Annotated in this window: 62 protein-coding genes (2 of these 62 running past the window's edge); 20 read left to right on the forward strand and 42 right to left on the reverse strand. The window is 63.6% G+C overall.

What is annotated here, in order from left to right:
• From AC56QP_RS21275 to ykgO, 3 genes are all read right to left on the reverse strand, one after another.
• Positions 1–719 carry the 5' portion of an alpha/beta fold hydrolase gene (locus AC56QP_RS21275; protein WP_489858195.1) on the reverse strand. Its footprint begins 349 nt before the window's first position, so the window shows 719 of its 1,068 coding nt (coding positions 1–719); it begins with the start codon at positions 717–719; its stop codon lies off the left edge, out of view.
• Between the two features lie 170 nt (positions 720–889).
• On the reverse strand, positions 890–1,495 hold the full coding sequence (locus AC56QP_RS21280) for a tetratricopeptide repeat protein (protein ID WP_489858194.1): 606 nt from the start codon (positions 1,493–1,495) through the stop codon (positions 890–892).
• Positions 1,496–1,609: 114 nt separating this feature from the next.
• Positions 1,610–1,735: a type B 50S ribosomal protein L36 gene (ykgO, locus tag AC56QP_RS21285; protein ID WP_006327841.1), complete on the reverse strand. Its 126-nt coding sequence runs from the start codon at positions 1,733–1,735 to the stop codon at positions 1,610–1,612.
• Between the two features lie 241 nt (positions 1,736–1,976).
• Between ykgO and AC56QP_RS21290 the strand changes: the two genes are divergently transcribed.
• Positions 1,977–2,396 (forward strand): lysozyme inhibitor LprI family protein, encoded by a 420-nt coding sequence (locus AC56QP_RS21290; RefSeq protein WP_489858193.1) that lies wholly within the window; start codon positions 1,977–1,979, stop codon positions 2,394–2,396.
• A 70-nt stretch (positions 2,397–2,466) separates the two neighbouring features.
• Here the strand turns inward: AC56QP_RS21290 and AC56QP_RS21295 are convergent, their stop codons facing one another.
• From AC56QP_RS21295 to AC56QP_RS21360, 14 genes are all read right to left on the reverse strand, one after another.
• Entirely contained in the window at positions 2,467–3,543 is a 1,077-nt protein-coding gene (locus tag AC56QP_RS21295) for a 5-(carboxyamino)imidazole ribonucleotide synthase (RefSeq protein ID WP_489858192.1), read from the reverse strand.
• Positions 3,540–4,037 (reverse strand): 5-(carboxyamino)imidazole ribonucleotide mutase, encoded by a 498-nt coding sequence (gene purE, locus AC56QP_RS21300; protein WP_489858191.1) that lies wholly within the window; start codon positions 4,035–4,037, stop codon positions 3,540–3,542. Before purE ends, AC56QP_RS21295 begins: the two co-directional genes overlap by 4 nt.
• A 101-nt stretch (positions 4,038–4,138) precedes the next feature.
• Complete coding sequence (locus AC56QP_RS21305; protein ID WP_489858190.1) at positions 4,139–5,038, reverse strand: ribokinase; 900 nt, start codon at positions 5,036–5,038, stop codon at positions 4,139–4,141.
• Entirely contained in the window at positions 5,035–5,910 is an 876-nt protein-coding gene (locus AC56QP_RS21310; RefSeq protein ID WP_489858189.1) for a MurR/RpiR family transcriptional regulator, read from the reverse strand. The genes AC56QP_RS21305 and AC56QP_RS21310 overlap by 4 nt, the downstream gene beginning before the upstream one ends.
• Positions 5,911–5,923: 13 nt before the next feature.
• Entirely contained in the window at positions 5,924–6,913 is a 990-nt protein-coding gene (locus tag AC56QP_RS21315; protein WP_489858188.1) for a sugar phosphate isomerase/epimerase family protein, read from the reverse strand.
• A gap of 181 nt (positions 6,914–7,094) precedes the next feature.
• A complete protein-coding gene (locus tag AC56QP_RS21320) occupies positions 7,095–8,045 on the reverse strand; it encodes an anti-sigma factor family protein (RefSeq protein WP_489858187.1) in 951 nt (316 codons plus the stop codon).
• Complete coding sequence (locus tag AC56QP_RS21325) at positions 8,042–8,581, reverse strand: sigma-70 family RNA polymerase sigma factor (RefSeq protein ID WP_489858186.1); 540 nt, start codon at positions 8,579–8,581, stop codon at positions 8,042–8,044. Before AC56QP_RS21325 ends, AC56QP_RS21320 begins: the two co-directional genes overlap by 4 nt.
• Positions 8,582–8,627: 46 nt before the next feature.
• The gene (locus AC56QP_RS21330) at positions 8,628–8,870 is read right to left on the reverse strand and encodes a cupredoxin domain-containing protein (protein ID WP_489858185.1); all 243 of its coding nucleotides are present in this window, start codon (positions 8,868–8,870) and stop codon (positions 8,628–8,630) included.
• 139 nt (positions 8,871–9,009) lie between these two features.
• Positions 9,010–10,215 carry an aminotransferase class V-fold PLP-dependent enzyme gene (locus tag AC56QP_RS21335; protein WP_489858184.1) on the reverse strand — a complete coding sequence of 402 codons (1,206 nt, stop codon included), beginning with the start codon at positions 10,213–10,215 and terminating at the stop codon, positions 9,010–9,012.
• A 25-nt stretch (positions 10,216–10,240) separates the two neighbouring features.
• The gene (locus tag AC56QP_RS21340; RefSeq protein ID WP_489858183.1) at positions 10,241–10,702 is read right to left on the reverse strand and encodes a RidA family protein; all 462 of its coding nucleotides are present in this window, start codon (positions 10,700–10,702) and stop codon (positions 10,241–10,243) included.
• 36 nt (positions 10,703–10,738) lie between these two features.
• Positions 10,739–11,536 carry an amino acid ABC transporter ATP-binding protein gene (locus tag AC56QP_RS21345; RefSeq protein WP_489858182.1) on the reverse strand — a complete coding sequence of 266 codons (798 nt, stop codon included), beginning with the start codon at positions 11,534–11,536 and terminating at the stop codon, positions 10,739–10,741.
• A 4-nt stretch (positions 11,537–11,540) separates the two neighbouring features.
• On the reverse strand, positions 11,541–12,191 hold the full coding sequence (locus AC56QP_RS21350; protein WP_497100375.1) for an amino acid ABC transporter permease: 651 nt from the start codon (positions 12,189–12,191) through the stop codon (positions 11,541–11,543).
• 1 nt (position 12,192) lies between these two features.
• Positions 12,193–12,858, reverse strand: a complete 666-nt coding sequence (locus tag AC56QP_RS21355; RefSeq protein ID WP_489858180.1) for an amino acid ABC transporter permease — start codon at positions 12,856–12,858, stop codon at positions 12,193–12,195.
• A 76-nt stretch (positions 12,859–12,934) separates the two neighbouring features.
• Positions 12,935–13,807: a transporter substrate-binding protein gene (locus tag AC56QP_RS21360; RefSeq protein ID WP_489858179.1), complete on the reverse strand. Its 873-nt coding sequence runs from the start codon at positions 13,805–13,807 to the stop codon at positions 12,935–12,937.
• A 130-nt stretch (positions 13,808–13,937) separates the two neighbouring features.
• Between AC56QP_RS21360 and AC56QP_RS21365 the strand changes: the two genes are divergently transcribed.
• A complete protein-coding gene (locus AC56QP_RS21365) occupies positions 13,938–14,726 on the forward strand; it encodes an IclR family transcriptional regulator (protein ID WP_489858178.1) in 789 nt (262 codons plus the stop codon).
• Positions 14,727–14,758: 32 nt separating this feature from the next.
• Here the strand turns inward: AC56QP_RS21365 and AC56QP_RS21370 are convergent, their stop codons facing one another.
• The gene (locus AC56QP_RS21370; RefSeq protein WP_269907730.1) at positions 14,759–14,962 is read right to left on the reverse strand and encodes a YdcH family protein; all 204 of its coding nucleotides are present in this window, start codon (positions 14,960–14,962) and stop codon (positions 14,759–14,761) included.
• 241 nt (positions 14,963–15,203) lie between these two features.
• Between AC56QP_RS21370 and AC56QP_RS21375 the strand changes: the two genes are divergently transcribed.
• The 4 genes from AC56QP_RS21375 to AC56QP_RS21390 all read left to right on the forward strand — a co-directional run bounded on the left by AC56QP_RS21375 (position 15,204) and on the right by AC56QP_RS21390 (position 18,755).
• Positions 15,204–15,383 (forward strand): YdcH family protein, encoded by a 180-nt coding sequence (locus tag AC56QP_RS21375; RefSeq protein ID WP_027023510.1) that lies wholly within the window; start codon positions 15,204–15,206, stop codon positions 15,381–15,383.
• 321 nt (positions 15,384–15,704) lie between these two features.
• A complete protein-coding gene (ispG, locus tag AC56QP_RS21380; RefSeq protein WP_489858177.1) occupies positions 15,705–16,955 on the forward strand; it encodes a flavodoxin-dependent (E)-4-hydroxy-3-methylbut-2-enyl-diphosphate synthase in 1,251 nt (416 codons plus the stop codon).
• A gap of 148 nt (positions 16,956–17,103) precedes the next feature.
• Positions 17,104–17,958, forward strand: a complete 855-nt coding sequence (locus AC56QP_RS21385; RefSeq protein WP_489858176.1) for a transglycosylase SLT domain-containing protein — start codon at positions 17,104–17,106, stop codon at positions 17,956–17,958.
• 59 nt (positions 17,959–18,017) lie between these two features.
• Positions 18,018–18,755, forward strand: a complete 738-nt coding sequence (locus AC56QP_RS21390) for a class I SAM-dependent methyltransferase (RefSeq protein ID WP_489858175.1) — start codon at positions 18,018–18,020, stop codon at positions 18,753–18,755.
• 111 nt (positions 18,756–18,866) lie between these two features.
• Here the strand turns inward: AC56QP_RS21390 and AC56QP_RS21395 are convergent, their stop codons facing one another.
• From AC56QP_RS21395 to AC56QP_RS21420, 6 genes are all read right to left on the reverse strand, one after another.
• Positions 18,867–21,206, reverse strand: a complete 2,340-nt coding sequence (locus AC56QP_RS21395) for a response regulator (RefSeq protein ID WP_489858174.1) — start codon at positions 21,204–21,206, stop codon at positions 18,867–18,869.
• A gap of 219 nt (positions 21,207–21,425) precedes the next feature.
• The gene (locus AC56QP_RS21400; RefSeq protein ID WP_489858173.1) at positions 21,426–22,682 is read right to left on the reverse strand and encodes an MFS transporter; all 1,257 of its coding nucleotides are present in this window, start codon (positions 22,680–22,682) and stop codon (positions 21,426–21,428) included.
• Positions 22,683–22,691: 9 nt separating this feature from the next.
• Positions 22,692–23,144 (reverse strand): MaoC family dehydratase, encoded by a 453-nt coding sequence (locus AC56QP_RS21405; protein WP_489858172.1) that lies wholly within the window; start codon positions 23,142–23,144, stop codon positions 22,692–22,694.
• 129 nt (positions 23,145–23,273) lie between these two features.
• Positions 23,274–24,539 carry an NAD(P)/FAD-dependent oxidoreductase gene (locus AC56QP_RS21410; RefSeq protein ID WP_489858171.1) on the reverse strand — a complete coding sequence of 422 codons (1,266 nt, stop codon included), beginning with the start codon at positions 24,537–24,539 and terminating at the stop codon, positions 23,274–23,276.
• Positions 24,540–24,801: 262 nt separating this feature from the next.
• Positions 24,802–26,097, reverse strand: coding sequence for an NAD(P)-binding domain-containing protein (locus AC56QP_RS21415; RefSeq protein WP_489863547.1), 1,296 nt, complete (start codon positions 26,095–26,097; stop codon positions 24,802–24,804).
• Complete coding sequence (locus AC56QP_RS21420; RefSeq protein ID WP_489858170.1) at positions 26,097–26,663, reverse strand: OsmC family protein; 567 nt, start codon at positions 26,661–26,663, stop codon at positions 26,097–26,099. The genes AC56QP_RS21415 and AC56QP_RS21420 overlap by 1 nt, the downstream gene beginning before the upstream one ends.
• A gap of 837 nt (positions 26,664–27,500) precedes the next feature.
• Here AC56QP_RS21420 and AC56QP_RS21425 point away from each other — a divergent pair.
• Positions 27,501–28,439 carry a hypothetical protein gene (locus tag AC56QP_RS21425; protein ID WP_489858169.1) on the forward strand — a complete coding sequence of 313 codons (939 nt, stop codon included), beginning with the start codon at positions 27,501–27,503 and terminating at the stop codon, positions 28,437–28,439.
• A gap of 45 nt (positions 28,440–28,484) precedes the next feature.
• Here the strand turns inward: AC56QP_RS21425 and AC56QP_RS21430 are convergent, their stop codons facing one another.
• Entirely contained in the window at positions 28,485–29,402 is a 918-nt protein-coding gene (locus AC56QP_RS21430) for a polyprenyl synthetase family protein (protein ID WP_489858168.1), read from the reverse strand.
• A gap of 78 nt (positions 29,403–29,480) precedes the next feature.
• On the opposite strand from AC56QP_RS21430, the gene AC56QP_RS21435 reads away from it, so the two are divergent.
• From AC56QP_RS21435 to AC56QP_RS21445, 3 genes are all read left to right on the forward strand, one after another.
• A complete protein-coding gene (locus AC56QP_RS21435) occupies positions 29,481–30,242 on the forward strand; it encodes a transglycosylase domain-containing protein (RefSeq protein WP_489858167.1) in 762 nt (253 codons plus the stop codon).
• Between the two features lie 140 nt (positions 30,243–30,382).
• Positions 30,383–30,565, forward strand: coding sequence for a 50S ribosomal protein L32 (rpmF, locus tag AC56QP_RS21440; RefSeq protein ID WP_008834724.1), 183 nt, complete (start codon positions 30,383–30,385; stop codon positions 30,563–30,565).
• Positions 30,566–30,892: 327 nt separating this feature from the next.
• The gene (locus AC56QP_RS21445) at positions 30,893–31,294 is read left to right on the forward strand and encodes a hypothetical protein (protein ID WP_489858166.1); all 402 of its coding nucleotides are present in this window, start codon (positions 30,893–30,895) and stop codon (positions 31,292–31,294) included.
• 18 nt (positions 31,295–31,312) lie between these two features.
• Here the strand turns inward: AC56QP_RS21445 and AC56QP_RS21450 are convergent, their stop codons facing one another.
• The 3 genes from AC56QP_RS21450 to AC56QP_RS21460 form a co-directional block, all read right to left on the reverse strand.
• The gene (locus tag AC56QP_RS21450; RefSeq protein WP_489858165.1) at positions 31,313–31,744 is read right to left on the reverse strand and encodes a GlcG/HbpS family heme-binding protein; all 432 of its coding nucleotides are present in this window, start codon (positions 31,742–31,744) and stop codon (positions 31,313–31,315) included.
• A gap of 203 nt (positions 31,745–31,947) precedes the next feature.
• Positions 31,948–32,181: a hypothetical protein gene (locus tag AC56QP_RS21455; protein WP_256752658.1), complete on the reverse strand. Its 234-nt coding sequence runs from the start codon at positions 32,179–32,181 to the stop codon at positions 31,948–31,950.
• 77 nt (positions 32,182–32,258) lie between these two features.
• Entirely contained in the window at positions 32,259–32,780 is a 522-nt protein-coding gene (locus AC56QP_RS21460) for a winged helix-turn-helix transcriptional regulator (protein WP_489858164.1), read from the reverse strand.
• A gap of 103 nt (positions 32,781–32,883) precedes the next feature.
• Here AC56QP_RS21460 and AC56QP_RS21465 point away from each other — a divergent pair, with 103 nt between their 5' ends.
• The 4 genes from AC56QP_RS21465 (at position 32,884) to AC56QP_RS21480 (ending at position 35,319) form a co-directional block, all read left to right on the forward strand.
• Entirely contained in the window at positions 32,884–33,768 is an 885-nt protein-coding gene (locus tag AC56QP_RS21465) for an alpha/beta fold hydrolase (protein ID WP_489858163.1), read from the forward strand.
• 77 nt (positions 33,769–33,845) lie between these two features.
• On the forward strand, positions 33,846–34,502 hold the full coding sequence (locus AC56QP_RS21470) for a glutathione S-transferase family protein (RefSeq protein ID WP_489858162.1): 657 nt from the start codon (positions 33,846–33,848) through the stop codon (positions 34,500–34,502).
• Positions 34,503–34,507: 5 nt separating this feature from the next.
• Positions 34,508–34,843, forward strand: a complete 336-nt coding sequence (locus AC56QP_RS21475; protein WP_489858161.1) for an ArsR/SmtB family transcription factor — start codon at positions 34,508–34,510, stop codon at positions 34,841–34,843.
• Between the two features lie 11 nt (positions 34,844–34,854).
• Entirely contained in the window at positions 34,855–35,319 is a 465-nt protein-coding gene (locus AC56QP_RS21480; protein WP_489858160.1) for an SRPBCC family protein, read from the forward strand.
• Positions 35,320–35,335: 16 nt separating this feature from the next.
• Here the strand turns inward: AC56QP_RS21480 and AC56QP_RS21485 are convergent, their stop codons facing one another.
• From AC56QP_RS21485 to AC56QP_RS21495, 3 genes are all read right to left on the reverse strand, one after another.
• The gene (locus tag AC56QP_RS21485) at positions 35,336–35,599 is read right to left on the reverse strand and encodes an ArsR/SmtB family transcription factor (RefSeq protein WP_256752652.1); all 264 of its coding nucleotides are present in this window, start codon (positions 35,597–35,599) and stop codon (positions 35,336–35,338) included.
• A 31-nt stretch (positions 35,600–35,630) separates the two neighbouring features.
• Positions 35,631–36,878 (reverse strand): MFS transporter, encoded by a 1,248-nt coding sequence (locus AC56QP_RS21490; protein ID WP_091578927.1) that lies wholly within the window; start codon positions 36,876–36,878, stop codon positions 35,631–35,633.
• Positions 36,879–36,967: 89 nt separating this feature from the next.
• Positions 36,968–37,162, reverse strand: coding sequence for a DUF1192 domain-containing protein (locus AC56QP_RS21495; protein ID WP_489858159.1), 195 nt, complete (start codon positions 37,160–37,162; stop codon positions 36,968–36,970).
• 121 nt (positions 37,163–37,283) lie between these two features.
• Here AC56QP_RS21495 and AC56QP_RS21500 point away from each other — a divergent pair, with 121 nt between their 5' ends.
• From AC56QP_RS21500 to AC56QP_RS21510, 3 genes are all read left to right on the forward strand, one after another.
• Positions 37,284–38,294: an NAD(P)H-quinone oxidoreductase gene (locus AC56QP_RS21500; RefSeq protein WP_489858158.1), complete on the forward strand. Its 1,011-nt coding sequence runs from the start codon at positions 37,284–37,286 to the stop codon at positions 38,292–38,294.
• 291 nt (positions 38,295–38,585) lie between these two features.
• The gene (locus AC56QP_RS21505) at positions 38,586–38,726 is read left to right on the forward strand and encodes a DUF1127 domain-containing protein (RefSeq protein WP_091578925.1); all 141 of its coding nucleotides are present in this window, start codon (positions 38,586–38,588) and stop codon (positions 38,724–38,726) included.
• Positions 38,727–39,166: 440 nt separating this feature from the next.
• Positions 39,167–39,862 carry a DUF1013 domain-containing protein gene (locus tag AC56QP_RS21510; RefSeq protein ID WP_091578658.1) on the forward strand — a complete coding sequence of 232 codons (696 nt, stop codon included), beginning with the start codon at positions 39,167–39,169 and terminating at the stop codon, positions 39,860–39,862.
• A 63-nt stretch (positions 39,863–39,925) separates the two neighbouring features.
• On the opposite strand, the gene AC56QP_RS21515 is transcribed toward AC56QP_RS21510, so the two are convergent.
• From AC56QP_RS21515 to AC56QP_RS21530, 4 genes are all read right to left on the reverse strand, one after another.
• A complete protein-coding gene (locus AC56QP_RS21515) occupies positions 39,926–40,645 on the reverse strand; it encodes a helix-turn-helix transcriptional regulator (RefSeq protein ID WP_091578656.1) in 720 nt (239 codons plus the stop codon).
• Positions 40,646–40,718: 73 nt separating this feature from the next.
• A complete protein-coding gene (locus tag AC56QP_RS21520; RefSeq protein WP_489858157.1) occupies positions 40,719–41,126 on the reverse strand; it encodes a hypothetical protein in 408 nt (135 codons plus the stop codon).
• Positions 41,127–41,194: 68 nt separating this feature from the next.
• A complete protein-coding gene (locus tag AC56QP_RS21525) occupies positions 41,195–41,785 on the reverse strand; it encodes a DJ-1/PfpI family protein (RefSeq protein WP_489858156.1) in 591 nt (196 codons plus the stop codon).
• A gap of 90 nt (positions 41,786–41,875) precedes the next feature.
• Positions 41,876–42,043: a hypothetical protein gene (locus AC56QP_RS21530; RefSeq protein WP_256752646.1), complete on the reverse strand. Its 168-nt coding sequence runs from the start codon at positions 42,041–42,043 to the stop codon at positions 41,876–41,878.
• 328 nt (positions 42,044–42,371) lie between these two features.
• Between AC56QP_RS21530 and AC56QP_RS21535 the strand changes: the two genes are divergently transcribed.
• The 3 genes from AC56QP_RS21535 to AC56QP_RS21545 all read left to right on the forward strand — a co-directional run bounded on the left by AC56QP_RS21535 (position 42,372) and on the right by AC56QP_RS21545 (position 45,175).
• The gene (locus AC56QP_RS21535; protein ID WP_489858155.1) at positions 42,372–43,325 is read left to right on the forward strand and encodes a ring-cleaving dioxygenase; all 954 of its coding nucleotides are present in this window, start codon (positions 42,372–42,374) and stop codon (positions 43,323–43,325) included.
• A 120-nt stretch (positions 43,326–43,445) separates the two neighbouring features.
• A complete protein-coding gene (locus tag AC56QP_RS21540) occupies positions 43,446–44,912 on the forward strand; it encodes an ArnT family glycosyltransferase (RefSeq protein ID WP_497100374.1) in 1,467 nt (488 codons plus the stop codon).
• Positions 44,913–45,013: 101 nt separating this feature from the next.
• On the forward strand, positions 45,014–45,175 hold the full coding sequence (locus AC56QP_RS21545; protein ID WP_023757423.1) for a hypothetical protein: 162 nt from the start codon (positions 45,014–45,016) through the stop codon (positions 45,173–45,175).
• A 31-nt stretch (positions 45,176–45,206) separates the two neighbouring features.
• Here the strand turns inward: AC56QP_RS21545 and AC56QP_RS21550 are convergent, their stop codons facing one another.
• The 7 genes from AC56QP_RS21550 to tkt form a co-directional block, all read right to left on the reverse strand.
• On the reverse strand, positions 45,207–45,932 hold the full coding sequence (locus AC56QP_RS21550; RefSeq protein WP_489858153.1) for an SGNH/GDSL hydrolase family protein: 726 nt from the start codon (positions 45,930–45,932) through the stop codon (positions 45,207–45,209).
• 62 nt (positions 45,933–45,994) lie between these two features.
• Positions 45,995–46,735, reverse strand: coding sequence for a DUF899 domain-containing protein (locus AC56QP_RS21555; protein WP_489858152.1), 741 nt, complete (start codon positions 46,733–46,735; stop codon positions 45,995–45,997).
• Between the two features lie 252 nt (positions 46,736–46,987).
• Entirely contained in the window at positions 46,988–48,013 is a 1,026-nt protein-coding gene (locus AC56QP_RS21560) for a class I fructose-bisphosphate aldolase (protein ID WP_489858151.1), read from the reverse strand.
• Positions 48,014–48,125: 112 nt separating this feature from the next.
• Complete coding sequence (locus AC56QP_RS21565; RefSeq protein WP_489858150.1) at positions 48,126–49,322, reverse strand: phosphoglycerate kinase; 1,197 nt, start codon at positions 49,320–49,322, stop codon at positions 48,126–48,128.
• Between the two features lie 112 nt (positions 49,323–49,434).
• On the reverse strand, positions 49,435–51,324 hold the full coding sequence (locus AC56QP_RS21570) for a potassium/proton antiporter (protein ID WP_489858149.1): 1,890 nt from the start codon (positions 51,322–51,324) through the stop codon (positions 49,435–49,437).
• Positions 51,325–51,544: 220 nt separating this feature from the next.
• Positions 51,545–52,555 carry a type I glyceraldehyde-3-phosphate dehydrogenase gene (gap, locus tag AC56QP_RS21575; protein ID WP_256752638.1) on the reverse strand — a complete coding sequence of 337 codons (1,011 nt, stop codon included), beginning with the start codon at positions 52,553–52,555 and terminating at the stop codon, positions 51,545–51,547.
• A 212-nt stretch (positions 52,556–52,767) separates the two neighbouring features.
• Positions 52,768–53,838, reverse strand: the 3' portion of a protein-coding gene (tkt, locus tag AC56QP_RS21580) for a transketolase (RefSeq protein ID WP_489858148.1). It continues 921 nt past the right edge of the window; the window shows 1,071 of its 1,992 coding nt (coding positions 922–1,992); the start codon falls outside the window, past its right edge; its stop codon occupies positions 52,768–52,770.

Below are 53,838 nucleotides of genomic sequence, written 5' to 3' on the forward strand. Positions count from 1 at the left end.
GCGACATCAGTGGCGTTGTCGCGGAAGGCCGATGGCCGCAGCACCAGCGAGATCGACGCGGCGGCGAGATAATTGTCCGGCGCCTTGTTGGGCGAGAAGACGCAGGTCGTGGCATCGGCCATCCGCAGCGCTCCGGCCGGATAGGCCAGTGTCTCGGAAAACAACCACCCGAGGACCGGAACGGTCGTCAGATCGTAGTACCAGGAGGTTGCGCCGCCCGGCCAGGGATGGGTCGCCGGCGCCAGGAAGACCAGCCCAAGTGTCTTCTCGGGATGCTCGCGGCCAAGGGCCGTCGTTACCGCGCCGCCGAAGGAATGGCCGACGATGACAGCCTTTTTGATGCCGAGACGGTCCATCAGCGCGGCGATGGTGTTGGCCTGGGCCGACGGATCCTCGTTGTTGCCCGGGCCGCGCTCCGACCAGCCAAAACCCGGCCGGTCGAAGAACAGCATCTCGGCGCGGCCCTCGAGCAGTGGCCGCAGCGGCAGCATCTGGTCCCCGAGATTGGCGCTGGCGCCATGGATGAAGACGATCGGCGGCAGGTCCGCATTGGCAGGCGCCGGAACATGGACATAGTGGATGCGCGCGCCACCGATGTCGGCAAATTCGCCGATCGGCGGATTGCGGCGCTCGATCAGCCATGAGCCGACGCGGGTGACGCCGACGAGGCCGAATACAAGCGCCATCAGGAAGGCGAGCATGGCGTAGATCAGGTTCATGCGGGGAGATACGGGGGTGGAGGGGGATAAGTTCTGGAGTAGGGGAATGGGCAGTAGGCAGTAGGCAGTAGGCAGTAGGGCGTGTGTGTTCCGCAGTGCGGTCTGCACCTACTGCCCAATCCCCACTTGCTATTCCCTTAGCGCAATCACTTGCTATTCCCTTAGCGCAATCAAATGCCTTCGCCGGCAAGCTCTTCCGAAAGCGTGGCGACCTGGTCCTGGGCGCTGCGCAGCATCGGATAGATGGCCAGCACCTTCTGCCAGGCCTCGAGCGCCGATTGCTTGTGGCCGGTCAGCGCCATGATCTGCGCCAGGCCTGACAGCGCGCCGAAATGGCGCGGCTCGAGCTGCAGCGTATGGTCGATGTCGGACATCGACTTGCCGTAGTTCTTCATCATGAAATGCACGGTTGCGCGCCGGTTCCAGCCTTCGGCATAGGTCGGCTGCAAGGTCACCACCTGATCGAGGAAATCGAGCGCGACGTCGAACTTCTGGCTCTCGATGGCCTTCTGCGACCATTGCATCATCAGGTCGATCGAGGCGCTGCCGGACTGGAACCATTCGCTCCAGATGTTGCCGGCGATGCGCTCGGCCGCCCTTTCGTTGCGCTCGCGCTTCAGGTCGCTGAACAACTGATCGAGACGAGCCTGTTTCGTCGTTGCCACGGGCGGCGCGACGGGGGCGGCCTGCGGCGCGACCGCGTCATCTGCCCGTGCCGGCAAGCCAATGGCGCCGGATAGAACCAGGCTTGTGAAAAATGCAAAAAGAATCCGCATCGCCGGACTCTAGTCCCGGGCGGCGGAACGTCAAACTGAATTTGGCGTGAAACGACCGGCGGGGCCGGCGACAAGCATCAATTGGGCGGAGACAACAAGCCTCCGGCCGAAAACTCAGCCCTGGCGTGCCTTGTAGCGCGGGGCGGTCTTGTTGATGATGTAGACGCGGCCCTTGCGGCGAACCAGCTGGTTGTCGCGATGACGCGCCTTCAGCGCCTTGAGCGAATTCTTGATCTTCATGGTCTTGCCTGTCGGTGTGGACCCGGTCCGGGTCGAAATTTTAAGGCGCGCCAGAAGACGCGCCTTTGAACTGTGGGTGGCTCATAAACGAGGAGCGTTGTCCGTGTCAACCGCAAGCATGCGCCATGGCGGGTGTGAACCATCCCTATCATCAAATATCCGCCATCGATGCCTTGCGGCATTGCGTGGCCAGAGTCCGGCTGGGATGATGCGGGCGCCGTGACGTGATTTGGGGATGACCATGCGCCGAATTTTCCTGTCTGCCTGCCTTGTCTTGCTGGCGGGAGCTTCGGCTGCCCGCGCCCAGGAGTGCGACCGCAGCGACGACAGCCAGCAGATGATGAACATCTGTGCCGCCGAGGATTATCAGGCAGCCGACGCCAAGCTCAACCAGGCCTACCAGAATCTCATCAGTTCCGATGATGCCGATGACAAGAAATTGCTGCAGGTAGCGCAACGCGCATGGATCAGTTTCCGCGACGCCGAGTGTGCACACTCGACCGCGGCCAGCAGCGGTGGTTCGATCCATCCGATGGAGGTCTCGCAATGCCTGACCAGGCTGACCAACGACCGCATCAGGCAGCTTGCCGCAGCGGCCAACTGCCAGGAAGGCGATGCGAGTTGCGCCAGTCCCGACGAGGACGAGGGCGACGTCCAGTAGGTTGCCGGCCTCTCTCTTGTTCTGACGCAATTCCGGACTGAAAGCCGCTCCACGCTTTTCCTGGAAATGCCTAAGGGCGGCGGCTGATCCGGGTGAAATGGCCCATCTTGCGGCCTGGCCGCGCCTCGGCCTTGCCGTAGAGGTGCAGCATCAGATCGGGCTCGGCGAGCAGTTCGGCAGCGCGCAGCACATCGTCGCCGACGAGATTTTCCATCACGCAATCGGAATGACGCCGGGGATCTCCCAGCGGCAGGCCGGCTACGGCACGGACGTGCTGCTCGAACTGCGAAACGATGCAGGCGGCCTCCGTCCAGTGGCCGGAATTGTGCACGCGCGGCGCGATCTCGTTGGCCAGCAGCGAGCCGTCGGCGAGCACGAAGAACTCGACGCCGATGACGCCGACATAGTCCAGCGCTGACAGTATCCTGGCCGCCGCTGCCTGGGCCGCCATCGTCGTCTCGGGGTTTATGCCGGCCGGCAAGGTCGATGTGTGGAGAATGCCGTTGCGGTGGACATTCTCGGCCGGATCGTAGCTGGCGACGGCGCCGTCCAGCCCACGCGCCGCGATCACCGAAATCTCGCGCTCGAAGGGCACGAAGCTTTCAAGGATCAGCGGTACATTGCCCATCGCCTCGCAGGTGCCGGCAAAGCCGCCCGCTTCCATGTTGCGGAAGACGCGCTGGCCCTTGCCGTCATAGCCCATGCGCCGTGTCTTGAGGATGCCGCTGCCGCCAAATGCCTTCAGCGCCGCGGTCAGGTCGTCATCATTGTCGACCGGGCGGAAATCGGCGGTGGCAATGCCGATGCCATTGAGGAACGTCTTCTCGGTGACGCGATCCTGCGCCACCTCCAGCGCTCGTGCCGGCGGATAGACCGAGGCCTTGTCCGCAAGCGCGCTGGCGGCCGCGACCGGAACGTTCTCGAATTCGTAGGTGATGACGGAACTCGCCGCCGCCAGTTCCGCAAGTGCCGCCGGGTCGTCATAGGCGGCTGTTATCTGCCGGTTGGCCACCTGTGCCGCCGGGCAATCGGGTTGCGGCTCGAGCACCACCGTGCGGTAGCCGAGGCGGGCGGCTGATATCGCCAGCATGCGGCCGAGCTGGCCGCCGCCGATGATGCCGATGGTCGATCCGGCGGGCAGGCTCACGGCGTATCCGTCGGTTCGGTCGCGACCTTGGCGGTCTGCGCGGCGCGCCAGGCATCCAGGCGCGCGGCAAGCTTGTCGTCGTGGAGCGCCAGCACGGCGGCGGCCAGAAGTGCTGCATTGGTCGCACCGGCCTTGCCGATGGCCAGCGTTCCCACCGGAATGCCGGCCGGCATCTGGACGATGGACAGCAGCGAATCCTGGCCGGAGAGCGCCTTCGATTCCACCGGCACGCCGAACACCGGCAGTGGCGTCATCGCCGCCGTCATGCCGGGCAGATGCGCGGCACCGCCGGCACCGGCGATGATCACCTTGTGGCCGGCCGCCTTGGCACCCTTGGCGAACTCATAGAGCCGGTCGGGCGTGCGATGCGCGGAGACGATCAGCCGCCTGTGCGGGATGCCCAGAGCCTCCAGCGTTTCGGCGGCGTGGCGCATGGTCGCCCAGTCGGACTGGCTGCCCATGATGATGGCGACGTCGGCGCGTTGATCGTCCAAGTCCGTGCTCCCCGGCGACAAAGGCGCGCCTTAGCGGAATTCGGCAGCGACGGCAAGGATAGGCGGGCATTGCCGCTGTCCGGCAGGCTGAAACCAGCCCATTAGATGCCTTGACGCTCGGCCTCGGGTGTCGAGACCAGCAAGGCCGAAGCGGCGTTGGCGGCGGTCACTGCCACCCGCATGGCGTCTCCACGGGCGAGCCCTGCGGCCAGCGCGCCGACGAATTCGTCGCCCGCGCCATGCGTGCTGACAACCTTCACCGGGATGGCTGGCAGCGCGAGGGCCTCGCCGGTCCGTTCGCAGCAGGCGACGCCTTCGCCGCCCGCCGTGACGATCGCGACCGGGCAGAGATCGACCAGCCGCCGAGCCGCCTGCGCGGCGCCGTCGAGCGTCTCGACCACCGCCACTCCGGCCAGGAGTTCCGCCTCGATGGCATTGACGACGAGGATGTCGACCAGCGCGAGAAAGTCGTCGGAGAGTTTGCGGGCGGGTGCGGCGTTAAGCACGACTCGGCCGCCCCTTGCCTTCACCGCGCGCGCTGCCGCAATGTTCGCGGCCTCCGGCACCTCGTTCTGCAGCAGCAGCACCGCTGTGCGTGCAACCACATCGGAGGCGGCCATAACGTCCGCCTCGCCGAGCGTGAGATTGCTGCCCGAAACGATCACGGCGCCATAGTCGCCGCCTGCGTCGAAGATCGCCACGCTGATGCCGGAGCCGGCACCCGAAGCCACCCGCACGAAGCGGCGGTCGACGCCGGCGCGATCGAGATTGGCCAGCAGCGCCCGCCCGAAATCATCGTCGCCGACGGCGCCGATCATCGCCGCGCGCACCCCGGCCCGTGCCGCCGAGACCGCTTGGTTGCCGCCCTTGCCGCCGCATTTCGGGTGCCAGGCATGGCCAGTCACCGTCTCGCCCTTGCGCGGGCGGTCGAGAGCATCGACCATGATGTCGTAATGCAGGCTGCCGAACACGGTGACCAGCGGCATCGTTGGCAGCGTCATGAGCCCCGGTCTTTTCGTTTCGATGTCACCGCCGACATGGTGCGGCCGAGATTGCGCTCCGCCGCCTGGTAGTCGCGCTGCGCCACCGCAACGAACAGCGCGTCGAGGATGTTGAGCTGGGCGATGCGCGCCGCCGCGTTCTCGCCCATCAATGGCGAGCCTTGCGCGGTCGAACACAGCACGATGTCGGCAATCCGGGCCAAGGGTGAGTTGTCGTAATTGGTGATTGCCAGCGTGCGGGCACCGTTCTTGCGGGCAAGCTGGATGGCATCGATGACGGCCGACGTGTTGCCGGAATGCGAGAAGCCGACGGCGATGTCGTCCGCGCCAAGCAGCGAGGCCGACATCAGCATCATGTGCGCATCGTCGTAGACGGATGCGCGGATGCCGATGCGCAGAAATTTGTGCGAGACGTCGCGCGCTATCTGCGCCGAACCGCCGACGCCGTAGAAGTCACGATTCTTCGCGCGGAAAAGCAGCTCAGCGGCGCGGTCGAAATCCTCGATATCGAGGATGGCCAGCGTCTCTTCGAGAGCCTGGATCGAGGTGCGGAACACTTTTTGCACGATCTCGGCGGAACTGTCGTCGGACGACAGTTCCTGGTGCATCTCGGCGGTCGGCAAGCGGCTGTATTCGTAGACGGCGGTGCGAAAGTCGCGATAGCCGGAGAAGCCGAGCTTCTTGGCGATCTTGACCACCATCGCTTCCGACACGCCGGATTCCTCGGCGATCTGCTTCAGTGGGATGCTCTCGTCGAAGCCGCGCCGGCCGAAGACGGTCTCCACCACCTTCGCCTCCAGCGGGGTGAGATGGGGCATCATCATGCGGATGCGCGGTCCTACCGCTTTCAGGTCCAGCCCGCTCAAGGTCATCCACGCCCCCTCGTCACGCGTCCGGCCCAAGCATGATTTCCTGGATGATGGCCTGCGATGTCACCGCGTCCTGGCTGTTGACGGCGGCGGACAGGCGGTTGTCGCGGTCGATCCGGTCGACAACGCGCAGCATGCGCTTGACGGTGGCGATGTTGACCTCGCACTCGTGCACCGGGTCGAGCCCGGTCATGTCGGGAAAGGTGTCGAAATAGATGGCACCCGCATAACCGTCGCGGCGGATCTGCCTGAGCAGTTCGATGGTCTGTAGCGTATGCACGGCGCCGACCATGAGGCCGTCATCGCGCTTGGCGTAGCCGTCGTTGAGGTGCACGCCGAGCAGCTTGCTGTGACGCGCCACCAGGGCGGCGGCGAAGGCCGGCTGTTCGTCGGCATAGAGCACATGCGCGAAGTCGAGGGTGACGCCGAGATTGGGCAGGCCGACATCGCGGATCGCCAGCAGGGTCGTCGCCGCATCGGGCATCAGGCTGTAGGAGCGCGGCTCGTTCGGTTTGTACTCCAAGCTGATCTGGCAGTCGCGGTCATGTGCTGCAACTTCACGAATCCCGTCTATTTCGTGTTGCCAGAGCGTGGCATAGTCGGCCTGGAAAGCGTAGTCGAAGCCGTCCTGGCCGAGCCACAGCGTCATCAGGCTGGCGCCCGCCTCGCGCACGGCATCGATGCCGGCCTTGGTCAGGTCGATGGCTTCACGGCGCACCGCCGGGTCAGGATTGGTGAAGGCGCCCAGCTTGAAGGCCGGATTGGAATAGTAGCGCATGGCGAAGCCATTGATGGAAAGGCCGAGGTCGCCAAGCTTGCGGGCAATTTCGGCGGGTTTTTCGCCGACATGATCAGGAAAATTGAGATCGAGGTCGGTCAGCCCGGCAACCTTGGCGGCGCGCGCAGCCATCTGCATCAGCGACGGCTTGCCGGCGAGACCGGGCCATTCGGCCTGCGGCCGCGAGGCAAAGGAATTCAGACGCGTGGCGAATCGATTGGCGGTCATGGACGATCCTTCAATTATTGTAACTTCACACAAACATAAAAATTTGTAAAGTTGCTATTTTGAAGGCTGCCGGCAGCGTCGGCCGCAGTCGCGGCCGGGCTGAGCCACGCAAAGGCGAGCCGGCAGTTTCCGGCCGGCGTCGTAGGTCAGGCCGTGGGATCAGTTGCCGGGCGAACCGCCCTTACACGGCCGCCTTGCGGAAGCGAGCGACGAAATCGTCGAGTTCGGGCCGCTCCATGTCGGAGATCGCCCAGTAGGAGAAGGCGCCGTCGCTCCAATGCACCATCGAGAAGCCGCCCGACGAAAGATCTTCCGGCGCGGTGGTGCTGCCGCCCTGCTGTGGCTCGGCGACCAGCGTGATCAGGTGCTCGCGGTGACGGTAGACCAGTGCCGGCACCGGCCGGCCGGCGATCACCTCGACGCGGCCACCGATCAGCGCGTAGCCGTCCTGCGCAAGGTCGGGCGCCGGCGGCGAAACGCCGATCCGGGCGTCGAGCCATGGCTTGACCGTATGGCGGTCGGACGAGACGATGTCGATCGGGCTGGCGGCAAGCAGGCTGCGGCGATGGCCGCTGGCGACCGCCGCGGCGAAGCCGTCGGACGCGCTGTTGAACATCACCCATTGCGTCGCGCCGCTGGCCAGCACCGCGCTGATCATGATCGACGCGGCCATGGCGCGCCAGTCGAACGAGCCGAAGCGACGCGCCCTTGGCAGCGCCCGCATCTGCGACGGCCTTGTCTGGGTCTCCCGCCTCGCGGTTCCGCGGAGTTGGCTTATCTGATCCGGTCGGGCCGACGGTATGTCCCGCCGCGGCTCCACCAGTTCGTCTCGCGCCGGCTCGTCTCGCGCCGGCTCGTCTTGTGCCGGCTCGTCTTGGGCCGGCTGTGCCGTGGCTGTCGCACCTAGTGCGGCGATACGCGTCCGAAAGGCGTCGCTGACATCGGGCCGCGGCAAGCGGGTGACCGCCGCCCGCAAGGCGACGATGCGGGCATGTTCGGCGGCAAGCCGCGGGTCGGCGGCGATGCGCCGCTCCAGCGCCAACGCCGCCGCCGCGTCGAGTTCGCCATCGATCAAAGCGTGGATCATCAGCTTGATCCCTTCCGCGTCGTTGGGCAGTCCGTCGTCGCTCATGGCGCACTCCCAAGTTCAGACATAAGCAGGTTCCGCGCCCGCGCCAGCCGTGACATCACCGTGCCCATCGCCACGCCGAGCATGGCCGATATCTCGCGGTAGCTGAGGCCGTTGATGTCGCGCAGCACCAGCGTCTCGCGAAACGGCTGCGGCAGCGCGGCGATCGCCGCCTCGAGTGCCGCCGTATCGGCCCTGGCGATCAGGCTCGCCTCCGGGCCGTCCTCGTCCGGCAGGCTGGTGCCATGTGCCGCCGCCATGTCGTCGAGATCACCGAGGTCGCCGACGGCCATGATGCCGCGCGGCCGGTTGCGCGACATCCAGGTGTAGGAGGTGTTGCGCACGATGGTCAGCAGCCAGGCACGGGCATTGCCGCCGGCATAGCCTGATATGCCGGCATGTGCCTTGATGCAGGCATCTTGCACGACATCCTCCGCGTCGGCGGCATTGCCGGTCAGCCAGCGGGCAAGCGCCAGCGCGTCGCCAAGGTGCGGCAGCACCACTTCGTTGAAGCGCTCGGCCAAGGCCTTCTCGCTCAAAGCAGCACCATGATCCGATACTCCGGGACGGACAGGCCGGGCGCTCTCAAGCAGGGACGGTGATCTTGCGCTGCCTGTGCGGGCGAACCCCGCAGAAACAGGCAAAGTCGCCTGCCTGGGTGAAAGTGAATTCATCTGTGTCACCGGTGTCAAGCGCTATGGCAGGGAAGGGCGCTATGGCAGGGAAGGGCGCCATGGAGGAAGGACTGGCGACGAGCATGCGCTTCAGCGCATGACGACGGCTGGTGCCGCGGCCATGTTGGCTGTCATCCTCGCAATGATGGGGCATGCCGGTCTCCTCAACGCCTGCAGGTGGCGTATGTCGAGGAGACCCGGGACGGCGTTGGTTTATTCCCGCCGCGTGCAAATTCGCCGGTTCACAGTCGCGTGATCGATCGGTGCATTTCAGTCAGTGGTCCGCTTGACGCTCAGTCCGGCCAGCGCAAGACGCCTGACGAATCCTTGCGGACGGGCTTCATCGCATCGGCGGGACGGTCCTTCGCGGTCAAAATGGCGCGCAACCGTTCGGCGACGATCTCCGCCTCGCCGGGGTGAAGATTGCACGGGTCGAGGAAGAAATGGCCGCGCTCCACCTCGTGGTTGCGCACGATGATGGGTGGCGAGCCCGCCGCGAGTGCCGAGGTTAGACCTGCCGCCGTGAAGCGGCTCTCGGGCGACACGAAGATCTGCAGGCGGTCGAGCGGATTGGCGGTCGGGTCGGGAATAATCTGCGCGACGATGCCCGGCAGTCCCTGCAGCGCGTCCTTCCACAGACTGAGTGCTGCTTCCTCACGCCGTCGGATGCCTCCATGGTCGCGCTTTTCCCAGGCTTCGAGCGCGGCCATGGTGCCGGCGATGCTTTCCTTGCCGACCTTCATGGCGCGCGCGACACCACGGTTCTGCAGATAGGCTGATCGCACCAGGTCCTTGCGCCCGGTAACGATGCCGCTGGTCGGCCCTGAGAGGAATTTGTGGCCGCTGTAGACGACGATGTCGGCGCCGCGCGCCAGGAAACCGCGCAGATCGTATTCGGACGCCGCGTCGACGATCACCGGAACGTCCTTGGCGTGGCAGATCTCGCAGAATTCCTCGAGCGACAACATGCCGTACTGCACGGTGTGGTGGGCAACGACGTAGAGGCCGGCTGCGGTGCGGTCGTTGATCGCTTCGCGCACATGATAGTCCTGCGTCACACTGACCGTCCCGGCGGGTACCACCTTGGCGCCGGCGACGCGTACCGACTGATCGATCGGGGCGCCGTAATTGACGATGTGGCCAAGCTGGATGACGACCTCCGACTTGAGGTCGCCTGTGTCATCGGGCAGACGCTCGATGGCGAGCAGGTTGGTTCCGGTCATCGCGCCGGCTATGGCCATGGTGATGCCGCTGGCGCAGCAGGCGGTGATGAAGCCGGCCTCGCCGCCGGTCAGGCGCGCGACGACCGTGCTTGCCGCACGCTGCAGATCGTCCATCTCCACCCATTGCGAGGCCATTTCGGCCATGGCGCTGATCGCTTCGGGGACGATGATCGAGGCGCCGAGCGCGGTCATCGTGCCGGAGACGTTGATGATCGGGCGAAGACCGAGCCGTTCGCGGATTGTCGAGTTGGAGCCGCCGGCGGAAGTGGTTTTCATCTCTGTTGATCCCATTGAGGAGAAGTCAGGCGGCGATTTCGACGACCGCCTCGATTTCGACTGTGATGTTTCCGGGCAAGGAGCCGACGCCGATCGCCGAGCGTGCATGCCCGCCGATGCCGTCGAAGACGTCGGCGAAGAGGTCGGAACAGCCATTGACCACCTTCGGGTGGTCGCTGAAGGTCGGTATCGCGTTGACGAAGCCGAGCAGCTTGACGATGCGCACGATGCGGCCGAGGTCGCCAGCGGCCGCATGCATGACCGCGAGCAGATTGAGACCGGTGAGGCGGGCATGGCCGTAGGCCTCCTCGACCGTGACGTCTTCTCCCACCTTGCCGGTGAAGAGCGTGCCGTCGGCCCGCAGCGGCCCTTGGCCGGACAGGAAGATCAACCGTCCGCTTTCGGCATGGGTGACGAAGTTGGCGATGGGCGTCGGCGGTTCGGGCAGCGTCAGGCCCAATTCGGCGAGCCGGATGTAAGGCGTCATGAAAAGGCTCCTTGCGACAGCTTTCGCCGTCTGGTGTCAGAAATGCGAAGCGCGGAAGCGCGCCAGGAAGGTGCGGAGGCGCTCATTATCGGTGTCCGCCGCCAGAATTTCGGCGGGTGGGCCGGCCGCGCTGACGCCGCCGTCGGCCATGAAGACGATGCGGCTCGAAGCATCGCGGGCAAAGGCCATCTCATGCGTGACCATCACCATCGTCATGCCATCCTCGGCAAGGCTGCGCACGACCTCGAGCACCTCGCCGACAAGTTCGGGGTCGAGCGCGGAGGTTATCTCGTCCAGAAGCAGGATCTTCGGTCCCATCGCCACGGCACGGGCAATGCCGACACGTTGCTGCTGGCCACCGGACAGTTCGGCGGGAAGGCTGTCGGCCTTGTGGGCGAGGCCGACCCGACCGAGCCAGTGTTCAGCGATAGTGCGCGCTTCCGCGCTGCTCTTGCCGCGCACCTTGCGCAGACCAAGCATGATGTTGCCAGCCGCTGTCAGATGCGGAAAAAGGTTGAAGCTCTGGAACACCATGCCGGTTTCGGCGCGCATCGTGGCGAGGTCACGTTCGCTGCGGCGTTGCCGGGTTCCTGTGTCGCGAAAGCCGACCTCCTTGCCGTCGATGCGGATCGAACCGCTGTCGTAGCTTTCCAGGAAGTTGACACAGCGCAGCAGCGTGGTCTTGCCGCTGCCGGAGGGGCCGATGACAGTCACCACTTCGCCGCGCGCCACCTGCAGGCTGACCGAGCGCAGCACCTCCACGGGACCGAAGGACTTGGAAACATTGGCGACGTCGAGAAGGGCCGGGGTGTCGTTCTTGGAGCTGGTGGACATCGTGCTATTCCCGGATGAAGGAGAAGCGCTTCTCGAGCCGCCGGCTGGCGAGCGAGAGCGCGTAGTTGACGGCGAAGTAGATGAGCGCGCCGAGAATGTAGAGCGGCATGGCCTCGTAGGTGCGGCCGATGACCTGGTTGATGGCCTGCATCAGGTCGGTGATGCCGAGCAATGACACCAGCGCACTGCCCTTGACCGCATCGGTGACGCCGTTGATCCAGGGCGGCAGGAAGCGCCTGAACGCCTGTGGGAAGATGACGTAGGCGAGGCGTTGGCGAAAGGTCAGTCCGATCGCCATTGCCGCCTCGGACTGCCCCTTCGGAATGGAACCGACCGCCCCCCTGAGGTATTCGATGACCTGCGCCGTCTTGAACAAGGTGAGCGCCAGTACGGCGGCCCAGAAGGACGGCAGATGAAGCCCGACGGCAGGCAGGCCGTAGTAGACAAAGAAGATCAGCACCAGGATGGGTATGCCGCGGATGGTGTCGCTGAAGATGCGCACCGCCCAACGCAGCGGGGCGGGACCATAGACAAGGCCGACGCCCATGATCACGCCGGCGACCAGCGAGAACACCACGACCAGCAGTGATACCCACAGCGTCAGGGCGAAGCCCTGGGCGAGAAAAGGCAAGGCATAGGCGATCTGGGTGAGCATGTCAGCGCGCCGCCCTGAACCGGCGCTCGACAAGCCGAAGCGCGAAAAGCAGTGCATAGCCGGTCAAGAGATACATCGCCGTGGTGACCAGGTAGACCTCAACGATGCGGAAGGTGTTGAAGTTGATCCACTGGGCGCCATAGGTGAGCTCGGGCACCGAGATGACCGAGGCGATCGAGGTGTCTTTGAACAGCGAGATGAAGGTGTTGGACAGCGCCGGCAAAGTGATGCGCAGCATGGTCGGCAGGCGTACATGGAGCAGCCTTTGCCAAGGTGTCAGCCCGATTGCCTTGCCGGCGTCCATCTGTCCGCGCGGCACGGCCTCCAGCCCGGAACGAAACACCTCGACCAGATAGGCGCCGCTATAGAGCGCCAGCGTCGCGACGAACGAGGTCTGGGCGCTGTAGGCGATATCGACCACCGTCGGCAGGCCGTAGAAGACAAGGTAGACGAGCAGGATCAGTGGCACGTTGCGGATGAATTCGACATAGGCGGCGATGATGGTACGCACCACGCGCCCGGCCGAGACGTACCAGACCGCCAGCACCAGACCGATGACGATGCCAATGGCGATCGAGATCACGGCGAGCTCGAGGCTGAGCAGCAGCCCGCCCCACAGCTTGTCGAAATGCCGCCAGATCAGGTTGAAGTTGAGGGCATAGCCCATGCGTCCGCCTCAATGCGAAGGGCGTCGAAAAGAAGCAGGCGGAAGGGCGCTGAATGCCGCCCCTCCGCCGGCGGGATCAAATAACCGGGAAACCGGGATGCCTGGCCGGCGGCTCCTGGCCGAAATAGTCCTTGAACGCCGCATCGTAGAGCGCCGTTTCATGGCCGAACATGGCGATAGTGAAGGTCTGGTTGACGAAGGTCAGCCAGTCGAGATCGCCTTGCCGCAAGGCTGCGCCGTAAAGCATCGAGAACCAGCTCTTGCCGGCATCGAAGTATTTGTCGGGATTGCGCGAGGCGAGCCAGCGCACCGTGGAGAGATCGACTGCAGCTGCGTCGACGCGTTTCGATTCCAGTGCCTGCAGTACGTTGGCCTGGGTGTCGATCTGCATCACCTGCGACTGCGGCAGAGCGATGTGCACCGATGCTTCGGCATCGACATTCTGCAGGATCGACACACGCGTCGCCGAACCGGCGGCAAGCAATTTGTCGAAGGTCTTGTTCTCGGCGGTCGGCAGCGTCAGCAAGGCAACGCCTTCGACATAGTAGGGTCTGGAGAAGTTGATGAGCTGCGAACGCTGCGCGCTCATGGTCATGAACTGGATGGTGATGTCGACCTTGTTGGTGGTCACGTTCGGAATGCGCTGCGCGGGGTCCTGCATGACAAATTCCACCTTGGTCGGATCGTCGAAGAGCCCCTTGGCAAGAATGCGTCCCATGGTGATGTCCATGCCGACGAGTTCGCCGGCATCGTTCTCGAAGTGCCAGGGCGCGTTGGTGCTGCCGGTGCCGACGATCAGCTTGCCGCGGTCGAGCACCGTGCGCAGCAGGCTGTCGGATGCTGCCTGGGCAGCGGCCTTCTGAGCATCGACGGTAGCCAGCACGCCGGCCGTGGCCAGACCTGCCATTCCCAATTTCAGAAAATCACGTCTTCCGGATGTGTCGTTCACGGCGACCTCCTTTCGTGTTGTGTTCCCCTATGCACAGACAATACACGCGTCGGTGGACTTCAGAGCGATTGTCTCTTACAAGAGACGTTTGTATCCTGTACAAGACAGATACTAACATCAGGAATCAACAATGCAAGATGGCAGTGCCTTGGCAATTTCGGTTGGCCAGAAGACGGGAGGCTCCCGTGAAAAGGGCCTTAACCGAGTGCTCGAGATTCTGGAGTTTCTTCACACGACGCAGCGCGCGATCGGCATTGGCGACCTTGCCAAGGGGGTGAACGCACCCCGTTCGACGACCTACACGGTCGTGCGTTCGCTGGTCGAGGCCGGCTTGCTGGAGATGACCGGCGACGGCAATCGCGTCTATTTCGGCAAGAAGCTCTACCTCTACGGAATGGATTATGTGCGGGGTAACGACCTGATGAGGCGAGGGCGTCAGGAGGTCGACCATCTTTCGCGCGAAACCGGAGAGACCTCGGAATTGTGCATGCTGCAGAGCGGCCGCTACACGATCGTCCATTCGAGTCCGGGAACCAGACCCTTCCGTATCAGTTCGGCCACTGGCCTGCAGATACCGCTGCCCTGGACCGCCTCGGGCCGGCTCCTGCTGGCGGGCCTGGAAAGGGCTGATATCGAGGCCATGGTGTCGGAAGACGATCTCACGCTGCCCGACGGCCGCCGACTGCTGTTGGACGACTTCATCACCGATATCGCGACCGCCCGGGCGACCGGCTATTGCGTCACATCCGGCCTCGTCGACGCCTATACGAAATGCCTGGCCGTTCCGGTGTTTTCCGCGCCCGGCAAGGTTGAGGCGACGATGTGCCTGGTGGTTCCCATCGACACGTCAGAGGAACGGACCGGCAATCTCCTGGGCCTGCTGCGCGACCGCGCGGCCAGACTTTCGATCGGCGGATAGGTAGGAGAGGAGAAGCGACCGGGCGTTGCCGCTCACGCGATGATGTCGGGAATGATCCGGTCTTCCAGCGCCATCAGCCGGTCCTTGAGGACCAGTTTCTTCTTCTTCATGCGCTGGATCTGGAGCGGGTCGCAATTCGTGGCGATCATCGCGTTGATCGCCGCGTCGAAATCGGCGTGTTCCTGCTTCAGCCGGGAAAATTCGAGGCGAATATCGGCCTGTTCCTGATCGGACATTCTCTACCGTCTGCACGTCTGCGGCGCCCAAAAATGGGCCTGATTTGGGCGGGGCCGGCAACTTCTGGCACCGGCGCGCAGCCCATATCACATTTCACATTGTCGTGGAATGCTACCACGCAGCATTCGACATCGATGTCGGATGGTGGCACAGTGTCATGGTGCCGTCACAGAAGCGAGCCTGCGGTGGACGCGCCTTTGGCGGCTGCAATCGAGGAAACCATGAAAGGGAGAACCAATCATGTCTCTTGCTTCCCATCTTGATGAGTTGCAGCGGAAACACGGCGACATCGAACGTGAAATCGATGACGCGATGAACCACCCGTCGGTGGACGACCTCGAAATCGTGAATCTCAAGCGACGCAAGCTGGCACTCAAGGACGAGATTGAAAAACTGAGGGCGCAACCAACCACGCATTGATGCCCTTCTGACATAGCCGCTCACCATCCGCGGCCTCTCTTGCCGGCGGCAACTGCCGCCGGTGTGGTGGTTTTTGATTTTCAGTGCTGGCCACGATGCGAGTTGGACCTCCGTTCAGCTCCATTTTTGCTTCGGCCGTCTCAAGCTCCATGGTTGTTTCTGATCCCGGCGACAGGCCAATTGCGGCCAGTGGCGACCTGTCGCCATTGACAAGCCATCTTTGCTCCTCCACCTCATGCCGAACTTTAGCGCATCGGCCCGGGGCGCATTTTTGTGCGTCCGAGTGGACGCACAGCGCTCCAGAGACAAAAGGCTGCCGGCATGACCGGATATTTTTCCTCTCCGTTCCCTCGCCGCACGTCGGTCGGCGTTGATGTCGGCGGCGTAGTCGTCGGTGGCGGCGCGCCAGTTGTCGTGCAGTCGATGACCAACACCGACACGGCCGACATTGACCAGACGGTCGCGCAAGTCGCGGCGCTGCATCGTGCCGGCTCCGAGATCGTGCGCATTACCGTCGATCGCGACGAGAGCGCGGCCGCCGTGCCGCGCATCCATGAGCGGCTTCAGCGGCTTGGCGTCAACGTGCCGCTGGTCGGCGATTTCCACTATATCGGCCACAAGCTCTTGGCCGACCATCCGGCCTGCGCCGAAGCGCTTGCCAAATATCGTATCAACCCCGGCAATGTCGGCTTCAAGGACAAGAAGGACCGGCAGTTCGCGGCGATCGTCGAGATGGCGATCAAATACGACAAGCCGGTGCGCATCGGCGTCAACTGGGGCTCGCTCGACCAGGAGCTGCTGACCCGGCTGATGGACGACAACCAGGCGCAGGGTTTTCCGCTGACCGCGCAGGAAGTGACCCGCGAGGCGATCGTGCAGTCGGCCATTCTCTCGGCCGAAATGGCCGAAGAGATTGGCCTTGGCCGCGAGAAAATCATCCTGTCGGCCAAGGTCAGCGGCGTGCAAGACCTGATCGCCGTCTATACCGAGCTTGCCACCCGTTCCGATCATGCGCTGCATCTTGGCCTCACCGAAGCCGGCATGGGGTCGAAAGGCATCGTGGCTTCGTCCGCCGCGATGGGCATCCTGCTGCAGCAAGGCATCGGCGACACTATCCGCATATCGCTGACGCCGGAGCCGAATGGCGACCGCACGCGCGAGGTGCAGGTGTCGCAGGAATTGCTGCAGACCATGGGCTTCAGGCAGTTCGTGCCGATCGTCGCGGCATGTCCGGGCTGCGGCCGCACGACCTCCACCGTGTTCCAGGAACTCGCCCAGAACATCCAGGCTGATCTCAGGAAGAACATGCCGGTGTGGCGCGAGAAATATCCCGGCGTCGAGAACCTCAAGGTCGCGGTGATGGGTTGCATCGTCAACGGTCCGGGCGAGTCCAAGCATGCCGATATCGGCATTTCGCTGCCCGGCACCGGCGAGACGCCGACGGCGCCCGTCTTCGTCGACGGCAAGAAGGCGGCGACGCTGCGTGGCCCATCGATCGCGGCGGATTTCGAGAAAATGGTCGCCGACTATATCGAGCAACGGTTTGGTCGCGGCAAGGCCGCGGCCGAATGAGCCCATGCGGAAACTCTACTCCGGCGGCCACCTGAAGGCGTCTTCTGCGCTTCCGGTGCTCACGGACCAAATGTCCGCTGCGCTGCGGCTCTCGAAGCCACCATCATGTGGCGCGCCGGAGCGACTTTCGGCACGGGCTCAGCGCGCGATGCAGCGTTTCCTCAGGGTGATGCTGGTTCTGCTTTGCGCCCTGGTGTGCTCGACGGCTGTCCAGGCCGATCCGCCGCAATCGGCCAGGCAGAGGCTCATCGACAGGATCTGCAACCTGATCCAGGCTCACGCCGACCAGAACGGCCTGCCGCGGGATTTTTTCGCCCGCCTGATCTGGAAGGAAAGCCGTTTCGATCCCGATGCCGTCAGTCCGGTTGGCGCCGAAGGTATCGCCCAGTTCATGCCGGGGACCGCCAAGATGCGCGGCCTCGCCAATTCCTTCGACATCAACCAGGCCATCCCGGCGTCGGCGAAATACCTTGCCGAAATGAAAACCAGCTACGGCAATCTTGGCCTGGCGGCCGCCGCCTACAATGCCGGGGAAAGCCGGGTGTCGCGCTGGCTGGGCTCCGGTGGCTTCCTGCCGATGGAGACCGAGAGCTATGTTTTCGACGTGATGGGCGAGCCGGTCGACAATTTCACCGACCGGGCCCATGCCGGAAAGGTCGAGCCGCTCGACGCAAAGGCGGATTTTGCCGTGGCTTGCCGCAAGCTGCCGGTGATCATGTCGCAAACCGTGGCGATGGCTTCGATCAATATAAAACCGTGGGGCATCCAGGTGGCCGGCAACTTTCGCCGCAGTGCCGCGATCAGCCAGTGGCTGCGGGTGAGAGGCCGGTTTCCGGCCCTGCTTGGCGGGCATGATCCGGTGGTCAGCCGGGTGCGCACGCCGATCGGCCGGCGCGGCATCTACGCGGTCAGGATCGGTGTCGACGACCGCGCCGCCGCCAATGTCATCTGCCAGAAACTGCAAAGCGTCGGCGGGGCGTGCGTGGTGGTGCGCAACCGGTAAGGCCAAACCGACAAGCCCGCAGTCGCATCCAATAGAAATTTCGGTTATAGGCGCCCGCCATGACCGACAGACTCTACAGCGACCCCGATCTCGTCCAGTTCTACGATATCGAGAACAGAGGCGGCGACGATTTCAATTATTGTCTTGGATTCGCTGGCAATGCCCGCTCAGTCCTCGACCTCGGCTGCGGCACCGGTCAGCTGGCCGCAGCGCTCAGCGACGGGCGCAGCGTCACCGGCGTCGATCCGGCATCGCCGATGCTCGATGTCGGGCGCGGCAGGCCTGGCGGAGACAAGGTCGATTGGGTCGAGGGCGACGCGCGAACCGTACGGCTCGGGCGACGCTTCGATCTGGTGCTGCTGACCGGGCATGCTTTCCAGGTCTTCCTGACAACGAACGATCAAGCGTCGGTGCTGCGCACCATCGCTATTCATCTTGCTCCGGGTGGACGCTTCATTTTCGACACCCGAAATCCCGCCGTCGAGGAATGGCGCGAATGGACGCCTCAGCGCTCCGAACGGAAGGTGGTGCATCCCAGTCTCGGCACCGTCAAGGCCTGGAATGACGTGGAACACGATGCCGCCACTGGCATCGTCACCTATTCGACCTTTTATGAAATTCCAGGCGGCGGATCGGCTCTAGGCGCTGAATCGAAGATCGCCTTCCCGACAAAGGAGGATCTTGCCGCAATACTGGATGAAGCCGGCCTGCTGGTGGAGCAATGGCTCGGCAGCTGGCAGGGCGAACCTTATGTCGCCAACTCGCCGGAAATCATCCCGATCGGCCGGCTGCGCTGATCCGCCGGCCGGGCCGGACCTACCCTGGAGCGCACCGAGAGACGCGCTTCAAGTCTCTGTTCTTGCGCAAGTCGTTGTCCCAAGACCGTGCTCACTTTCGGGCGACATGCGCTACGCCGTCTTGGCCACCACCGTCTCGCTGAGCCAGGTGCCGATCTTGGTGCCGAGGCGGTCGGGCGAAACCGGTTTCGGCAGGTAGTCGTCCATGCCGGCCTCGATGCACTTGTCGCGATCACCCTTCAGCGCATGCGCGGTGACCCCGATGATCGGGATGTGCGTGCCCGTCGAGACCTCGATCGCCCGGATGGCGCTGGTCGCCTCGTAACCGTTCATCTCCGGCATCGAGACGTCCATCAAGATCAACTTGGGGCGAAGCGCCCGGTACATCTCCACCGCCGTGCGGCCGTTGCCGGCGATGCGATAGCTGAGGCCCAGTCCATTGAGGATCTGGCCGAACACCAGCTGGTTCACGTCATTGTCCTCGGCAATGAGGATATCGATCGGGCCGTTCGGCGTGGCTGTCGACGCCGGTGCCGTCGCGGCCCGTATTGCCGGGCCGCGGATGACGGTGAAGGCGGGCGGCGGCGGCTGTGGAAGCGGCGGGACTGGTTCGCGGACGAACTGCGCCTTGCCAACCTGCGAACGGGCCTTCTGGACGACCGAAATGACTGTGCCGAGCAGGACGGCGGAGCGCGCCGGCTTGGTCAGGTGCGCGGCAATGCCGAAGTCGAGGATCATCTTGCCGAAATCGACCTGGTCGACCGAGGTCAGCAGCACCACCGGAATCGAGGACAGCCGGCTGTCGGCGGCAATGGCCCTGGCGACATCGGCGCCGTTCATGCCCGGCATCTGGTAGTCGAGGATGATGCAGTCGACGGCGGCCCCCAGCTGGCAGGCGCGATCGAGGAAGGCCAGGCCCACGGCGCCGCTTTCGGCGGCGGCACAATCGAAGCTCCAGCTTCTGAGCTGCTCGAGCAGGATTTCGCGGTTGACCGGATTGTCGTCGATGACCAGCACGCGCGCGCCGGTGACGTCGACCGGTACGATTTCATCGCGCGCGGCGGCATGATGCACGGGCAGCGGCACGGCGAACCAGAACACGGAGCCGCGACCAATCTCGCTCTCGACGCCGATCTTGCCGGCCATCAGGTCGACGAGGCGGGCGGCGATGGCGAGGCCGAGGCCGGTGCCTTCGTGGCGGCGGGTCGATGAGCCGTCGACCTGGGCGAATTTCTCGAACACGTTCTGCAGCTTCTCGGCCGGTATGCCGATGCCGGTGTCCTCGACGCGAACCTTGAGCTGGACGACATCATTGACGATCTCGCCGCCGACATCGATCAGCACATGACCCTTCTCGGTGAACTTCACCGCATTGCCGAGCAGGTTGGTGACGATCTGCCGGAACCGCCCGGCGTCGCCGACAGCATAGGCCGGCAGGCGCGGGTCGACACGCACGATCAGTTCGAGGTTCTTTTCGGCGACGCGCGCCGATACCAGCGTCGCTACATCCTCGACCGCTTCGGCGAGACGGAAGGGGGCTGGATCGAGGGTAAGCTGGCCGGCATTGATCTTCGAGAAATCGAGGATGTCGTTGATGATGGTGAGCAACGCATTGCCGGATTTGACGATGACTTCGGTGAAGGTCTTCTGGCGCGGGGTCAGGTCGGTCTTGGCCAGCAGTTCGGCCATGCCGAGCACGCCGTTCATCGGCGTGCGGATCTCGTGGCTCATATTGGCGAGGAATTCCGACTTGGCGCGGTCGGCGGCCTCGGCCTTGAACAGGGATTCGGCGGATTCGGCAAAGGCGCGGCGGATTGCCGATTCCATGGGGCGGAAGATCCAGAAGGCGACGATGGCAAGCGCTGCGAACAGGATGCCGCTCGCCCAAAGCAGCAGCCTGTCGCTGGAGGCATCGGCCAGGTGACGCTCATCGTCCATGGCGGTGCGGACGCGAACCAGCATGGGCTGGGCAAACAGGTCGTTCTGGTTGCGGATTTCGCGATAGCTCCATTCATCGACCTTCTGCGCCATCGACATCAGGTTGAAGTTGCGCACCATGTCGCGCGGCGACCAGAACAGATCGCCGTTGACGGAAGCGGATTCGAGCTCGTTGATGGTCTTGCGCGAAAGGCGCGGCTTAATCGCGGCAAGCTGCGCGGTCAGCGTCTCGATTTCGCCGGTCAGCCGCTCCGAATGGCCGCGCGCCGAAGAGGTGAGGGCGTCGCGTGTCTCGGCCCGCCAGGCGGTACCGGTGGTTTCGGCAAAGCTGGTCGCGTTGCGCAGGTCGCGGGTGAAGGCGACGAGATTGCTGCTCAGCGCGTCGATGTCATGGCGAAAGGAATTGACGCGATCGAGCGCAATCATGATGACGGCCGAGGCCAGCGCGAAGATCAGCAATCCTGAAATATAGCGCATCCGGACCGACCGGATGAAGGACGAATATTCCGGCATGCGCAACCCCAACATATACGCAACATTTTAATGGCCGGGATTACGCTTCATTTACATTAAAATTTCGTTCGTGGGGGAGCCGCATGTCAATGGTGGATAGCCAAAGCTGATGCTTACGCAAGATGCTCTGAATTGCTTGGGCGTCAAGGGTGGACCTTAACGCGCGGCCCGTAAATCTGGCCGTAAAACTTTGTTTGGTCGAGGCAGGACGGATTGGGGTCACCGCCTGCCGCCGGCCATCTTCGCGGCGACGGGCAATCCGCGCAGCACGAGCATCGCGGCGGCACCGACGAGCGGCCCGGGCACCAGCATCAGGAACGCCCAGCGCCAGCCGCCAAGCAGGGTCGCGACATGCGGCAGCAGCCAGATCGCAAGCACGGTCAGGGCAAAGCCGAGGCCAAGCTGGACCGACAGTGCCGTGCCGACAAAACGCCGATCGCCAAGCTCGGTCACCGCTGCCGAGAACTGCGCGGAATCACCGATGACCGAAATGCCCCAGATGAGTGCGATCAGTGCGAACAGCCAGAGCGGTCCATCGAAGACGAAGCCGATCGTCAGCGCGCAGAAGCCGGAGACGATCATCATTGCGGCCGTGGTCAAGCTGCGGCCGAAGCGGTCGGACAGCACGCCGCCGAGCAGGCAGCCGCCGACGCCGGCGGCAATCGCGCAGAACGTCAGCAGCGACGCCAGAAAAGGAGAGGCCTGTTGCTGTGTCTCGAGGGCCGCGCGGGTATAGGCCAGCAGCCAGGCCCACATGGCATAGAGTTCCCACATGTGGCCGAGATAGCCGATGTTGACCAGCACCAGCGGCCTGTCGCGGAAGATCGCGCCGATCTGGCGCGGATCGAACACCGCCTTGCCGAACGGATGCGGGCCTTCGCTGGCAAAGAACCAGAAGAGCGCGGATCCAATGACGGTCGCGATGCTTGCGGCCAGCACGACCGACTGCCAGTCGAGCGTACCGGCGAGTGCCCGGAACAGATGCGGCAGCGAAGAGCCCAGCGTCAGCGCCCCTATAACGGCGCCGAGCGCCACTCCCCTGCCCCTTGTGAACCATGTCGAGACCAGCTTCAGCGCCGGCGGGTAAACGCCGGCCAGCGCCACGCCGGTGAGGATGCGGGCGGCGACGAGGCCGACCGGTCCGGGCTGCAACAACAGGCACGCGTTGGCGGCGGCGGCAAGCAGGGCCGAGACCGCCATCAGCCGGTTCAGCCTGACCACGTCAGGCAGGTTGACGAGGCTTGAGACAAGCGCGCCGACAACGAAGCCGATCTGCACGCCATTGGTCAGCCAGGCCTCGATCGTGCCCGACAGATGCCATGCTGCCTTCAGCTCGGGCGTGATCGCGGTTGCCGAGAACCAGGTCGTCAGCGACAGGACGACGGCAAGACAGAGCAGGCCAAGGACGCTCCAGCGATGCGCATCTTCGGCAAGCACTGCCGGCGAAGCCGCATTGGAATCCCGCCAGAGCGTCATCGCCAGAACTCAGGCCTTGGCCAGCGGCACGGTGAACACCGTCGCGGTGCCGGTCAGGCAGACATCGCCGGCCTCGTTGCGCACGGAGGTCTCGATCTTGCAGATCGGCTTGTCGGGCCGCACCTCCTTGATCTCGACGCGGCCCGTGATCATCTCGCCGACGCCGACCGCCTTGACGAATTTCCAGGCGACTTCGAGAAACACGGTTCCGGGGCCGGGAAGATCCTCGGCCACCAGCGCATTGAGGATGCCGGAGGTGACGCCGCCCTGGACGATCAGCTTGCCGAACACGGACGCCTCGGCCAGCGCCTTGTCATAGTGCAGCGGATTGCGGTCGCCGGTCATCTCGGTGAAGGCCTCGATGTCCTCGAGGCGCGTGCGCCGCGAACGCTCGGCGAAAGCGCCGACTTGCGGCCGTCCCTTGACGACGCCGATCCAGCCGTCCTTCGTCTCTGTGCTCATGAGCGTCTCCCATTCCGGTTGGTTTGCGTGGTTGAGCCGGCCAAAGGCGGTCGTTTGAAATCGGGCAGCAGGCGGTCGCGTCGCTAAACGGGACCTGGCTCTGGCAGAAACGGCCGGCAATCGTTGAAATCACCTGATCGATACGATCCCATCATGGTTCGGCCCGGACCTGGTTCGCCCCGACGACATGATTGCCGGCGGCTGCCACCCGACCAGCGGGAGGGTACGGACGGGCATCTCCCACGCGGCCAATTTCTCAAATTCAACCTTCATCACACTGCTGAACTGCCGGTGCCTGTTCTCGATGTCGAGAAGCGTCCAGTCGAACGAGGCGATGGCGTCGGTGGCGTCGAGAATTGGCCCGGCGATGACATCGCGTTCGCGTTGATAGGCCGCGAAAGCTCGAGCCGATCCATCGAGGATCGCCCGTGCCAGACTTTCGCTGTCGCGTAGCGCATCGGAAATGCCGTGCGAAGTAATCGGGTCGCGGAAGAACCCGGCATCGCCAACCAGTGCCCAGCCTGGACCGTACGCCTGGCGCAGGAAGCCCGGCACGCCGCGAAACACGCGCGTGTGCCCGTCATCGGCACCGTCGCCATGAGCCGTCTCAGCCTGCGCGGCTAGCGTAGGGGAAAGCGCGCGCAGCACAGCCATGCGAGCGTCTTGGTGGCCATCGCGAAAGCGTTTGTCGAAGTATTCTGTCGGCACTGAGGCGACGATGCAGGCGAGGCCGTCATTGGTCGGGATGAACGAGCCGCTCATGCCGTCGCGAAAATACCAATGGTAGCTGCTCTCCAAATCGGCCGGGGCATAGGTGTAGAGATGGGCCGCCGAGACTTTGCCGCGGCGGAGCGTTCGGGCACCACAGCGCTTCGCCACCAGCGAGCCAATCCCGTCAGCGCCGATGACGATGTCGGTTGTGACGGTAAGAGGCATTCCATCAGAGGTGTGAAGTTGAACGCCGCGCATCCTGCCGTCGGCGCCGCTGACAAGATCGGCAACGACCGTGTCGTGTAGCACTTCGGCGCCAGCCGCGCGCGCCGCATCGACCAGCGTCTTGTCGAGCAGCGTGCGCCTCGGCGCGATCAGGCCGGGCAGCTGCGGGCTCGCGCGCAGCGGTATGGTGATTTCCTCATCGCCATAGTGGAACGCGGTCGCGGTTATCAGGGGTGTGCCAGCGTCGAGCAGCCGCTGCAGCAGGCCCCAACGGGACAGTTGGAGAACAGCCGGGCGCATCAGAGCATGCGTCGACAACGTGTCCGATCCATAGGCCCTGCGATCGAGCGCGAGTACCCGTAGGCCGGCTCGGGCAAGCAGCATGGCGGTCGAGGCACCGGCGCAGCGGGCGCCGACGACGATGGCGTCGTAATGGGAATGGGCTGGTTTGGTGCGCATATTGATGTCCTTACGCAGTAGGAAATTCGAGCGGCTATCGCTTGTGCATCCGCGCCGACGCCGCCGAGTTGGAATCGCGCCGCGCGGGAAACGGAAGCCAGGCGCGGGATGGCCGTACTGTGTTGCTCTGCCCTTGTGAGCAACTCACCGTCGGCGGTTAACACCGGTGCCCTGATGGTTTGGAGCCGATGGCGTCCCTCTCGCCGCCGGCAATCACCATGGGCAGCTGGGAAACAATGTTGAAGCGTCCTCCAGAGCCGCCCTAGACTGCCATCGCGCGAAGACCGGACTTTGTTTGGCTCATTGACCTGTCGAGGTAGCCGGCGATATGGGCGCTGAGCTCGCGTACGTCGTCCTCAGCGCCGTGAATGAAACTCGATTTCCGGCGACGTAGGTATGGCAGCCCCAGCACATACATCCCAGGAGCGTCAACGACACCGCGATCATGCTTTAGGTCGCCCTTGCGATCGAAGACGGGCAAGTCCAACCATGAAAAATCCGGCCGAAAGCCGGTGGCCCATATCACCGTGCGAACGTCCTTGCCGAGTTGAAGCTCCAACTGTGGCGCCTCGCCAACGGAAGTGGGCGCGTAGCGTTCAATGGGACCTAAGTCAGACAGCGTGTTCCGCTCGGCCCATTGGTCGATCCAGGCGAGCAGCCGATTCATCTTCAGGTCGGCGAGCGCGCAAACGTTGCGCAGCGATCCGGAGAATTGTGCCTTGGAGTCGCGGATGCCCATAAGGCGACCCACCACCTTAACCCCCTGTCCTTGCAGGACATTGAGGTCGAGCGTAGCGTGCTGGGGCGTGCCAACAAGCTGCGGGGATGGTACCCTACGGGCACGGTCGGGCTCGTCTACCTCCTCGATGCGCTGGTCCAATACTCCCGACGCAAGCATCCACCACTGGATATCGCGGTCTCGATAGACGCGCGGCAAACGCACGTGCTCTCCCACCGCGATCGTAACGGGCCGCCCGCTTCGCTGGATCTCCTCCGCAAGTTGCACGCCCGTGGCTGACCCGCCCACGACCAATACCCCGGCCCGAGCGAGTTGCTCTGGATTGCGGTAGGTGTGAGCCGAGAGCTGTTCGACGCTGGCAGGCATAGCCGATGCCAGGCGCGGCACGGTGGGTTTATTGAAGGCACCTGTCGCGAGCACGACGGCGCGGCACAGCCAGTCGCCGCGTGGCGTCGCTACCCGGTAGCCGTCGCGGACTGGTACGACGCCGGTAACCGTAGTGTGCGTCACAACGGGAGCTGACGTATAGGTGGCATAAGCGGAGATGAAATCACCGACCTCGCCGACACTCATGTAGCCGTTAGGGTCGCCGCCTTGGTAGCCGTAGCCGGGAAGTCGCGTCATCCAGTTGGGCGTGAGCAGTCTCATGGAATCCCAGCGCTCTGTGCGCCAGGTGTTCGCGACCTCACCACGCTCAAGAACCACGTGCTTGAGCGAGCGCTGGCCAAGAAAATGGCTCATCGCCAGGCCGGAATGCCCGGCACCGATGACGACCACGTCAACGGTGCTGGCCACCCCGCGCAATGCGCGGGGTGTCATCACGATTTGCTCGTGGTGACCGTGACGTCGGTCGGATTGGAGATGACGTCGAAAACGGCCGAACGCTTCTGCGACTGCGCCACGAGTGCGGCGATATCCTCAGCGGTGGCATCCGCCTTGATGTCGTAGTGCACCTTGATGCCCTCGAATCCATTGCGCACTTCCGGGTCAATGCCGAGGATACCTTGGAGATCCATGCCGGCCTCAAGCGTCGCCTTGACTGAGTGGAGCTGGATGTTGCGGTTCTGCGCCACCGCCGCGATGCCCGCAGTCAGGCAACCTGCCAGGCCGACCAGCACAAACTCGACGGGCGTCGCGCCTTTGTCCTCGGATGCAAAGACCTCCGGGTGATCAGAGTCAAATTTGTAGGTTTGGCGATGCTGGTGTTCTTCACCCAAGCCAAAAAAACCGTCGACGGTGGCTCGGTTGTGGGTTCCCTTGACCCATTCGCTGGTCGCGCGCCATTTGAAGCGGGCGGCTTCTGGGGTTTCTTTCAACGCCTCGCGAGCGCCAAGCAAGGCTGCGACGTTGACGCCATTCTGGGCGGTTTCTGTCTGGTTGGTCATTGATGTACTCCATAGAACATGAGGCCGAATTGATCGGCAGACGGGGGGACTTCGCATGGCTGTGTTGTACGTGGCGTGGGAGGGTGCGTGGAATCGTTCGGCATGGTCGGGGAAATTTGTAGGTGTCCTCTCGGTTTCGGCGGCTTATGGACGGAACTGGCGGACGCCTAGACGCGCTGACGGAAGCCCCTCGCGACGCGGTGCTAGGCGACGCACCCAGACAGTCAGGGAGCTAGGCTCGCAAGCATGGTGGACCGCCAGCGCGTGGTGCTATCGCGTGTTCGTGCGGACCGGTATCAGCCTGCCGTTTTCGCGTTCGGACAAGGGCGAGCCAGGCCCTCCCGTGCGAATCCGAAAGGCGGCATGAAATATTTTGCAGTGCAACATTGTGCGCTGCAGCAATCTCTGTTTTAGTCGTGACTAATGACGGGGCGATTTGGGGTCGCGGCGACTCGCACAACGTGCAAGTTCGCCAGTGGCGATTGGGGTAGTGGAAAACATATGGCTGCTCGAGAGATTTGGCTTGATGCCGCCAGGAGAGCCGGCGTCTTGCTCGACTTTGCTATGTCGAACGAGATTGTCCTCATCGTCGCTTCTATATCGATCCCTTGCGCGATCTATGTCCTGTTTCGACAATCACCGGACCCATGGTTTCGGGGCGCGCCCTTCGGCGCGCTGGCCCGTTTCATTGCCACGATACGGCATGGAATTGGGTGGAGGCTCGACGCATATGCCCGGTATGCGTCACTTCACCTCAAAGGCTTCATAGCCAAGCAGTCGATTTCGCTGAGGTGGCTTTTCAGGCGGAAGGGTCGGCCAAGCGGATTGCAGGAGGGATTGATCATTTCCCTGACCTCATACCCGCCCCGTTTTGCCAGCCTGGCGCTTACGCTTCGATGCCTGCTTTCGCAGACCGTCTCCGCCGACAGGACCATTCTTTGGGTCACCGCGGAGGATTACAGGCTGCTGCCGGCGTCCGTTATCGATCTCAGGGATGAGGGACTGGAAATCCGATTTTGCAAGAACATCCGGTCATACAAGAAAATCATACCGGCGCTCCTGGCTTTTCCCAATTCCTATATCGTCACGGCGGATGACGATGTTTATTATTCTTCCAGGTGGCTCGAGGAACTTGTCGAGCTCGCCGGCAAGGGCACCATCGTTTGCCATCGCGCCCACTCCGTCAAATTCGACGAAGGTGGTCAGATCGAGCCCTATGACAAATGGGGCTACGAAGCAGCAGGCAAGGGGTCGCTGCTTTTTCCAACCGGCGTCGGAGGCGTGCTTTATGGTCCGGGCTCGCTTTCTCCCGATGTGCTGGACGACGAAGCCTTTATGCAGCTTTGTCCCCAGGCCGACGATGTATGGCTGTTCTGGATGGGCCGGCGCGCAGGCAGCGACTACGTCAAGACCAGGAAACGCTGGTCCGAGGTGCCGTGGAGCGGGACGCAAGGGTCCGCGTTGCATCTGACCAATGTCGCCGGCAAAGGGAATGACGAGCAGATCAAGTCGATGGTGAACCGGTATGGGTTGCCCAGTCGGTCAGGTGAGCTGAAGCGACGGCCTTTCAATGCCGACGAGATGATCGCCAGGATTCAGCGGATGCTCGACACGCAGGGCATTTTGACCGCGGACGAATGTCGTTCGATATGGGCGGATGGCCCGACAAACACCGCGCCAATCCCACTTGCCGTGCCTTCGCCCGATATTACCGGAGTGGTCGAGGCGCCGGCGGAGGTCACGGCCGATGCGGCTATTCCAGCCGCCCACTCCTGAGGCAAATCGGCGCCGAGGTGACGCAATGTCCGGCGCCTCTCGCGGTCAGCTGTTACGCGCAGCCACGAATTTCGCCGCTTCCTTCAGAAGCAGGGCACTGTCGCCGTAAGGCTCGAGCAATTCATGGGCCTGTTCGACGAGGCCGTTAAGCTGGCCGCGCGCCCAGGCCGCACCGTGCAGCGCCACCAGCGTCGCCTTGCCGGCGGCGGCGTCCTTGCCGGTCGCCTTGCCCATCTGGCTGGCATCCGCGGTCAAGTCGAGCAGGTCGTCGGCGAGCTGGAAGGCGAGGCCGATCGCGGAGCCGAATTCCGCCAGCCGCTCACGATCCTCGGCGGCAGCGCCGGCAATGAGCGCGCCGGCCTCGCAGGCAAAGCGGATCAGCGCGCCGGTCTTCATCGCCTGCAGCCGGATGATGCCGGTCTCGTCCGGCGGCGCCTGTTCAGCTTCGAGATCGAGCGTCTGGCCACCGACCATGCCGCCGGCGCCGGCCGCGCGAGCCAGCGCCAGCACAAGGGCGGCCCGCCGCTCCGCCGGCAACACGGTCGCCTCACCGGCGATGATGTCGAAGGCCAGCGTCAGCAAGGCGTCGCCGGCCAGGATTGCGGTTGCCTCGTCGAACGCCCTGTGCACGGTCGGCTGGCCACGGCGCAAATCATCGTCGTCCATGGCGGGCAGATCATCGTGGATCAGCGAATAGCAATGCACGCATTCAAGTGCCGCCGCGACGCGCAGCGCTGCCTCGCCATCGGCGGAAAAAAGTGCCGCACTTTCCATGACCAGGAAAGGGCGCAGGCGCTTGCCGCCGTTCAGCACGCCGTGACGCATCGCCGCCATCAGACGGTCGGGCCGCGCGATCTCGCCCGAAAGCGCGCGGTCGTCGAGCAGCCGCCGCAGCAGCGCCTCGACGGCGGCTGCCCGTGCAATAAGCGCCATTTCGAACGCTATTTCGTCGTCATTCGTCATGGTCGGGACCGGTAGCCGACACTCAGACGTTGCGCAAGAAGCCAAGCGCCATTATGCCGGAGCAGGGAGAAGCACGGGTTGGGCGGCTTGGCGGAACCGATCGTCGATCATGAAACCGAAAAGCTGGACATGGCGACGAGATCGAGAGGCGTGAACCGTCGCGGTCTCAAACGCTGGGTCCGGCGTGGCATCGTCGTGGCCGCGGTGCTGGCGCTTATACCTATGGTGCTGACGTTCCTCTATCTGCCATCGTTCGTGCATCCGATATCGACGCTGATGCTGAAGGACCTGGCGACGTTCTCCGGCTATGACCGCCGCTGGGTTTCGATCGATGACGTCGCGCCGGTGCTGGCGCATTCAGTCATCATGTCGGAGGACGGGCAATTCTGCTTTCACCGTGGCGTCGATCTCGGCGAGTTGAGGGGCGTCGTCGACGACGCGCTGGCTGGCGAGGCGACGCGCGGCGCCTCGACCATCACCATGCAGACGGTGAAGAACCTCTACCTCTGGTCGCGGCCGCTGGGCTCGGTGCGCAAGATCGTCGAACTGCCGCTGGCCATCTATTTCGACGCCGTGATGTCGAAACGGCGCATCATGGAAATCTATCTTAACATCGCCGAATGGGGGCCGGGCATCTATGGCATCGAGGCGGCGGCACAGCACCATTTCGGCATTTCGGCAAAACAGCTGTCGCGAAGGCAGGCGGCACTGCTCGCCGTCACCTTGCCAAATCCGATCGCCCGCAATCCGGCCAAGCCCGGGCCGGGCCTGAGACGGCTCGCCAATTTGATCGAGCGGCGCGCCGGCCGCTCAGGCGCCTATGTTGGCTGTCTGCAGTAGCCAGCTCAAAAAAATTCAAGGCAGTGCTGGCCAAAACGGCACAGGGCGTGTATAGGCACCCGACTTTCTCAGATTTAGGCCCCGACATGGCCCTTTCACGAGGGCGGGCGGGGCTTTTGACCATGTAGTGGAGCATATCCATGGCCGTTCCGAAACGCAAAACCTCTCCGTCCAAGCGCGGCATGCGCCGCTCGGCCGACGCCCTCAAGGCCCCGACCTATGTCGAGGACAAGAATTCCGGCGAAATGCGCCGTCCGCATCACATTGACCTGAAGACCGGCATGTATCGCGGTCGCCAGGTGCTGACGCCCAAGGAAAGCTGAGAGCAGCTTTTTTGAAGTCCTGAGTTAGCGAAGACCGGCCAGTGGCCGGTCTTTTTGCGTTTGGCGGTGCCGATGGCCTGCGTCTCACGGCTCGGGGTCATCGCCGGCACCTTCCAGGCCTTTGCGGTTGAAGCCCGCTTTTCTTTGGCGGTGAAGGGCCAGCGCCCCGATCCATTCAAGTGTCGAGCTGCAACCGTGTCGGCAGGGCAGCCGGCTGACACGGTTGTTGCATGCGGTCTTCGACCGTGTTCGACGCTCCAGCCGAAAAATCTTGACGGCGTGCCTGTGGCGCATTCTACAAAGGATTGCCCCTCATGGAGACGCCAGATGTTCGGTGCCGTCCCGCTGCTTATCGTGCCTTTCGTGCTCTACAATCTCGGCCTGCTGGGGATATTCGGCAGCGGTGACGATCCGTGGGCGAGCGAAATCTTCTCATTCAGCATGATGTCAGGCGGTGTGTTCACGATGACGCTGGGCGACCTGATCGTTCTGATCGGGCTGATCTTCCTGTTCGTCGAAATGGTGAAGTCGGTGCGCACGACCAACGCCTCGATCATGGACCATCTTCTATCGACGCTGGTCTTCGTCGCCTTCCTGGTCGAGTTCCTGCTGGTGAAGGGCGCGGCCCATTCCGTCTTCTTCACGCTGATGGTCATCGCGCTGTTCGATGTGCTGGCCGGCTTCGCGGTGTCGATGCGGTCGGCGAGCAGGGACATCAACGTCAATTAGAGCCGAGGCTCCGGCGTCTCAGCCTGGATCGGCGGTGAAGCCGGCGGCCTCGATGCCGGCGATGGCGGCGGCTTCATCATTGTCCGACGTGTCGCCGGAAATGCCGACGGCACCGATGATGGTGCCGGCCTTGTCGCGGATCAGCACGCCGCCGACCACCGGCAGCACGCGTCCACCCGACACGTCGGAGATGCCGGCGACGAGATGCGGACGCTCCTTGGCGAAGGCCTCGACCCGGCGCGAACCCATGCCGATGGCCAGCGCGCCATAGGCCTTGCCTGCCGACATCTGCGGGCGCAGGAACGAGGCGCCGTCCTGGCGCTGGAAGGCGACCAGATGGCCGCCGGCGTCAAGCACCGAGACGCCGAGGGGCTTGAGCTTGAGATCGGTGCCCCTGGCGAAGGCGGCATCGATGATCTGGACGGCTTTTTCGAGCGGCAGTGCGGTCATGGCAGTCTCCTGGTTGAAAGCGCGTCAATCATTGACCGTCGACCGGCAAGGCGAAATCCCGGTTTCGGTTGAAATTGCTTCGCGCGATGAGGTGGAATGGAAAGCGGCGGCATGCCTGGGTCGTGTTCTACCAACACCATCGGGACATGGCGTTGCCGTTTGCGTGGTTCCAGACAGGCAGCCGATGGTACCGGCCGGCCGTGCTATTTCTTCTTGGCGCGTGCCGGTTTCTTGGCCGGTGCGGCAGGCGGGTTGGCAAGGTCTTCCGCTTCCTTGGCGAGCCGGAGCGCCCGCAGCTTGTTGGTCTTGGCCTGGCGGGCGTCGCTCTCGGCGACGTATTCGGCCATGGCCTTCTGGCGGACGGTCGCCGCCTCTTCCTGCTTCTTGAAGCGCAAGTCGGCGCGCGCGCGGGCAGCATCCCGAGAGTTCTCAACCAAGACCTTATCCAATCCCGTGAATTGTGATTTTCCGCTTCTTCTAGCAGAGCCGGGTTCCAAACGGGAAAATAAGTTGGTCAAGCGGCCGTGCTGGCCCCGAGGGCCTTGCTGGCGACCACGGCCTCGTAGGCGGCCTGCAAGGTCGCGCGCACGGTGGCGTCCACCGGCGTATCGAGCGGCATACCGAGATGCTCATGGCGCAACTCGTCCATGAACTTGTCCCACATCGGCGGCCCGCCCTTTTCCAGCAGTTCGGCGCGGATCGAAAGTTCCTCGCTAGTTGGCAACCAGACGCGGCCCCAGGCACCGAGATGGGCGAGAATCGGCACCAGCGTGATCGCCATCTCGGTCAGGCTGTAGATCGCCTTCTGCTTGTGGCTGGGATCGTCGGCCCTGGTCAGCATGCCGAGTTCCATCAGCCGCTTCAGCCGGTCGGCGAGGATGTTGGAGGCAATACCTTCCATCGATCCGTTGAGCAGCTCGCGAAAATGGCGTTTGCCGCCGAAAATCATGTCGCGAAGGATGATCAGGCTCCAGCGATCGCCGAACACTTCGAGCGACAGATTGATCGGGCAGCCGGACCGGTGATCGAGGCTCATTCAATTTTCTCCGCAAAACCGGTTGCATTATCGTATCGGTCTGACTATCGTGCAACCGATTGCAAAATGCAATCGGTATTGCAGGAGAGGAGACAGTGCCGCCATGACGACGATCGAACGCCCCGAAATCATCTCCGAGGCCTTTGGCGATCCGGCAAATCCACCGCTGCTGCTGATCATGGGCGCGATGGCCTCGATGCTGTGGTGGCCGGAGGCGCTGTGCCGGAAGCTCGCCGACGCTGGCCTGTTCGTGATCCGCTATGACAGTCGCGACACCGGCCGCTCGACCAAATATCCGCCGGGAAAGCCGCCCTACACGTTCGACGACATGGCGGACGATGCGATGCGTGTTCTCGACAGCCATGGTCTCCAGAGCGCGCATGTGGTCGGTATGTCCGCGGGCGGGATGATCGCCCAACTGGTGGCGTTGAAACACCCCTCGCGCGTCATCTCGCTGACGGTGATCAGCAGTTCGCCAATCGGGATGGACACGTCGCATCTGCCCGGCACGACCGCGGCCTATATCGAGCACTCCACCGAGGGAGCGAAGGTCGACTGGTCGAACCGCGACCAGGTGGTCGATTTTATCGTCAAGGACGCGCGGGCGATCGCAAGCACCGCGCATCCGTTCGACGAGGCGCGGATGAGAGCCTTCGTCGAGCAGGACTACGACCGCTCCGGCGGCTTCGAGAGCGCGACCAATCATTTCATGCTCAAGGGTGGCGACGCTTGGAAGGGCCGCCTGCGCGAGATGACGGCGCCGCTGCTGGTCATCCACGGCACGGCGGATCCGATCTTTCCGGTCGAGCATGGCGAGGCGCTGGCCGAGGCGGTGTCCGGCGCGAAAATTGTCCGCATCGAAGGCGGCGGCCACGAACTGCATCCGGACGACTGGACGGTGATATCGGCGGCAATCGTCGCCCACACCCGAGCCAGCCAAGGCGGGATGGGCCGGATCTTGACGAGCAAGGCTTGCCGCAATAGTTAAGTAAATGCTTCAGTGTTTAACCCTTGGCAGATGGCAAGGCACCCGCCACCGACGACCCTTGAAACAGGCGAGAAAAAATGTCCCTGACGCTTCATTTCCATCCGCTGGCCTCCTTCTGCTGGAAGCCGCTCATCGCGCTCTACGAGAACGGCATACCGTTCACTCCGGTCATCGTTGATCTCGGCAATGCCGAGTCGCGCGCGGCCTTCCTGAAGATTTCGCCGAGCGGCAAGATGCCGGCGCTGCATGACGGTGCGCGCCATCGCACGGTGCTGGAATCGACCATCGTCATCGAATATCTGGCCGCCCACTATCCGGGGCCGGTCGAACTCGTTCCCACCGACACCGACTTGGCGCTGGCAGTTCGCCAGGCTGATCGCTTCCATGATTTCTATGTCCAGGAGCCGATGCAGAAGATCGTCGGCGACCGGTTGCGCCCGGAAGGCAAGACCGACCCATTCGGCGTCGAGCAGGCTCGCGCCCAGCTGCGCAATTCCTACGCCATCATCGAAGAGGACATGCGGTCGAAGAGCTGGGCGATGGGCGAGGTCTTCACCATGGCCGATTGCGCGGCGTCTCCCGCGCTGTTCTACGCCAACAAGGTCGAGCCGTTCGGGGACAGATATCCCGCCGTGAAACGTTATCATGACCGCCTCGTGCAGCGGCCCGCCTTCGCGCGCGTGATCGAGGAAGCGCAGCCCTACTTCAAGCTGTTTCCCTACAACAATGGCTGATCGCGATGCTGCATGATCCTGCCCAGCTCGACCTGATGTTCCAGGCGCTCGCCGATCCGGCACGGCGACAGATGGTCGACCGGCTGTCGCGAGGTCCTGCTTCGGTCAGCCAGCTGGCCGAGCCGCTGGCGATGTCGCTGTCGGCCGTCGTCCAGCATCTGAACCTGTTGGAGGCGAGCGGCCTTGTCCGCACACAGAAGCTTGGCAGGGTGCGCACCTGCCAGATCGAACCCACGGCGTTGAAAGCGGCGGAACACTGGATCAATGAGCGGCGTCGCGCCTGGGAGCGCCGGCTGGACCGGCTGGGCGAGTTTCTCGCCGAAACCAAGGATGAGACTTGAAGGAGGCGATCATGACCAAACGTTCCGTCGTCCATTCCACCTTCGTCGTCGAGCGCCTCTACCCGGCGGCGCCGTCGAGGGTCTTCTTCGCGCTCAGCAATCCGGCCGCAAAGCGGCGCTGGTTCGTCGATCCTCACGACCCGACACCCAGCCGGCATGAAATGGACTTCCGCGTCGGCGGCAAGGAGGTCAATGCCGGCTGCCCGAGCGACGGACAGATGCATTATTTCAACGCGGTCTATCAGGACATCGTGCCCGACCAGCGCATCGTCTACAGCTACGAGCTGCTGTTCGGAGAAACCCGCGTCTCGGTGTCGCTGACAACGATCGAACTTGTTGCCGAGGGCAATGGCACACGGCTCGTCATGACGGAACAGGGCGCCTTCCTCGACGGCCATGATATTTCCGCCACGCGCGAACATGGCACGGGTGAGCTGCTCGACGCGCTCGGCGCGTTCCTGGGTGCCGAAGCCTGATCGTGTGCTGCTTCAGTCAGGCTTCCCAGAACTGATCGAGCCAGATGTTGAGTTTGAGGAAGCCAGCGTTGCTGACCGCATAGACGCGCCTTGTTCCTTCCGGCCTGGCGTTGACCAGGCCGGCATCGAGCAGCACTTTCAGATGCTGCGACACGGCTGGACGCGAGACCGGCAGCCCGGCGGCCAATTCGTTGACGGTTTTAGGGCCGCGCCGAAGTTCTTCCAGAAGATGGCGCCGGTGGGGGTCGGCAATCGCCATGAAGGCGTCGGAAAAGATCATGCCTCATTTGTGCGGCAAAGCTTTTCGAATCTCAACCGTCTGCTTCTGCTTTTCTTCGCGGGTCAAGCCGCAATGCTTCCGGTGTCACAGAGCGATCGGCTGGTTGCGTGGTGAACGCGTCGCGATCTCCGACCGGTACCGGGGCACGGCGGCTGATGCGCAGCAGCGTATAACCCGCCAGGCACAGATGCGCGAAGGCGGTCGCCAGGAACAGGCCTTCCGGGCGCATCCAGCCCATCAGGGCCGCGGCCAGCAAGGGGCCGATCATCGTGCCGAAGCCATAGAGCAGCAGCAGGCCGCCCGATACCTTGACGAAATCCTCTGATCGGGCGTGGTCGTTGGCGTGCGCCACCGCGATCGAATAGAGCGTGTAGGCGAACGCGCCGTAGGCGGCGGTGAAGACGATGACAAAGACGCCGGAGCGTGGCTCGAAGAGGAAGATCGCCAGCGCGAAAAAGGCCGCGCCGAAGGCCGCGCCGGCCAGCACGAAACGCCGGTCGGTCTTGTCGGAGAGACGTCCGGCCGGAAGCTGCATGGCCGCACCGGCAACGACCACCAGGCTCATCATCAAGGCGATCTCGGCGGTGGAGATGCCGATGCGGGCGCCATAGACGGCGCCCAGCGTGCCCCAGGCGCCGTTGGCGATGCCGATCAACACGCAAGCGACCGCCGACACCGGCGAGTTCGCATAGAGCCCCCTGACGTCGAGCGAGACATCCTGCAGCGGCTTGGGGTGCGAGGCGGTCGAGACCGCGGTCGGAATGAGCGACAGGCAAAACAGGATGCCGGTGATCATGAACAATGATGCCGATTTCACGTCGCCTCCGGCGACGATCATCTGCCCGCCCATGATCGAAGCGTAGGTGACCATCATGTAGAGGCCGAAGACGGTGCCGCGGTTCTCGTTGGTGGCCTTCTCGTTGAGCCAGCTTTCGATGACCATGAAGGCGCCGGCCATGGTGAAGCCAGTGAAAGCGCGCAGCAGGATCCAGACATATTCATCAATGATCAGCCCGGTCAGCAGCGCCACGATGGCGCCCGACGCGGCAAAGGCGCCGAAGGCGCGCACATGGCCGGCGCGGCGCACGATGCGAGGGGCGAAGAAACAGCCGGTGACGAAGCCGCCGGCCCAGGCCGTGCCCATCAGGCCGAGCGATGCGGTCGAGAAGCCTTCCAGTTGACCCCGCAGCGGCAACAGCAGCCCGTGCAATCCAGACGCCGCGAGCAGGAAGGCGGTGCCGCGAAGCAGCGAGAGGATCGGTCTGTAGGTTGCGAACATTTTTTGATCCGGCTCGAGTTTGGCGGGGCGCTGGGTCTGAAGACAGTCGCATTCGGGCTTTTCGGCGGCGAGCTCTCCGGCCCACCCGTCTATCCGCGGCGGAACAGGGCCTCGGCGGCCGATTTGGTGTTGTCCTTGGCCTTGAGTTCGCTTTCCAGCCGGACGATCTCGTCGCGCAGGATGCCGATCCGCTCGGTCAATTCACCGACCGAAAGCAGCGACAGGTCCTGCCCGATCTCGTGCGGGCGGGCCTTCTTCTTGGGTTCGTCGTCGAAGATCGCCATCGTCGCTCCTCCCTCCGCTAAACCGGATTGGCCATTTGCCTGATTTGCCAATGAGCATACATAGGGCAGGGGCGTCGATGCAAACAGCCGATCGGAACGGCGAGGAAAGACGGGAAACTTCATGGCGAGCGGACAGAGAATTCCGGCAAGGATGACGGCCATAGCGATCTCGGAACCCGGTGGTCCCCGGGTGCTGAAACCGGAAACGCGTGACGTGCCGCAGCCGGGACCCGGCGAAATTCTGATCAAGGTGCATGCGGCCGGCGTCAACCGGCCCGACGTGCAGCAGCGCAAGGGCGCCTATCCGCCGCCGCCCGGTGCGTCGGACCTGCCGGGCCTCGAGGTGTCGGGCGAAGTGGCCGCCCTTGGCGACGACATATCGCGCTGGCGCATCGGCGACCGCGTCTGCGCGCTGACGCCAGGCGGCGGCTATGCCGAATATGTCAAGGTTCATGCCGGCAGCGTGCTGCCGTTGCCCGCCGGCTTTACTCATACCGAAGCGGCGGCGGTGCCGGAAAACTACTTCACGGTCTGGCACAATGTGTTCGAGCGGGGCGGCCTGAAGAGCGGCGAGACACTGCTCGTCCATGGTGGCTCGTCCGGCATCGGCACCACGGCGATCCAGCTTGCCTCGGCCTTCGGCGCCTATGTCATCACCACTGCCGGCAGCAAGGAAAAGTGCGACGCCTGCCTGAAGCTCGGCGCCGACCGGGCGATCAATTATCGCGAGGAGGATTTCGTTGCCGCGGTGAAGGAGGCAACGGACGGCAAGGGCGCCAATGTCATCCTCGATATGGTCGGCGGCGACTATGTGGCGCGAAACTACGAGGCCGCGGCGATAGAAGGCCGCATCGTCCAGATCGCCGTGCAAGGCGGCGCGGTGGCCAGCGCCGACTTTTCGAAGATCATGGTCAAGCGGCTTACCCACACCGGGTCGACGCTGAGGCCGCGCACGGTCGAGTTCAAGGCGGCGATCGCGGCCGCGCTGGAGGCGCAAGTGTGGCCGCTGCTCGGCACGCGCAAGGTGGCTCCGGTCATGGATATGATCCTCCCGCTCAGCGAGGCCTGGCGGGCGCATGAGCGGATGGAGGAAGGCGAGCATATCGGCAAGATCGTGCTCGATGTCGGTTAGGCCGTATCGATGTTCAGGTGATGCCGGCCTGCAAATGACGGCTTCCTGCGCTTCCGGTGCTCACGTACTTAAGGACGCTCCGCTCCGGTTCTCGGAAGCCACCATTTTCGACTCGGCCTGACCTGAATCTCGAGACGTCCTGAGCGTGCGCGTCCCTGCCTAAAAGCTGAACAAGAGCTTAATGGTGCAATGCAGCATTTGCATCATTGCTATGCAAAATCGGTCATTCAAGTCCCGATCGATGATCACTATTTGTGCATCATCGAAACGAACAATCCTTGGAGGACTATCATGAACCCGATCCGCGCTTTCCGTAACTGGCGCATGTACACCGAGACCGTGCGCGAACTGAACCGCCTCAATGCACGTCAGCTCAGCGACCTCGGCATCAATCGCGCCGACATCGAAAAGATCGCCCGCAAGGCCATATGATGTTGAGCATGGTCCGTTCCAAGAACCGGACCATGCTGTAGAAGCAAGAGCCGAAGCAGGCGGTTTTGCCGTCGCCGGTTCCGAGCCCGCTGGACCCTGTCCGGCGGGTTTTGTCTTTTTGGGGCCGGTTGGCCTCAGTTTCCCGTAAGAAATCTCGGCAGGCGAGGGATCGGTTGCCGCCGACGCCGCCATCAAGACCGGGCGTGCCTGTCTCGGTCGGATTTTCGCCAGACAGACACCGGCCAGCATGGCCAGCTTGTCGGGCTGCCAAGGAGCGGGGAGCCGTTTCGATAGCCGCAGGGTCCCCGGCTTCTGGCCGATTGCTTCCAAAAACATTGCGAAACGACCCGAGAGCGGTTATACAGGCCGCGAATTTCCCATTTTGGTGGCTCTAAACCACCGCCCGCGCGGGAACGCGGGCGAACGAGAAGGATTTTTGAATGGCCAATACGCTGCTGATGCCCAAGGCGACCGCCGTCTGGCTGGTCGACAACACCGCGCTCTCCTTCGAGCAGATCGCGCAGTTCTGCGGGCTGCATCCGCTCGAGGTCAAGGCGATCGCCGACGGCGAATCGGCGCAAGGCATCAAGGGCATGGATCCGATCATGACCGGCCAGTTGACCCGCGACGAAATCGCGCGTGCCGAAAAGGACCCGAACCAGCGCCTGAAGCTTTCGGATCCCAAGGTGCGGGTGCCGGAGTCCAAGCGCAAGGGGCCGCGCTACACGCCGCTGTCGAAGCGCCAGGACCGGCCGAACGCAATCCTGTGGCTGGTGCGCAACCATCCCGAGCTCAAGGACGCGCAGATATCGCGTCTGGTCGGCACCACCAAATCGACGATCGAGCAGATCCGCGAGCGCAAGCACTGGAACTCGGCCAATCTGCAGCCGATGGACCCGGTAACCTTGGGCCTTTCCTCGCAGATCGACCTCGACATGGAAGTCAACCGTGCTTCGCGCGGCCGCGAACAGGCACAGCCGGTGGGCGATACGCTGCTGCCGGCGGCCTTGACCGAGCGGCTGGTGCCGGCTCCCGAGAAGCCGAAGGACGAGGATGCCGAACTCGATGCCAACGCCGTCTTCGCCAAGCTCTCGGCCTTGAAGTCGAAGAATACGGACAACGACGACGACCAGTGAGGTCTTTGACCACGCAAGAAAAAAGCCCGCTTCGAGCGGGCTTTTTTGTGCTGTTCGGCGGTCTCAGGTTCGCGCCGCGCGATCCGGCGCCATGCCGTAGTCCTCGCTGCGCTCCACGGCCCGGTAGAAGTCGGCAAGCTGCTTGCCACGCTCCGGCTTGAAGATGCGGCCGGCGATGACCACCGAGGCGATGCGATCGATGCGGAAGGCGCGAAAATCGTCGCGCATCTCGCACCAGGCGACCAGCGTCCACACCTTGCCCCAGAACCATAGGCCGAGCGGGCGGATATCACGCGCGGTGCCGCGCCCGGCCTCGTCCGAGTAGTCGATGGTCAGCACCTGCCGCTTCTCGACCGCGCGCTCGATCAGGTCAATCGCTTCGCGGGCGGCGTCGCTGACCACCCACATCGGCGTGTGGATCTCGGTGCGGGCGATGCGGTCCTTTTCGGCGTCGGGCAGCACGGCGCCGATCTTGACCAGCGCCTCGTCGGCGGCACGCGCCATGGCAGCGCCGCCAAAGGCGCGCACCATGCGGGCGCCGGCAACCAGCGCCACGATCTCATCACGCGTGAACATCAGCGGCGGAAGGTCGAAACCCTCCCTCATCATGTAGCCAACGCCGGCCTCGCCGTCGATCGGCACCCCGGTCGACTGCAGGTCGGCGATGTCGCGGTAGATGGTTCGCTCGGAAACCTCGAGCCACGTGCCGAGCTTCTGGGCGGTGACCAGACGGCCACCACGCAGATGCTGCACTATCTGAAAGAGCCTGTCGGCGCGGCGCATCGTATGGTTCCTCAGTGTTGTCTCTATGCATGTCGTGGCCCCAAAAGCGGTGCCCGTTCCTGGGCGGCATGCACTATGGTTTCAGTCCTTCGCGCTTGCGCTGCGCGGCGACGAATTCCGCGCCGAAGGACAATTTCCTCGTTGTCGGCGTCTTCGCGTCGAGCACGCGCCAGAAGGGTGCTATGTCGCTCAACGCCATGCCGCGCTCGAGATCCTCAATGGCCGCTTCAGCGACAGTGCGCAAATGATAGCCTGTTGTGACCGGGCATGTCACTTCGGCGCCATGCTCGACGGCAAGTGCCGTGCGCAGTGCACGAACATCCATCTCGACGCCTTCGGGAATCGAGCGGATGAAATCGTCGACCTGTCGCGGCGTCGGAACCAGCATCGGCTGGCCCTCGATGACGTCTCCCATCGTGCGTGGTGTCGGCTTGACGCCATTGATACCAGGCGTGTTCAGCCTGTCATTCCAGCTTTTCATCGATCGTCAACTCCACAGCCGATGGGCGGCAATCTGCACCATCGCACGCGGCTCCTGACAGCATCCTGTCAGGAGCCTTCAGCATATTCCTTGGCAAACAGCGTCCGCATCTGCGCGAGATCGCTGCCTCTTTCGGGATAGAGCGTCTTCAGAAAGGCAAGAGCGAAGGTGCCGGGCGCCGAACCCGGCGCGGAAACGACCGTGCCGTCGGCCACCGCATGCGGCACGTCCTGATAGTTGCGGTCGCCGGCATAGCCGGCTTCGTGACGGTTGATCCAGTCGCGGCCATTGCTGGTGTGCCTGACCTTCTCGAACACGCCGGCCCGGGCCAGCGCCAGCGTCCCAGCGCAGATGCCGCCAACGACGCCGCCGCGCGACGCAACGGATTGGAGCAGTTCGGCGACATTTGGTGGCGCCTTGCCAAACCACTGGTCGGAGCCAATGACGGCGACGGCGTCGAGATCGTTATTTTCATCGGCGCCGGCCGAGCGGTCAGGCACCAGCCGAAAACCGCTGATCCCTGTCACCGGCTTGCCGTCCGGCGTCAGCGACACGGCGCGGGCACCGAACCACTCGACCGCCGATGCCGCCAACAGCCCATACTCCCAGTCGGCAAAGCCTTCGATGAAAAGAAAGCCGATTGTCTTCTGCTCGGACATAAGCTCGCTCCATCCCACGCGCGCCGGACCTTGTTTTCATATCTGGGCGTTGGCGCGCCCACATCCAACCGCTGTGTCGAAGAATTCGTCTCAATTGCCGCGAGGGCGACGGTCGGCATACATGTCCGGCCAGCCGATATCCTTGCGAATGTCCGCCGGCAGCGAGTTCATGAACCGCTGGGTGCGGATCTCATTGCGCATCGTGCGTATCTTGCCGACATAGTGCTGCATGCCGCGCAGAATGGTAAAACCGTTCATGGCTATTCTCCTCTCTATGACTGGAGGCACTATCGCATACCCCTCCTGACAGCAGTCTGTCAGGAGGACGGCAGGGCGCGCGACGATAGCTGCGACCGGCGCATTTCCCTGGGAAAAGCATCGGTTTCGACACATCATGCCGTGCTCTCGGCAGGCTGCGCAGGCAGCCGATCGTTCACCGCTAGAAGAACGGTTCGGTCGCTATTGTTCATCGTTCGGCGACGGACCGTCAGGATATATGGCCTTCAGCGCCTTGGCCGCGATTCTGATATGAAGGGAGAAAATTCTTCCCCAGAAACAGTTCTTCCCCAGAAACAGGGAGACGACCATGAGCCTGCAACTGACAGGAATCCACCATCTGACCGCCATCACCGCCAATGCGCCAGGTAATCTTCACTTCTATACGAAGGTGCTGGGCCTGCGGCTGGTCAAGAAGACGGTCAACCAGGACGATACCTCGGCCTACCATCTCTTCTATGCCGATGGCGAAGCGACACCGGGCACCGACCTCACCTTCTTCGACTGGCCGGTTGGCCCTGAGCGGCGCGGGACGCACAGCATCGCGCGGACCAGCCTCCGGGTCGGCAGCCGGGAGAGCCTTGCTTGGTGGAAGCAGCACCTCACCGGTGAAAACGTCGTGACCGGAGAGATTGCCGATATTGGTGGCTATCCGTCGCTGGATTTCGAGGACCCCGAAGGCCAGCGCCTGCGGCTGGTCAGCGATGGCGGCAACGGCGACAGCCATGCCTGGGCGCAAAGCCCGGTGCCGGTCGAACACCAGATCCGCGGGCTTGGGCCGATCGTCATCAGTGTTCCCGACATCACCAACACCGAAGCGGTCCTGACAAGGGTGATGAACATGCGCAAGGTCCGCGACTATGCCTCACCGGACGGCGAGGGCCACGTCCATGTCTTCGAAATGGGCGAGGGCGGGCCAGCGGCGGAGCTTCATGTCGCCGTGCAGCCTGGGCTGGCGCCCGCAAGACAAGGCGCGGGCGCGGTTCATCACGTTGCCTTCAGGGCGCCAGACCAGGAGACGCTGCATCAATGGACCGCCCGTCTGGCCGAGTTCCGTCTGCCGTCGAGCGGCGAGGTCGAGCGTTACTACTTCCGCTCGCTCTATTTCCGCGAGCCGAACGGCATCCTCTTCGAGATCGCCACCGACGGGCCGGGCTTCACTGCCGACGAGCCGCTTGAAACATTGGGAGAAAGCCTTGCCTTGCCGCCGTTCCTCGAACCGAAACGTGCCTCGATCGAGGCAGGGCTGAAGCCGCTGAGATAATACGTCTCTCGGGGCCGAGCGCGGGGAGCGCTTTGACAGCCGGCCGCAATGCAGGTCAAAAAGCGGCATGTCGAAACTCCTCGCGCCCGTTGTCAGGCTATGACCCTCGGCCAGCCGCTCATGCCGGCCGGCTCAGCCAGACGGACAGGGAATGGTTCCCAGGCGCTGGCCATCTTGGTGCTGGCGGCGATCTCCGCATCGCTCGCCTTCTACAACATCGACTTCCCGTTCGGGATCCAGCCGGATGAGCCGCTCAAAGTGGCGTTTGCCGCGGGGCAGCACGACAATTACGCGCATCCGCCGTTGATGATCGTATTGGCCCGCTTTGCCGGATGGCTTTCCGGGGCGTCGAACGAACACAACTACTTGCTGGCCGGCCGGAGTGTCAGTGCCTTGGCCTGCGTCGCGGCAAGCGTCCTCTTCCATGTCATCTTGCGACGCTACGCAGACGGTATCAACGCCTTCCTGTGGGCCTGTGTTTTCGCGACGTCGCCAGCCATCGCGGTTCATGCGCATTATTTCAAGGAAGACGCTGTCCTGGTCTTCGCCATCTGTGTCGGGCTGCATGCACTGGTGCGGTTGAAGGAGCAGGTCACCACGGTCAATCTCGTCTATTTCGGTTTTGCGCTCGGGCTTGCCGTTACGGCGAAATATGCGGGCGCCGGCAACAGCCTCGTTCTTTTCATCGTGGCGATCATCTACTGCAGGCTCAACATCAGACAAGGCATCATCGTTGCCGCTGCGGACGCGCTGACGGTGGTCGCGATATTTGGCGTGTCGCTGTTGACCGAGACCGGAAGCGGACTTTCAACCGTCATCAAAGGCCTTGGCTCGGAACTGAAACACGCTGAAACGGGCCACGATCTCAAGGAATGGTTCTGGGAGGGCTACGGGCTCACGCATGTCCGCTACCATCTGATTCCCAGCCTCACCGGCCCGACCGTGGCTATCGCCCTTGGGACAATCGCCGTCGCCATCATCGCCGACCGCAACAGATATGTCGCCACCTATGCGGGTGCGGCTTTGCTTTGGCTCTTCCTGCTCGAGCTCTCGCCGCTCAAGCTGGTCGGCTTGATGCGTTACATCTTGCCGGTGGTGGTCTATCTGCTGCTGGCGGCCGGTATCGCCTGCTCCAGGTCGATTGCACCCCGAAACCGGCTGGTCGCCCCCGCGCTTGGGCTCGTCGCCATGATTGCGAGCGCGCATGCCGGCATGGCCTATGTCGCGAACCTGGACCGGGAAACCGATACCCGCTTTGCCGCGATGCGCTTTCTTGAACGGCAAGGCATCACGCGCTTTGTGGTGGATTTTCCAGTGGGAGAACCGGCCCCGGAAACCAGGGACTACCGCAATCTTTCGTCAGTCGATTACCTCGTGTCGCTGAAATTTCAGCGATACCTGCGTGGTGGGGGGCTGAGCGAGCAAGACCCGAGAATATATGAGCTTGCCGGCATGTTCCGCTGCCTCGATGGTCATATGGCAGCGCAATTTTCGAAACCATATGGCGACTATGGCTACGTCGCGCCGACAGTCAGGATCTATGACCTGCGCGATGCGCGAGCCTGCGTCCCCGAGAACGGACCGTAGGCGACCGGGGTCAGTCCCTGCGGAGACATGGAGCTTCTGCCTGCGACCTGCGTTTTGGAAGCAGGTTTTGACAGCCGGCCGCGTTGCTGGTCAAAGGCGGCATGTCGAAACTCCTCGCGCTCGTCATTGTTGGCATCATGGTCATCCAGCTGATCAAGCCGCTCGGCTGGCCGGGGCTGAAACGGCGCAGTGACTTCTGGAAGCTCGCGCTGCTGGCGATGGCGGCGATTTCGATCACGGCGGTGCTGGGGCATTGGGCGTAGCGGGGTGGCCACGGGTGTTGCCGGTCGCCCGCTACACCGGGCGTTGCTCGCCCAGCACCAGGTCGACCAGATGTTCCGCCCAGGCCCGGTAGCCAGCCTCCGAGGCATGAAAACCGTCGGAAGCAAAACCAGCTTCAGGGTTGGTGATCGGTAGGCGGGGCGCCGGCACCGCGCCGCGTTCGAGGCAAAGGCGTTCGCCCATGCGGTTCATCTCGGTGGCGCGTATCTCGAGGATCTTGCCAAGCAGCGAGGGCATGGCCGGTGCGCGGGTGAATTCCAGCACCGGCGACCAGACCACGCGCGCTTCCGGCCATTTCGCACGCAGCGCGTAGAGCAGGCCGCCGAACTCCTTCTTGAAGCGCGGCACCGAATGAAAATTCTTGGTGTCGTTGGTGCCGATGGCCAGCACGATATGCGTCCACGGATCCGCCGACAGATTAGGCAAGACATGGTCGCGGATCTGGCCCGATGTCGCTGAATTGAAGCCAGCCGCCCGCCAGCGCACGGCGCGGCCGGTGCCCTGCGCAATCAGCACGGCGAGTTGCGCGGCAAGTCCGTCCTCGGAATTGCCGATGCCGACCGAGGCGGCCGAGGAATCACCAAGCACCAGAAGCGAGATCGCCGGCGCCTTGCCGGCGAGATCGTGCATGACCGGCCCCTGCGCAGGCAGCATGCGCGTGGTGCGGCGGCGCACGCCGAGGCCCTGCCAGACGTAGACCGGGAAGGCGAGCCAAGTGAGAAGGGCCGGGAAGCGCATGGCAATACCGTGGAATAATCTGCGGCAGCTTTAGCGCATGTTTCGCCGAAGATGAACGCTCTTCAATCGCAGCAACTTGGCGGCGCTACCAGCCTGTCCTGATATTCGTCGTGCAGCCGCACCCAGTCCATCAGGCCGTTGTAGGGGCCAGTTTCGTTGCGGCCCTTCGGTGTCATGTCGAGGTAATCATAGGTGCCGATCAACGCCTCGCCACCGCGGGCGCGCGACATGAAGGTGAGGAAGATGTCGCCATTTTCATCTCGGTAGAAAACACTGGTGCCGGGAAGTTCCTTTGACGTCCGCGGACGGGTCTCGAAATTGTAGGTGGTGTCACCGGCGGCGATCTGCTTGTCGGTGAAGGAGACCTGCATATCGAAGTTGAAATCCGAGGCGTAGGACGACACCCAGTCGAACTTCCAGCCCATGCGTTGCTTGTAGGGCAAAAGCTCAGCCAGCGGCGCGCGCGAGACCACAATCAGCGACACGTCGTGGTGCCTCAGATGCTGGTTTGCGCCGTCGATATGGTCTGCAAGGAACGAACAACCCTCGCAATGATGCGTGCACCCCGGTCCGAACATGAAGTGATAGACGATCAGCTGGCTATTGACGCCAAACAGGTCGGCCAGTTTCCTTGGCCCTTGCCCGGTCTCGAAAACATAGTCCTTCCTGATCTTCAGCCAGGGCAGTTCACGCCGTTCAGCCGCGATGCGTTCGCGAAGTCGCGTCAGTTCCTTCTCACGCGCCAGATGCGCCTTGTGCGCCTGGTACCAGTCTTCGCGCGAAACCACTTTGTTGCGATGCATGAGCCTCTCCCTGTCTGTCATCCCAAGGACGTTCGGGAAGGGCACAAACCGACATCGCCGACTGTTTGTTTGAGCATGATTTATGGACAAACGGGCTCCCGTTTGTCCGAGACAACCGGATTCCCCTTTTCGGGATCATGCTCAGCGCCAGTGGGAACAGGGATGCAGACGCTGCATCCCAAGCCCGGACAAGCCACAAACAAAAACCCGGGCGCATCGGCCCGGGTTTGAGGAGAGACGGAAGACCTGCGGTCAGGCGGCCTGCTCCAGGCTCGCCTTCCATTTTCCGAGCGCGGCCAGGTAATTCATGTGGGCGCGGTGAGTGAAGGCGGCCTGGCCGGCGGCGATATTCGACGCCTTGCCGCTCCATGCTTTCTGCGGCGCGGCCTGCAGCGCGCGGCCATAGGAAAAGGTCAGCTTCCAGGGATGTGGCCCGATGGCATTGATGGCGTTGAGATTGGCGGTCGCTTCCTCGTCCTCCTGGCCGCCTGAGAGGAAGGCGATGCCCGGCACTGCCGCCGGTACGGTCTCGCGAAACAATTTTATGGTCTTCGCCGCGACTTCTTGCGGGCTGCTCACCTTGCCCGATTTCTTGCCGGCCAACACCATGTTGGGCTTCAGGATCGTGCCTTCGAGGACGACGCGCGCCGCGTAAAGCTCGTCATAGAGTTTCGTCAGCGTCGCCTTCGAGACCTCATAACAAGTGTCGATGTCGTGCGCGCCGTCCATCAGCACTTCCGGTTCGACGATCGGCACGATGCCGGCCTCCTGGCAAAGCGCGGCGTAGCGGGCGAGCGCGTGGGCGTTGGAGCCGATCGAATTGGCCGAGGGCACGCCCTTGGTTGTATCGATGTCGATCACCGCGCGCCATTTGGCGAAGCGGGCGCCGAGCTTGTGGTAGTCGGCAAGGCGCTCGCGCAGGCCGTCCAGACCCTCGGTGATGGTGTCACCGGGAAAGCCGGCCAGAGGCTTGGCGCCGGCGTCGACCTTGATGCCGGGAATGGCACCGGCCGCCTTGATGATGTCGACCAGCGGCGTGCCGTCGGCGGCCTTCTGGCGGATGGTCTCGTCATAGAGAATGACGCCGGAGATGTATTTCGTCATCGCGTCGGAGGCGCGGAACATCATCTCACGATAGTCGCGGCGGCTGTCCGCGGTCGATTCGACGCCGATGACATCGAAGCGCTTCTTGATGGTGCCGGAGCTTTCGTCGGCAGCCAGCAGGCCCTTGCCACCGGCCACGATCGCGGCGGCAATGTCTTCGAGACGTTCGCTCATTGTGCTTCTCCTGAACGGTTTGTTCCGCGCTTAACGGAAGTCTACCGCCAAAGGAATGGCATCGGAAAGCTCGAATCGATTGAAAGTCTCCGGCGCCCCTGCTCGCTCTCCTTTAGCGCTTCAGCACGTCGACGCCGGGCAGCGGCTTGCCTTCCATCCATTCCAGGAAAGCGCCGCCGGCGGTCGAGACATAGGTGAAGTCGTCGGCGACGCCGGCATGGTTGAGCGCCGCCACCGTATCGCCGCCACCGGCGACGGAGACCAGCTTGCCTTCCTTGGTGCGCGCCGCAGCGTGCTTCGCCGCCGCCACGGTCGCGTGGTCGAAGGGCTCGATCTCGAAGGCGCCGAGCGGACCGTTCCAGACCAGCGTCGCGGCGCGGTCGATCCATTCACCGACGACTTTCACCGTCTTGGCGCCGACATCGAGGATCATGCTGTCGGCTGGCACGTCCGAGATGGCGACGGTCTGGCTGGCCGCGCCTGCCTTGAATTCCTTGGCGACGACGCCGTCGACCGGCAGGATGATGGCGCAGCCGGACTCGGCCGCCTCGATCATGATCTGCTTGGCGGTCGAGGCCAAGTCATGCTCGCACAGCGACTTGCCGACATCGGTGCCGCGCGCGGCGAGGAAGGTGTTGGCCATTCCGCCACCGATGACCAGGGCGTCGACCTTCTTCACCAGGTTCATCAGCAGGTCGATCTTGGTCGAGACCTTGGCGCCACCGACGATGGCGACGACCGGACGGACCGGATTTCCCAGCCCCTTCTCCAGCGCTTCGAGTTCGGCCTGCATGGTGCGGCCGGCGAAGGACGGCAAGAGATGCGCCAGCCCCTCCGTCGAGGAGTGGGCGCGGTGCGCTGCGGAGAAGGCGTCGTTGACGAAGATGTCGCCATTGGCGGCGAGCTTTTCGGTGAAGGCCGGGTCATTCTTCTCCTCGGCCTTGTAGAAGCGGGTGTTTTCGAGCAGCAGCACGTCGCCCTTGTTCATGGCGGCGACGGCGCTCGCCGCCGTGTCGCCGACGCAATCGCTGGCAAAGCCAACGGGACGGCCGAGCACCTCAGCCGTGGCCCTGGCGATCGGCTTCAGCGAGAATTCAGGCGAGGGGCCATCCTTGGGCCGACCGAAATGGGCGAGCAGGATGACCTTGGCGCCCTTGCCGGACAGCTCTGAGATGGTCGGGGCGATGCGTTCGATGCGGGTGGCGTCGGTGACCTTGCCGCCAGCGACGGGAACATTGAGGTCGACACGCACCAGAACGCGCTTGCCGCTGATGTTGCCGATATCGTCCAGGGTCTTGAAGGCGGCCATGCGGGTTCCTTTCGCGGAAAAATCGCCGGGACCATACCCCGCGCCAACGATGATGCAAGCCTCCAGACGCGGGCCACGCGGAAAAATGATCCCGCCCGCCTGTCAGGCGCGGTCAGCCTTCGGTTGTCGCCTTTTGTGTCTCAGGCCCCGGGGGCGGCGGCGCCTCGGCCCGCGCCTCCGCCATCTGCGTTTCAGTCGGCTTGCGCCAGTTGCGGACAAAGGCGGAGACACGGTCGCCGATTTCGCCGGCGCTCAGGAAAACCGGCACCCGTGCCACGGGTGCGGTCGGCTCGAAGGAAAGGCCAAGGCCGGTGATCCTGCCCTTGTCGTCGACGTCGCGGACGATCAGCTCGATCGGACCGAGCAGCACGCGGTCGGCATATTCGGCATGGCCGCCGAGCCGAGCCGTGACCAGGGCGCCGACGGTGAGTTTTTGCTCGGCTTCGGTCAGTCCCGGCGCGTAAGCCGCCTCCAGTTCAGCGGCGGAGCGCGCCGGATCCACCGCGAAGGCGCCGAAGAAATCGGCATCTTCGGGATCGACCACGGCGCGACTGGCGAACAGCTTGTCGAGCAGGCGCGGATAGCGGTCCGGCACGAAGATGTAGACCTGATCGCCGGCGGCGAGCCGGCCCATGTCCTGGAAGCGCATCGAGCGGCCATCGCGCAGCACCAGCGAGGGCCGCGCCCAGCGCGGGATGCGCTCGCCGCGCGCCACCGGGCTGCCGGGCGCCACGCGGTAGGCAAGAAGCTCGTGATGGGCGGAGCCGGGCAGTTCGAGCTCGACCTTGTCCAGCGGTCCGAGCCGCGCCGGTACGATGAGGCCGAGGCGACGGGCCAACGGCCCGACCGTCCAGCCCTGGATGACCAGCGACACCAGGACGATGATGAAGGCGGTGTTGAAGATGAGGCGGCCATTTTCCAGCCCGCCGAGCAGCGGGGTGATGGCGAGCAGGATCGAGACGGCACCGCGCAGGCCGACCCAGGAGACGAAGGCGACCTCGGGGCGCGGCAAACGGAACGGGACCAGGCAGACCCAGACCGCGATCGGCCTGGCGACGAACATCAGGAACAGGCCGAGCAGAACCGCTGGCACCAGGATCGCCGGAAATTGCGAGGGCGTCGCGAACAGGCCCAGGATCAGGAACATGATGATCTGCGCCAGCCATGACATGCCGTCCTGGAAGCGCTTGAGGATGGTGACGGCGCGGATGTCGGAATTGCCGGCGACCAGGCCGGCAAGATAGACCGCCAGGAAACCCGAGCCACCGATGGCGCCGGCGGCGGCAAAGACCATCAGCGACAGAGTGAGCACGAAGATCGGCAGCAGGCCGTGGTCGAGATTGAGCCGGTCGACGAGGCGCACGATGGCGAGGCCGCCGAGCACGCCGACGACGGCGCCGAGCCCCATGTTGAGGAGGAAGCCGAGGATCAGGTTGGTGACCAGGACATTGGTCTCGGGATTGGCGTGGGCGGCGATGATCTCGACCAGCGTGATGGTCAGGAAGATGGCGATCGGATCGTTGGTGCCGGATTCGACCTCGAGCGTCGAACGCACGCGTTCGCGCAGATTGATCTCGCCAGCGCGCAGCAGGAAAAACACCGCCGCGGCATCGGTGGAGGCCACAGCGGCGCCGAGCAAAAAGGATTCCAACCAGGTGAGGTCGAGCAGGTAATAGGCGGCGGCGCCGAACAGGCCGGTGGTCAGCAGCACGCCGAAGGTCGCCAGCGACAGCGCCGGGCCCGCCGCCTGCCGCAAGGCGTTGAGCGGCGTGCCGAAACCGGAATCGAACAGGATGACAGCCAGCGCCAGTGAGCCGGCAAAATAGGCGATGCGGGCATTGTCGAACTGGATGCCGAGGCCATCCGTTCCGGTGGCGAGCCCTATGCAGAGAAACAGGAGCAGAAGAGGGGCGCCGAAGCGGAAGGCGATCAGGCTCGAAAACGCGGCGGCGACAACAAGCGCGGTGCCGACCAGCGTCACGACATAGATCGCATGCTCCATCCGAAAATCAGCCCCTCAAATTCGTCTCTCTCCTGGTTTAAGGGAGAGTGGGGCGAAGACGTGACCAGTGCAAGGCGGTGGGGTGGCTTTTTGACCTATGCCGCTGATTTTCGGGTGTTTTGGCGCTCAGGACGCAGATCGGGAAAGTGTCCCTCATTCTCATGAAAAACGCCCGGACAAAGCCGGGCGTTCGAGGTCTCGAAAAGCAGAGTTCTTGCGATCAGGCGATGGTCTTGCCGAAGGCGACCGACGTGTCGGACATGCGGTTGGAAAATCCCCATTCATTGTCGTACCAGGACAGCACCGATACAAAGTTGCCGTCCATCACCTTGGTCTGGTCGAGCGCCATGATCGAGGAACGCGGATCGTGGTTGAAGTCGATCGACACGTTCGGGTGATGGGTGACGCCGAGAATGCCCTTCAGCTTGCCGTTGGAAGCGGCGATCACCGCCTCGTTGATCTCCTGGACGGTGGTCGACCGCTTGGCGATGAACTTGAAGTCGACGACCGAAACATTCGGGGTCGGAACGCGGATCGAGATGCCGTCGAGCTTGCCCTTGAGATCGGGCAGGACCAGGCCGATCGCCTTGGCCGCACCGGTCGAGGTCGGGATCTGCGACAAGGCGGCGGCGCGGGCGCGGTAAAGATCCTTGTGCATGGTGTCCAGCGTCGGCTGGTCGCCGGTGTAGGAATGGATCGTCGTCATCATGCCCTTTTCGATGCCGACCGTCTCGTGCAGCACGGCGGCCAGCGGCGCCAGGCAGTTGGTGGTGCAGGAGGCATTCGAGATGACGATGTGGTCCTTGGTCAGCTTGTCGTGGTTGATGCCGTAGACGACGGTGAGGTCGGCGCCGTCCGACGGAGCCGAGACAAGCACGCGCTTGGCGCCGGCGGTCAGGTGCGCGGCGGCCTTGTCGCGGGCGGTGAAGATGCCGGTGCATTCAAGCGCGATGTCGACGCCCAGTTCCTTCCACGGCAGCTGCGTTGGGTCCTTGATCGCGGTGACCTTGAACTTCTCCTTGCCGACGGTGATCTGGTCGCCGGAAACCGAAACCTCATGCGGGAAGCGGCCGTGCACGCTGTCAAAGCGCAAGAGGTGGGCGTTGGTCTCGACCGGGCCGAGATCGTTGACGGCGACGACGTCGATGTCCTTGCGGCCGGATTCATGGATGGCGCGCAGGATGTTGCGGCCGATGCGGCCGAATCCGTTGATGGCAACTCTGACGGTCATTTTTCTCTCCCTGAGAGCTGAAAGGCTGACGATGGGTCCGCAGCTTCATAGCGGCGGACGGGCAAAGAATCCAGCCGCCGCGACGTGGATTTAAATCGATTAGGTTGGGCCAGTCCCGCGAAACCGCTGTGCGCGGTTTCGCGGGAGCATTCTTGTTCGTGCATGTCGTTATCCCAAAACCGCGATGCATTTTTGGGCGACATGCATGGGCCTTACTTGCCGTGCAGGCGGGCTTCCGCCACCTTGGCCGCCGCTTCGGCGGTGATGCCGAAATGCGGATAGAGCTGTTCGATCGTGCCCGAGGCGCCGAAGCCGGTCATGCCGACAAAGATGCCGTCGGAGCCGATGAGGTGATCCCAGCCCTGGCGGATGCCGGCTTCGATCGCCATCTTCACCGGCGCATTGCCGATCGTCTTCTTGCGGTAGTCGTCGCTCTGCTTGTCGAACAGTTCGAAGCAGGGCACCGACACGACGCGGGTCGGGTGGCCGTGCTTTTCCAGCAGCTCGCGGGCAGCAAGCGCGATCTCGACCTCGGAGCCGGTGGCGAAGATCGTCACCGCCGCCTCGCCGCTGGCAGCGGCCAGCTCATAGGCCCCCTGGCTGCTCAGGTTCTCGGCAACGAACTCGGTGCGTACCGTCGGCAGGTTCTGGCGGGTCAGCGCCAGCGTCGACGGGGTCTTTTCCGACTCGAGCGCGATCTGCCAGCATTCGGCGGTCTCGACCGCGTCGGCCGGACGGAAGACATTGTGGTTGGGAATGGCGCGCAGGGCTGCCAGGTGCTCGACCGGCTGGTGGGTCGGGCCGTCTTCGCCCAGACCAATGGAATCATGGGTCATGACGAAGATCGAGCGGATGCCCATCAGCGAGGCCAACCGCATCGACGGACGGGCATAGTCGGAGAAGCACATGAAGGTGCCGCCATAGGCGATGAGGCCGCCATGCAGTGTCAAGCCGTTGAGCGCTGCGGCCATGCCATGCTCGCGGATACCGTAGTGGACATAGCGCTGGCCATAGTCGTCGGGGGTGATGTTCTTGGTCTGGCTGGTCTTGGTGTTGTTGGAGCCGGTCAGGTCGGCGGAGCCGCCGATGGTCTCGGGCACGGCGCCGTTGATGACTTCCAGCGCCATCTCGGACGATTTGCGGGTGGCGACCTTCGGCTTGTCGGCCGAGAGCTTCTTCTTGTAGTCGGCGATGACGGCGTCGAAATTGGACGGCAGCTTGCCGGCGAGGCGACGCTCGAATTCAGCCTTCAGCTTCGCGTCGGCCTTGGCGAGGCGGCCTTC

The organism is Mesorhizobium sp. RCAM 05104 (assembly GCF_059683645.1).

Coding starts and splice junctions, on each gene's coding strand:
- AC56QP_RS21280 (WP_489858194.1), bottom strand. CDS start 1,495: ATGCGGATTCTTTTTGCATTTTTCACAAGCCTGGTTCTATCCGGCGCC.
- ykgO (WP_006327841.1), bottom strand. CDS start 1,735: ATGAAGATCAAGAATTCGCTCAAGGCGCTGAAGGCGCGTCATCGCGAC.
- AC56QP_RS21290 (WP_489858193.1), top strand. CDS start 1,977: ATGCGCCGAATTTTCCTGTCTGCCTGCCTTGTCTTGCTGGCGGGAGCT.
- AC56QP_RS21305 (WP_489858190.1), bottom strand. CDS start 5,038: ATGACGCTGCCAACGATGCCGCTGGTCACCGTGTTCGGCAGCCTGCAT.
- AC56QP_RS21310 (WP_489858189.1), bottom strand. CDS start 5,910: ATGACCTTGAGCGGGCTGGACCTGAAAGCGGTAGGACCGCGCATCCGC.
- AC56QP_RS21315 (WP_489858188.1), bottom strand. CDS start 6,913: ATGACCGCCAATCGATTCGCCACGCGTCTGAATTCCTTTGCCTCGCGG.
- AC56QP_RS21320 (WP_489858187.1), bottom strand. CDS start 8,045: ATGAGCGACGACGGACTGCCCAACGACGCGGAAGGGATCAAGCTGATG.
- AC56QP_RS21330 (WP_489858185.1), bottom strand. CDS start 8,870: ATGCCCCATCATTGCGAGGATGACAGCCAACATGGCCGCGGCACCAGC.
- AC56QP_RS21335 (WP_489858184.1), bottom strand. CDS start 10,215: ATGAAAACCACTTCCGCCGGCGGCTCCAACTCGACAATCCGCGAACGG.
- AC56QP_RS21340 (WP_489858183.1), bottom strand. CDS start 10,702: ATGACGCCTTACATCCGGCTCGCCGAATTGGGCCTGACGCTGCCCGAA.
- AC56QP_RS21345 (WP_489858182.1), bottom strand. CDS start 11,536: ATGTCCACCAGCTCCAAGAACGACACCCCGGCCCTTCTCGACGTCGCC.
- AC56QP_RS21350 (WP_497100375.1), bottom strand. CDS start 12,191: ATGCTCACCCAGATCGCCTATGCCTTGCCTTTTCTCGCCCAGGGCTTC.
- AC56QP_RS21355 (WP_489858180.1), bottom strand. CDS start 12,858: ATGGGCTATGCCCTCAACTTCAACCTGATCTGGCGGCATTTCGACAAG.
- AC56QP_RS21365 (WP_489858178.1), top strand. CDS start 13,938: ATGCAAGATGGCAGTGCCTTGGCAATTTCGGTTGGCCAGAAGACGGGA.
- AC56QP_RS21370 (WP_269907730.1), bottom strand. CDS start 14,962: ATGTCCGATCAGGAACAGGCCGATATTCGCCTCGAATTTTCCCGGCTG.
- AC56QP_RS21375 (WP_027023510.1), top strand. CDS start 15,204: ATGTCTCTTGCTTCCCATCTTGATGAGTTGCAGCGGAAACACGGCGAC.
- ispG (WP_489858177.1), top strand. CDS start 15,705: ATGACCGGATATTTTTCCTCTCCGTTCCCTCGCCGCACGTCGGTCGGC.
- AC56QP_RS21385 (WP_489858176.1), top strand. CDS start 17,104: ATGCAGCGTTTCCTCAGGGTGATGCTGGTTCTGCTTTGCGCCCTGGTG.
- AC56QP_RS21390 (WP_489858175.1), top strand. CDS start 18,018: ATGACCGACAGACTCTACAGCGACCCCGATCTCGTCCAGTTCTACGAT.
- AC56QP_RS21395 (WP_489858174.1), bottom strand. CDS start 21,206: ATGCCGGAATATTCGTCCTTCATCCGGTCGGTCCGGATGCGCTATATT.
- AC56QP_RS21400 (WP_489858173.1), bottom strand. CDS start 22,682: ATGACGCTCTGGCGGGATTCCAATGCGGCTTCGCCGGCAGTGCTTGCC.
- AC56QP_RS21405 (WP_489858172.1), bottom strand. CDS start 23,144: ATGAGCACAGAGACGAAGGACGGCTGGATCGGCGTCGTCAAGGGACGG.
- AC56QP_RS21410 (WP_489858171.1), bottom strand. CDS start 24,539: ATGCGCACCAAACCAGCCCATTCCCATTACGACGCCATCGTCGTCGGC.
- AC56QP_RS21415 (WP_489863547.1), bottom strand. CDS start 26,097: ATGACACCCCGCGCATTGCGCGGGGTGGCCAGCACCGTTGACGTGGTC.
- AC56QP_RS21420 (WP_489858170.1), bottom strand. CDS start 26,663: ATGACCAACCAGACAGAAACCGCCCAGAATGGCGTCAACGTCGCAGCC.
- AC56QP_RS21430 (WP_489858168.1), bottom strand. CDS start 29,402: ATGACGAATGACGACGAAATAGCGTTCGAAATGGCGCTTATTGCACGG.
- rpmF (WP_008834724.1), top strand. CDS start 30,383: ATGGCCGTTCCGAAACGCAAAACCTCTCCGTCCAAGCGCGGCATGCGC.
- AC56QP_RS21445 (WP_489858166.1), top strand. CDS start 30,893: ATGTTCGGTGCCGTCCCGCTGCTTATCGTGCCTTTCGTGCTCTACAAT.
- AC56QP_RS21450 (WP_489858165.1), bottom strand. CDS start 31,744: ATGACCGCACTGCCGCTCGAAAAAGCCGTCCAGATCATCGATGCCGCC.
- AC56QP_RS21460 (WP_489858164.1), bottom strand. CDS start 32,780: ATGAGCCTCGATCACCGGTCCGGCTGCCCGATCAATCTGTCGCTCGAA.
- AC56QP_RS21465 (WP_489858163.1), top strand. CDS start 32,884: ATGACGACGATCGAACGCCCCGAAATCATCTCCGAGGCCTTTGGCGAT.
- AC56QP_RS21470 (WP_489858162.1), top strand. CDS start 33,846: ATGTCCCTGACGCTTCATTTCCATCCGCTGGCCTCCTTCTGCTGGAAG.
- AC56QP_RS21475 (WP_489858161.1), top strand. CDS start 34,508: ATGCTGCATGATCCTGCCCAGCTCGACCTGATGTTCCAGGCGCTCGCC.
- AC56QP_RS21480 (WP_489858160.1), top strand. CDS start 34,855: ATGACCAAACGTTCCGTCGTCCATTCCACCTTCGTCGTCGAGCGCCTC.
- AC56QP_RS21485 (WP_256752652.1), bottom strand. CDS start 35,599: ATGATCTTTTCCGACGCCTTCATGGCGATTGCCGACCCCCACCGGCGC.
- AC56QP_RS21490 (WP_091578927.1), bottom strand. CDS start 36,878: ATGTTCGCAACCTACAGACCGATCCTCTCGCTGCTTCGCGGCACCGCC.
- AC56QP_RS21495 (WP_489858159.1), bottom strand. CDS start 37,162: ATGGCGATCTTCGACGACGAACCCAAGAAGAAGGCCCGCCCGCACGAG.
- AC56QP_RS21500 (WP_489858158.1), top strand. CDS start 37,284: ATGGCGAGCGGACAGAGAATTCCGGCAAGGATGACGGCCATAGCGATC.
- AC56QP_RS21505 (WP_091578925.1), top strand. CDS start 38,586: ATGAACCCGATCCGCGCTTTCCGTAACTGGCGCATGTACACCGAGACC.
- AC56QP_RS21510 (WP_091578658.1), top strand. CDS start 39,167: ATGGCCAATACGCTGCTGATGCCCAAGGCGACCGCCGTCTGGCTGGTC.
- AC56QP_RS21515 (WP_091578656.1), bottom strand. CDS start 40,645: ATGCGCCGCGCCGACAGGCTCTTTCAGATAGTGCAGCATCTGCGTGGT.
- AC56QP_RS21520 (WP_489858157.1), bottom strand. CDS start 41,126: ATGAAAAGCTGGAATGACAGGCTGAACACGCCTGGTATCAATGGCGTC.
- AC56QP_RS21525 (WP_489858156.1), bottom strand. CDS start 41,785: ATGTCCGAGCAGAAGACAATCGGCTTTCTTTTCATCGAAGGCTTTGCC.
- AC56QP_RS21530 (WP_256752646.1), bottom strand. CDS start 42,043: ATGAACGGTTTTACCATTCTGCGCGGCATGCAGCACTATGTCGGCAAG.
- AC56QP_RS21535 (WP_489858155.1), top strand. CDS start 42,372: ATGAGCCTGCAACTGACAGGAATCCACCATCTGACCGCCATCACCGCC.
- AC56QP_RS21540 (WP_497100374.1), top strand. CDS start 43,446: ATGCCGGCCGGCTCAGCCAGACGGACAGGGAATGGTTCCCAGGCGCTG.
- AC56QP_RS21545 (WP_023757423.1), top strand. CDS start 45,014: ATGTCGAAACTCCTCGCGCTCGTCATTGTTGGCATCATGGTCATCCAG.
- AC56QP_RS21550 (WP_489858153.1), bottom strand. CDS start 45,932: ATGCGCTTCCCGGCCCTTCTCACTTGGCTCGCCTTCCCGGTCTACGTC.
- AC56QP_RS21555 (WP_489858152.1), bottom strand. CDS start 46,735: ATGCATCGCAACAAAGTGGTTTCGCGCGAAGACTGGTACCAGGCGCAC.
- AC56QP_RS21560 (WP_489858151.1), bottom strand. CDS start 48,013: ATGAGCGAACGTCTCGAAGACATTGCCGCCGCGATCGTGGCCGGTGGC.
- AC56QP_RS21565 (WP_489858150.1), bottom strand. CDS start 49,322: ATGGCCGCCTTCAAGACCCTGGACGATATCGGCAACATCAGCGGCAAG.
- AC56QP_RS21570 (WP_489858149.1), bottom strand. CDS start 51,324: ATGGAGCATGCGATCTATGTCGTGACGCTGGTCGGCACCGCGCTTGTT.
- gap (WP_256752638.1), bottom strand. CDS start 52,555: ATGACCGTCAGAGTTGCCATCAACGGATTCGGCCGCATCGGCCGCAAC.